The organism is Xylophilus sp. Leaf220, assembly GCF_001421705.1.
Taxonomy (GTDB): domain Bacteria; phylum Pseudomonadota; class Gammaproteobacteria; order Burkholderiales; family Burkholderiaceae_C; genus Xylophilus.
Genome location: NZ_LMKO01000024.1, coordinates 111248 through 168377, shown reverse-complemented (window position 1 = coordinate 168377; position 57130 = coordinate 111248). Strand labels below are relative to the sequence as shown.

Annotated in this window: 44 protein-coding genes (2 of these 44 cut by a window edge); 15 read left to right on the top strand and 29 right to left on the bottom strand. The window is 72.7% G+C overall.

Annotation, left to right across the window (positions count from 1 at the left end; translation table 11 throughout):
• From yjjJ to ASE76_RS16325, 3 genes are all read left to right on the top strand, one after another.
• Positions 1 to 1254, top strand: partial view of a type II toxin-antitoxin system HipA family toxin YjjJ gene (gene yjjJ / locus ASE76_RS16335; RefSeq protein ID WP_055841847.1) — the 3' portion only. It extends 51 nt beyond the left edge of the window; the window shows 1254 of its 1305 coding nt (coding positions 52–1305); its start codon lies beyond the left edge, outside the window; it ends in the stop codon at positions 1252 to 1254.
• 244 nt (positions 1255 to 1498) lie between these two features.
• Positions 1499 to 4171: a PQQ-binding-like beta-propeller repeat protein gene (locus tag ASE76_RS16330; protein ID WP_055841843.1), complete on the top strand. Its 2673-nt coding sequence runs from the start codon at positions 1499 to 1501 to the stop codon at positions 4169 to 4171.
• Between the two features lie 161 nt (positions 4172 to 4332).
• Complete coding sequence (locus tag ASE76_RS16325) at positions 4333 to 5451, top strand: ABC transporter substrate-binding protein (RefSeq protein ID WP_055841840.1); 1119 nt, start codon at positions 4333 to 4335, stop codon at positions 5449 to 5451.
• A gap of 16 nt (positions 5452 to 5467) precedes the next feature.
• Here ASE76_RS16325 and ASE76_RS16320 read toward each other — a convergent pair whose 3' ends face one another.
• Both ASE76_RS16320 and ASE76_RS16315 read right to left on the bottom strand, forming a co-directional pair.
• The gene (locus tag ASE76_RS16320; protein ID WP_055841838.1) at positions 5468 to 6565 is read right to left on the bottom strand and encodes a pirin family protein; all 1098 of its coding nucleotides are present in this window, start codon (positions 6563 to 6565) and stop codon (positions 5468 to 5470) included.
• A gap of 56 nt (positions 6566 to 6621) precedes the next feature.
• A complete protein-coding gene (locus ASE76_RS16315; RefSeq protein ID WP_055841835.1) occupies positions 6622 to 7500 on the bottom strand; it encodes a class III extradiol ring-cleavage dioxygenase in 879 nt (292 codons plus the stop codon).
• A gap of 386 nt (positions 7501 to 7886) precedes the next feature.
• Between ASE76_RS16315 and ASE76_RS16310 the strand changes: the two genes are divergently transcribed.
• Positions 7887 to 8843, top strand: coding sequence for an AEC family transporter (locus ASE76_RS16310; RefSeq protein WP_055841833.1), 957 nt, complete (start codon positions 7887 to 7889; stop codon positions 8841 to 8843).
• Between the two features lie 90 nt (positions 8844 to 8933).
• On the opposite strand, the gene priA is transcribed toward ASE76_RS16310, so the two are convergent.
• The 5 genes from priA to ASE76_RS16285 all read right to left on the bottom strand — a co-directional run bounded on the left by priA (position 8934) and on the right by ASE76_RS16285 (position 16722).
• A complete protein-coding gene (gene priA / locus ASE76_RS16305) occupies positions 8934 to 11072 on the bottom strand; it encodes a primosomal protein N' (RefSeq protein WP_236698501.1) in 2139 nt (712 codons plus the stop codon).
• 1057 nt (positions 11073 to 12129) lie between these two features.
• The gene (gene hemE, locus ASE76_RS16300; protein ID WP_055841830.1) at positions 12130 to 13239 is read right to left on the bottom strand and encodes a uroporphyrinogen decarboxylase; all 1110 of its coding nucleotides are present in this window, start codon (positions 13237 to 13239) and stop codon (positions 12130 to 12132) included.
• A 115-nt stretch (positions 13240 to 13354) separates the two neighbouring features.
• A complete protein-coding gene (locus tag ASE76_RS16295) occupies positions 13355 to 14329 on the bottom strand; it encodes a tripartite tricarboxylate transporter substrate binding protein (protein ID WP_055841826.1) in 975 nt (324 codons plus the stop codon).
• A gap of 133 nt (positions 14330 to 14462) precedes the next feature.
• The gene (locus ASE76_RS16290; protein ID WP_055841824.1) at positions 14463 to 15479 is read right to left on the bottom strand and encodes an asparaginase; all 1017 of its coding nucleotides are present in this window, start codon (positions 15477 to 15479) and stop codon (positions 14463 to 14465) included.
• Positions 15480 to 15555: 76 nt separating this feature from the next.
• Positions 15556 to 16722 (bottom strand): alanine racemase, encoded by a 1167-nt coding sequence (locus ASE76_RS16285; protein WP_055841975.1) that lies wholly within the window; start codon positions 16720 to 16722, stop codon positions 15556 to 15558.
• Between the two features lie 89 nt (positions 16723 to 16811).
• Between ASE76_RS16285 and ASE76_RS16280 the strand changes: the two genes are divergently transcribed.
• From ASE76_RS16280 to ASE76_RS16270, 3 genes are read left to right on the top strand one after another with little or no spacing between them, the layout of a single operon-like run.
• Positions 16812 to 17447, top strand: a complete 636-nt coding sequence (locus ASE76_RS16280; RefSeq protein WP_055841821.1) for a transcriptional regulator — start codon at positions 16812 to 16814, stop codon at positions 17445 to 17447.
• Positions 17448 to 17451: 4 nt separating this feature from the next.
• Positions 17452 to 18423: an ornithine cyclodeaminase family protein gene (locus tag ASE76_RS16275; RefSeq protein ID WP_055841818.1), complete on the top strand. Its 972-nt coding sequence runs from the start codon at positions 17452 to 17454 to the stop codon at positions 18421 to 18423.
• 49 nt (positions 18424 to 18472) lie between these two features.
• Positions 18473 to 19441 (top strand): threo-3-hydroxy-L-aspartate ammonia-lyase, encoded by a 969-nt coding sequence (locus ASE76_RS16270; RefSeq protein ID WP_055841815.1) that lies wholly within the window; start codon positions 18473 to 18475, stop codon positions 19439 to 19441.
• A 45-nt stretch (positions 19442 to 19486) separates the two neighbouring features.
• Here ASE76_RS16270 and ASE76_RS16265 read toward each other — a convergent pair whose 3' ends face one another.
• The 12 genes from ASE76_RS16265 to ASE76_RS16210 all read right to left on the bottom strand — a co-directional run bounded on the left by ASE76_RS16265 (position 19487) and on the right by ASE76_RS16210 (position 38029).
• Positions 19487 to 21967 (bottom strand): PAS domain-containing protein, encoded by a 2481-nt coding sequence (locus tag ASE76_RS16265; protein WP_055841812.1) that lies wholly within the window; start codon positions 21965 to 21967, stop codon positions 19487 to 19489.
• A 110-nt stretch (positions 21968 to 22077) separates the two neighbouring features.
• Complete coding sequence (locus ASE76_RS16260) at positions 22078 to 24315, bottom strand: protein-disulfide reductase DsbD (RefSeq protein WP_082448662.1); 2238 nt, start codon at positions 24313 to 24315, stop codon at positions 22078 to 22080.
• A 119-nt stretch (positions 24316 to 24434) separates the two neighbouring features.
• Positions 24435 to 25043 (bottom strand): PgaD family protein, encoded by a 609-nt coding sequence (locus ASE76_RS16255; protein ID WP_055841806.1) that lies wholly within the window; start codon positions 25041 to 25043, stop codon positions 24435 to 24437.
• Positions 25033 to 26325: a poly-beta-1,6-N-acetyl-D-glucosamine synthase gene (pgaC, locus tag ASE76_RS16250; protein ID WP_055841803.1), complete on the bottom strand. Its 1293-nt coding sequence runs from the start codon at positions 26323 to 26325 to the stop codon at positions 25033 to 25035. The genes ASE76_RS16255 and pgaC overlap by 11 nt, the downstream gene beginning before the upstream one ends.
• Positions 26322 to 28496, bottom strand: a complete 2175-nt coding sequence (pgaB, locus tag ASE76_RS16245; RefSeq protein ID WP_082448661.1) for a poly-beta-1,6-N-acetyl-D-glucosamine N-deacetylase PgaB — start codon at positions 28494 to 28496, stop codon at positions 26322 to 26324. Before pgaB ends, pgaC begins: the two co-directional genes overlap by 4 nt.
• Before the next feature lie 11 nt (positions 28497 to 28507).
• On the bottom strand, positions 28508 to 31078 hold the full coding sequence (gene pgaA, locus ASE76_RS16240; RefSeq protein WP_055841800.1) for a poly-beta-1,6 N-acetyl-D-glucosamine export porin PgaA: 2571 nt from the start codon (positions 31076 to 31078) through the stop codon (positions 28508 to 28510).
• Between the two features lie 630 nt (positions 31079 to 31708).
• Positions 31709 to 32737: a tripartite tricarboxylate transporter substrate binding protein gene (locus tag ASE76_RS16235; protein WP_055841971.1), complete on the bottom strand. Its 1029-nt coding sequence runs from the start codon at positions 32735 to 32737 to the stop codon at positions 31709 to 31711.
• 38 nt (positions 32738 to 32775) lie between these two features.
• The gene (locus ASE76_RS16230; RefSeq protein ID WP_055841797.1) at positions 32776 to 34185 is read right to left on the bottom strand and encodes a sensor histidine kinase; all 1410 of its coding nucleotides are present in this window, start codon (positions 34183 to 34185) and stop codon (positions 32776 to 32778) included.
• Positions 34182 to 34865, bottom strand: a complete 684-nt coding sequence (locus ASE76_RS16225; protein WP_055841795.1) for a response regulator — start codon at positions 34863 to 34865, stop codon at positions 34182 to 34184. The genes ASE76_RS16230 and ASE76_RS16225 overlap by 4 nt, the downstream gene beginning before the upstream one ends.
• A gap of 209 nt (positions 34866 to 35074) precedes the next feature.
• The gene (locus tag ASE76_RS16220; protein WP_055841792.1) at positions 35075 to 36058 is read right to left on the bottom strand and encodes a tripartite tricarboxylate transporter substrate binding protein; all 984 of its coding nucleotides are present in this window, start codon (positions 36056 to 36058) and stop codon (positions 35075 to 35077) included.
• A gap of 68 nt (positions 36059 to 36126) precedes the next feature.
• Positions 36127 to 37380, bottom strand: coding sequence for a nucleoside recognition domain-containing protein (locus ASE76_RS16215; RefSeq protein ID WP_055841789.1), 1254 nt, complete (start codon positions 37378 to 37380; stop codon positions 36127 to 36129).
• A 10-nt stretch (positions 37381 to 37390) separates the two neighbouring features.
• Positions 37391 to 38029: a LysE family transporter gene (locus tag ASE76_RS16210; RefSeq protein WP_055841786.1), complete on the bottom strand. Its 639-nt coding sequence runs from the start codon at positions 38027 to 38029 to the stop codon at positions 37391 to 37393.
• 92 nt (positions 38030 to 38121) lie between these two features.
• On the opposite strand from ASE76_RS16210, the gene ASE76_RS16205 reads away from it, so the two are divergent.
• A complete protein-coding gene (locus ASE76_RS16205) occupies positions 38122 to 39048 on the top strand; it encodes an alpha/beta fold hydrolase (RefSeq protein WP_055841783.1) in 927 nt (308 codons plus the stop codon).
• A 77-nt stretch (positions 39049 to 39125) separates the two neighbouring features.
• Here ASE76_RS16205 and ASE76_RS16200 read toward each other — a convergent pair whose 3' ends face one another.
• Positions 39126 to 39974 (bottom strand): YecA family protein, encoded by an 849-nt coding sequence (locus ASE76_RS16200; protein WP_055841780.1) that lies wholly within the window; start codon positions 39972 to 39974, stop codon positions 39126 to 39128.
• A 223-nt stretch (positions 39975 to 40197) separates the two neighbouring features.
• Between ASE76_RS16200 and ASE76_RS16195 the strand changes: the two genes are divergently transcribed.
• The 4 genes from ASE76_RS16195 to ASE76_RS16180 all read left to right on the top strand — a co-directional run bounded on the left by ASE76_RS16195 (position 40198) and on the right by ASE76_RS16180 (position 44708).
• On the top strand, positions 40198 to 41976 hold the full coding sequence (locus tag ASE76_RS16195) for an FMN-binding glutamate synthase family protein (RefSeq protein WP_082448659.1): 1779 nt from the start codon (positions 40198 to 40200) through the stop codon (positions 41974 to 41976).
• Entirely contained in the window at positions 41969 to 42790 is an 822-nt protein-coding gene (locus tag ASE76_RS16190) for a hypothetical protein (RefSeq protein ID WP_055841777.1), read from the top strand. The genes ASE76_RS16195 and ASE76_RS16190 overlap by 8 nt, the downstream gene beginning before the upstream one ends.
• A gap of 63 nt (positions 42791 to 42853) precedes the next feature.
• On the top strand, positions 42854 to 43825 hold the full coding sequence (gene corA / locus ASE76_RS16185) for a magnesium/cobalt transporter CorA (protein ID WP_055841775.1): 972 nt from the start codon (positions 42854 to 42856) through the stop codon (positions 43823 to 43825).
• Positions 43826 to 43847: 22 nt separating this feature from the next.
• Entirely contained in the window at positions 43848 to 44708 is an 861-nt protein-coding gene (locus ASE76_RS16180; protein WP_055841772.1) for a creatininase family protein, read from the top strand.
• 404 nt (positions 44709 to 45112) lie between these two features.
• Here the strand turns inward: ASE76_RS16180 and ASE76_RS16170 are convergent, their stop codons facing one another.
• From ASE76_RS16170 to ASE76_RS16150, 5 genes are all read right to left on the bottom strand, one after another.
• Entirely contained in the window at positions 45113 to 46459 is a 1347-nt protein-coding gene (locus ASE76_RS16170; protein WP_082448658.1) for an MFS transporter, read from the bottom strand.
• A gap of 97 nt (positions 46460 to 46556) precedes the next feature.
• On the bottom strand, positions 46557 to 48851 hold the full coding sequence (locus tag ASE76_RS16165; RefSeq protein WP_082448657.1) for a xanthine dehydrogenase family protein molybdopterin-binding subunit: 2295 nt from the start codon (positions 48849 to 48851) through the stop codon (positions 46557 to 46559).
• Positions 48852 to 48912: 61 nt separating this feature from the next.
• Positions 48913 to 49917: a xanthine dehydrogenase family protein subunit M gene (locus tag ASE76_RS16160; protein ID WP_055841759.1), complete on the bottom strand. Its 1005-nt coding sequence runs from the start codon at positions 49915 to 49917 to the stop codon at positions 48913 to 48915.
• The gene (locus ASE76_RS16155; protein WP_156362824.1) at positions 49914 to 50477 is read right to left on the bottom strand and encodes a (2Fe-2S)-binding protein; all 564 of its coding nucleotides are present in this window, start codon (positions 50475 to 50477) and stop codon (positions 49914 to 49916) included. Before ASE76_RS16155 ends, ASE76_RS16160 begins: the two co-directional genes overlap by 4 nt.
• A 173-nt stretch (positions 50478 to 50650) precedes the next feature.
• Positions 50651 to 51319: a histidine phosphatase family protein gene (locus ASE76_RS16150; protein WP_055841756.1), complete on the bottom strand. Its 669-nt coding sequence runs from the start codon at positions 51317 to 51319 to the stop codon at positions 50651 to 50653.
• Between the two features lie 154 nt (positions 51320 to 51473).
• On the opposite strand from ASE76_RS16150, the gene ASE76_RS16145 reads away from it, so the two are divergent.
• Positions 51474 to 52052 carry a YceI family protein gene (locus ASE76_RS16145; RefSeq protein WP_236698500.1) on the top strand — a complete coding sequence of 193 codons (579 nt, stop codon included), beginning with the start codon at positions 51474 to 51476 and terminating at the stop codon, positions 52050 to 52052.
• A 15-nt stretch (positions 52053 to 52067) separates the two neighbouring features.
• On the opposite strand, the gene ASE76_RS16140 is transcribed toward ASE76_RS16145, so the two are convergent.
• Positions 52068 to 52535, bottom strand: a complete 468-nt coding sequence (locus ASE76_RS16140) for a nuclear transport factor 2 family protein (RefSeq protein WP_055841753.1) — start codon at positions 52533 to 52535, stop codon at positions 52068 to 52070.
• A 118-nt stretch (positions 52536 to 52653) separates the two neighbouring features.
• On the opposite strand from ASE76_RS16140, the gene ASE76_RS16135 reads away from it, so the two are divergent.
• Together ASE76_RS16135 and ASE76_RS16130 are read left to right on the top strand one after the other, a co-directional pair.
• Positions 52654 to 53238 (top strand): TetR/AcrR family transcriptional regulator, encoded by a 585-nt coding sequence (locus ASE76_RS16135; protein ID WP_055841750.1) that lies wholly within the window; start codon positions 52654 to 52656, stop codon positions 53236 to 53238.
• 133 nt (positions 53239 to 53371) lie between these two features.
• Positions 53372 to 54412: a diguanylate cyclase gene (locus tag ASE76_RS16130; RefSeq protein WP_055841747.1), complete on the top strand. Its 1041-nt coding sequence runs from the start codon at positions 53372 to 53374 to the stop codon at positions 54410 to 54412.
• 33 nt (positions 54413 to 54445) lie between these two features.
• Here the strand turns inward: ASE76_RS16130 and ASE76_RS16125 are convergent, their stop codons facing one another.
• From ASE76_RS16125 to ASE76_RS16115, 3 genes are all read right to left on the bottom strand, one after another.
• Positions 54446 to 55738, bottom strand: a complete 1293-nt coding sequence (locus tag ASE76_RS16125) for a DUF2254 domain-containing protein (protein ID WP_055841744.1) — start codon at positions 55736 to 55738, stop codon at positions 54446 to 54448.
• Positions 55739 to 55945: 207 nt separating this feature from the next.
• On the bottom strand, positions 55946 to 56767 hold the full coding sequence (locus ASE76_RS16120; protein WP_236698504.1) for an aldo/keto reductase: 822 nt from the start codon (positions 56765 to 56767) through the stop codon (positions 55946 to 55948).
• Between the two features lie 175 nt (positions 56768 to 56942).
• A protein-coding gene (locus tag ASE76_RS16115) for a glutathione S-transferase N-terminal domain-containing protein (protein ID WP_055841955.1) crosses the window boundary here: on the bottom strand, positions 56943 to 57130 show its final stretch. It continues 517 nt past the right edge of the window; the window shows 188 of its 705 coding nt (coding positions 518–705); its start codon lies off the right edge, out of view; it ends in the stop codon at positions 56943 to 56945.

Sequence of the window (57130 nt, the reverse complement as noted above, 5' to 3'; positions counted from 1 at the left end):
GTGCTCTCCAGCCCCGAGCTGCAGGCGCTGCTGGGCGTGAGCCAGCCGACCGTCTCGCGTGCGTTGGCGCCGCTGCTGCAGTCCGGCGAGGTGCTGGCCGTCGGCGCAGCCCGTTCCCGGCGCTACGTGCTGCCGCGCACGCTGGCGGGCATCGGCCGCGAGATCCCGGCGATGCGAATCGACGCAGAGGGCCGGGCCTCGCCCTTCGCCCGGCTGGTGCCGCTGGAGGGAGGCGCGCTCTGGGCCGACGAGGCCGACGGCCTGAGCCAGCGGCACGACGGCCTGCCCTGGTTCCTCAACGACATGCGGCCGCAGGGCTTCATGGGCCGCACCTTCGCGCATGCCCACCCCGAGCTGCAATTGGGCACCGACCCGCGCCACTGGAGCGACGACGACGTGCTGCGCGCGCTGGCGCTCTTCGGCGACGACCTGCCGGGCAACCTGGTGGTGGGCGAGGCGGCGTTCCAGCGCTTCCACACGCTACCGGCGCGCGCCAGCCGGGTCGATGCGGCCGATGCGTACCCGGCGCTGGCCGAGCGCGCGATGCAGGGGACGCTTCCGGGCTCGTCGGCCGGCGGCGAGCAGCCCAAGTTCTGCACCGTCGTGGGCGGCCGGCACGTGATCGTGAAGTTCTCGCCGGCCGGCGACGGCCCGGTCGACCAGCGCACCCGCGACCTGCTGGTCTGCGAGCACCTGGCGCTGCAGGTGCTGGCGGATGCCGGCCTGCCCGCGGCCCGCACCCGCATCCACACCGGCGCGGGCCGGGTGTTCTTCGAGGCCGAGCGCTTCGACCGCACCGCGCAGGGCCGCATCGGCATGGTGTCGCTGCTGGTCTACGACTCGGAATACGTCGGCGAGATGGACAACTGGGCCGCCACCGCCAACCGGATGGTGGCGCGCGGCCTGCTCACCGCGGCGGACGCGGCCCACCTGCGGCTGCTGGAGGCCTACGGCATCCTGATCGCCAACACCGACCGGCACTACGGCAACATCTCGCTGCTGCTGGAAGACGACGACTGGGTGCTCTCGCCCACCTACGACATGCTGCCGATGCTCTACGCGCCGGTCGGCAACGAGCTGGTGCTGCGCGACTTCGCCGCCCGCGGCCTGCAGCCCACCGCCGCCACCCTGGCCGAATGGGACCGCGCGCGCGCACTGGCCCGGGTGTTCTGGGATGCGGTGGCAACCGACGCGCGGGTGTCGGCCGGCTTCCGCCGGATCGCGACGGACAACCTGCAGCATCTGGGGCGTTAGCGGCGAGACGCCGGCCGACCCTTGGCGCATAGCGCGTCTTTTCGAATGAAAAATGGCTGTAGCCGGCGATCTGCGCCGGCCAGCAGCTATCTAAACGATAGCAATGCATTTGCCAGAGGGCGATGTTTGGCGCCGCTCCTACAACCGATGACGTCGTCCGCCTAGTGCGCTGCGCTGCGACGTCCGTCATCCTCCTGCGCTTGCATTCGCCCAGCCGCTGCCTTCTGCAGCACGAAGGATTTCCATGGCCATCCACACGCCCACCCGCTCCCGTTTTCCTGTCGTCCTGGGGGTGCTGACGGCACTGGCCGGGGCGGTGCTGGCGGGCGCCGGGCTGTGGCTGGTGGTGCTGGGCGGCTCCTGGTACTACCTGCCGGCCGGGCTGGCGCTGCTGGCGGTGGGCGTGCTCCTGGTGCGGCGCCGTCCGGCCGCTCTGGGGCTGATGGCGGCGCTGGTGGCGGTGACGCTGGCGTGGTCGCTGTGGGAGGTGGGCCTCGACTGGTGGCCGCTGGCCGCGCGCGGCGACGTGCTGTTCGTGCTGGGCGTGCTGATGCTCACCCCCTGGGCGCGGCGCGGCTTGCTGGCGGGCCCCGGCGCGGTGCCGTCGGCCCGGCGGGGCGGCGGTGCGGCGCTGGGCGCGGTGCTGGCGCTGTTCGCGGCGATCGGCGTGGCGTCGTGGTTCGTCGACCGGCACGAGGTCGCCGGCAGCCTGCCGTCGGCCGATACCGCCGCCACCGCGCCGGCCACCGACGGCGTGCCGCCCGGCGAATGGCACGCCTACGGCCGCACCGGCTTCGGCCAGCGCTATTCGCCGCTGGCCCAGATCACGCCCGCCAACGTCGACGGCCTGGAGGTTGCCTGGCAGTACCGCACCGGCGACGTGCGCGGCCGTCCGGGCGACCCGGTAGAGACGACCTTCGAGGCCACCCCGCTCAAGGTGGGCAACCGGCTCTACTTCTGCACCCCGCACCAGTCGGTGATCGCGCTCGACGCCACCACCGGGGCCGAGGTATGGCGCTACGACCCGAAGATCCAGGGCGAACTGGCGCTGCAGCACCTGACCTGCCGCGGCCTGTCGTACCAGGCCGCGGCAGCCACGGCGGCCTCCGCCCCTGCCGCCGCCGGTTCGAGCGCGGTGGCACCTGTGGTGGCCGGTGACGCGGTCGCCCCTGCCGCCGCGCCCGCACCGGTGGCGGCTCCGACGGCTGCCGACACGGCCCCGGCCGCCGCACCGACGGCCGTCGTCTCGCCGTCGCCGGCCGGCCCGTCCGCACCGGCGCCTGCAGCGGCCACCGCCGCGGTCGCCCCCACCGAGCCCGCCGCCCGTGCCGGCCAGTCGGCCCAGCCGGTCGCCGCGGCCGACGGCGCCCGCACCGTCGCGCAATGCCCGGCCCGGCTCTTCATGCCCACGGCCGACGGCCGGCTGATCGCGCTCGATCCGGAAACCGGCGCGGTGTGCACCGATTTCGGCCAGGGCCGCGGCCAGATCGACCTGTGGGCGAACATGCCCAACCTGAACCCCGGCAGCTACTACTCGACCTCGCCGGTGGTGCTGACGCAGAAGCTGATCGTCGTGGGCGGCACGGTGCTCGACAACGTCTCCACCAAGGAGCAGTCGGGCGTGATCCGCGGCTTCGACATCGCCACCGGCGCGCTGGTCTGGAACTGGGATTCGGGCAACCCCGACGACACCGCGCCGATCGGCCCGGGCCAGCGCTACACCGTCAACTCGCCCAACAGCTGGTCGATCTCCAGCGTGGACGAGGCCCTGGGCATGGTCTACGTGCCGCTGGGCAACCAGCCGCCCGACCAGTGGGGCGGCAACCGCAGCCCGGCGGTCGAGAAATACTCGTCCTCTGTCGTCGCGCTCGACCTGGCCACCGGCAAGGTGCGCTGGAACTTCCAGACGGTGCACCACGACCTGTGGGACTACGACGTGCCGGCCCAGCCGAGCCTGGTCGACCTGAAGGTGAACGGTGCCACCGTGCCCGCGCTGGTGCAGCCCACCAAGCAGGGCGAACTGTTCGTGCTCGACCGCCGCACCGGCACCCCGGTGCTGCCGGTCACCGAGGACCCGGCGCCGCAGGGGGCCGCCGCCGGCGACCGCAGCGCGCCGACGCAGCCGCGCTCGGCCCTGTCGTTCGACCCGCCGCGGCTGGCCGGCCGCGACATGTGGGGCGCCACCGTGTTCGACCAGCTGTACTGCCGCATCGCCTTCCACAAGCTGCGCTACGAGGGCCGGTTCACGCCTCCCTCGACCGGCGGCTCGCTGATCTACCCCGGCAACTTCGGCGTCTTCAACTGGGGCGGCGTGGCGGTCGATCCGCAGCGCGGCACCGTGTTCGCCACGCCGACGTACCTGCCCTTCGTCTCGACGCTGGTGCCGCGCACCGACGCCACCACGCAACTGGTGCAGGGCGGCTCGCCGCCGCAGGGCGCGCTGCCGGCCTTGAACGAGAACTTCGGCGCGCCGTTCGCCATCAAGCTCGGCCCCTTCGTCTCGCCCTTCGGCGTCCCCTGCATCGCGCCGCCCTGGGGCTACGTGGCCGGCGCCGACCTGGCGACCGGCAAGGTGGCCTGGCAGCACCGCAACGGCACGGTGCGCGACCAGTCGCCGATTCCGGTGCCGTTCAAGATGGGCGTGCCCAACCTTGGCGGCCCGATCGTCACCGCGGGCGGCGTGGCCTTCCTGTCGGGCACGATCGACTACTTCGTGCGGGCCTACGACGTGGCCAACGGCCGCCAGCTCTGGCAGCACCGGCTGCCGGCCGGCGGCCAGGCCACGCCGATGACCTACACCGGCACCGACGGCCGGCAGTACCTGGTGGTGGTCGCCGGCGGCCACGGCTCGCTGGGCACCAAGGTGGGCGACTACGTGATCGCCTACGCCCTGCCGGCGGGCAAGGCCGCCCGGTAGCGGTTCCCGGCCCGGCATCCCGCGCCAACACGGCGCGGGATGCCGCGCGCTCCGACAGGCGGCATCTCCTGCACTGGGAAGGAACGCGATCGGTCGGCATACTCCGTGCTTGTTACCGTTGGTAGCATCCCTTCAACACAGCACGTGGAGTTCCCTGCACCATGTCGTTCAGTCGCCGTACCTTCGTTCGCGCCGCCGCGCTCGCACCGCTGCCACTCCTGTCCACCGGTATCCGGGCCGCGGAGGTGGTCCGCATCGGCCAGACGGTCGCGCTTTCCGGCAATTTCGGCGAGATGGGCGGCATGTACACCCAGGGCATCAAGGCTGCGCTGGACCATGCCAACCGCAAGAACCCGGCACGGCACCTGGAGCTGGTGACGCTCGACGACAAGCTCGACGGCCCCACCGCCCTGCAGAATGCCAGGCGGCTGGTCGAGCAGGAAAAGGTGGTCTCGGTCATCGGCGTGACCGGTACCGGCGTCGCCAAGGCAGTGATGCCCTACTGCGAGGAGCGCAAGGTTCCGCTCTTCGCCCTGACCGGCGACGACAGCGTCCGCAAGGTCCGGCAGGACTGGACCTTCTTCTCGTGCGCCAGCTACGGCGACGAGGTCAAGAACATGGTTCGGCATGGCTCCACCATCTCGCACCGGAGCGTGTTCGTGGTGCACACCGACGTGCCGGCGGGTGCCTCGTGGGTCGAGAGCGCCAAGCTGTCGGCGCAGGAGAACAAGCTCGATTTCAAGGGCTCGGCGGCGGCCGCGCCCGACGGCTCCAACGCCGACGCGGTGCTGAAGGCCTTCGTCGATTCGAAGGCCAGCTTCGTGGTGATGGTGTATGCCGGCGCCGGCGTCAAGCTGCTGCTGGAGAAGCTGCAGCAGGCGCACATCTATCCCGGCTCGATCTACCTGCTGTCGCAAGGCGCGACGCCCGGGCTGGTGGAGTCGGTGCGCTCGAGCGCCTCGGGCCTGATCGTCTCGCAGGTGGTGCCCAACCCGTTCGCCAGCACCAGCCCGCTGATGCGCGACTACGAAGCCGCCCTGGCCGCGGCCGGCGCGCCGAAGAACTACCTCACCTACCAGGGCTTCCTGCTGGGCCGGGCGTATACCGATGCGCTGGCCCGCACCAAGGGCACCGCCACCGCCGCGGCCATCGCCGATGCGCTGCGCGACGGGCCGCTGGCCTACGGCAACTACAAGCTCGACTACACCGGCGGCCGCCAGTTCGGCACCTCGTACACCGACATCTCGATGCTGGCGAAGGACGGGCGCTTCATCTCCTGAATACGGGCAAGCGCCCTCAGCGCGGCTGGGGCTCGGTGGCCACCGGCGCCGGCCGCTCCTCGTGCCCGTCGCCGTGCCGCGCGAACCGGGCCGGGTCGCGCCCGTGCACCGGTGCCGTGTCGGCGAACGGCCAGCCGCCGAACTGGGTGCGGCGGTAGTCGTCCACCGTCTGGCGGATCTCGGCCTGGCTGTTCATCACGAAGGGGCCGTGTTGCACCACCGGCTCGCCGATCGGCCGGCCCTGCAGCAGCAGGAATTCGGCCTCGGTGCCGCCGATGTTGTGCAGTTCCGCCGGCACCGAGGGGTGCAGCGCGATCGCGGCATGCGAACCGATGGTTTGGCCACCCACGGCCACGCCGTCGCCTTTGAAGAAATACAGCCTGCGGTTGGTATTGGCTCCTGCCGCAGCAGGCAGCGTCCAGCGGGCGCCGGGCGCCATGCGGACCGTCCAGATGGCGACGTCTGCATCGGCCTGGGCGGCCCAGGAATCGGGCGGCGGGGCCAGCGGCTCCAGCGCATCGGTGGCGGCGGCGACGGCATCCGCGGCCGGTGCCATACGGCCGGCGATCACGGCCACCTCGGTGCTCCGGCCCGCGTCGTCGGCGAACACCCGGCGCGGGATCGCATGCGACCACAGCATCGTGAAATGCGCCGGCGACATCTTGCTGCGCGCCGGCAGGTTCAGCCAGATCTGGAACAGCTCCAGCGGGTTGGGCCGCGCGGCGTCGAGCAGCGGGAACATCTCGGCATGCACCACGCCGGCGCCGGCGGTGAGCCACTGCACGTCGCCCTGGCCGAAGCGCGCCGTCGCGCCCAGCGAATCCGAATGGTCGACCAGGCCCTTGCGCACGATGGTCACCGTCTCGAAGCCGCGGTGCGGGTGCGCCGGAAAGCCTGGCACCGTCTCGCCGTGGTACATGCTCCAGCCGTCCTTGCGGCTGAAGTCCTGGCCGATGTCGCGGCCGGCCAGCGAGGCGGCGGGGCCCATCTGCGGCGTGGCCTGCGGATAGGCGTCGTCGTGGTAGACGCAGAACAGGAACGGGTCGGCCGTCTCCCACGGAAAGCCGAGCGGCTTCACGGCGAGGACGGGATGGGCGGGGGTGTCGTGGGGCATGGCGATGGATCCGAAGTCGGTGCGTACGGTTGCGGCGGAGGTGTCGGCCGCGCGGGTCAGGCGGCGGCCAGCGCCGGGGCGGCCGCCGTGGCCGCGCCCGCATCGCCCGGCGCGGCGCCGAAGCGAAAGCTCGACACCGAAAGCCCGCCCATGAACGCGTCCTCGTGGTAGACCCGCACCGCCGCCTCCTGCTCGGCCGCGCCGAGCGCCACCATCAGCGGCACCAGGTGGTCTTCCTGCGGATGGGCGATGCGGGCGGCGGGGGCGGCGTCCCAGTGCAGCAGGTGCGCGCTGCGGGCGGCCGGGTCGGTCTGCACCAGCGTCCGCTCCAGCCAGTCGTCGAAGGCACGCGACACGTCGCGCGCCTGCGGCCCGAAATGCCGCAGGTTGTGGTAGCTCAGGCCGCTGCCCACGATCAGCACGTTCTGGTCGCGCAGCGGCGCCAGCGCCCGGCCCAGCGCCAGGTGCTCGGCCGGGTCGTAGTGGCTGCGGATCGAGAGCTGCAGCACCGGCACGTCGGCCGCCGGAAACGCGACGGCCAGCGGCGAGAAGGTGCCGTGGTCGAAGCCGCGCCGGTGGTCCAGCCCTACCGGCAGGCCGGCGGCGGCGACCAGGTCCCGCACCTGCTCGGCCAGCGCCGGCGCACCCGGCGCCGGATACTGCACCTGGTAGGTGTGCGGCGGGAAGCCGCCGTAGTCGTAGAGCATCGGCGGCCGGGCCGATGCCATCACCGCATAGGCCGCATCGGTCTCCCAGTGGCCCGACACCACCAGCACCGCCGCGGGGGTGCGGCCCAGCTGCCGCGGCATGTCCTGCAGCGACGCGGCCAGCAGGTCGTAGGTGCCGCCCATGCGGTCGCGCATCCACGGCCACGGCCCACCGCCGTGGGAGATGAAGTAGGTGGGCAGGCGGCTGTCGGGTGCGGTGTGCGTCATGTCGGATCCTCGTCTGCGCTGGATGCGCAGGGAAGATGGCGACTCTAGGGGCTTATCGCAAGGGCTGCTGCAGTGGGTGCATGCGGGCGGCCTTATGTGCACACCGGATAAGCAGCCGCGTTTTCATCGCTTCCCGCGCCGGGACCGCCGGCCTAAAGTCCACCTGCACCCGCTGCACAGGCGGACTGTCCGGGCTCCCAGGAGCCGGGGTGGCGAGCCGGGCAGGGGGTGGCGGGCGCATCGCTGCCGTGGGGGCCGGCGGTGCATCCGTAGATTGTTTTGGGGTGTCTCTCTTCACGGCCTGCCTTGTGCAGGCCGTTTTTTTGCCTGTCGCCGGCGGCACGCCGGGCCGGCCGGCCGGGCGGGCCCGCTGCGAGAATCGCGCAGTGCTCGCCATCCTCGCCGTCAATTTCCCGTTCTTCGCGCTGATCTTCTGCGGCTGGCTGGCGACGCGGCGCGGCCTGCTGCCGCTGGCGGCGATCCCGGGGCTGAACGGCTTCGTGCTGTTCTTCGCGCTGCCCTGCATGCTCTACCGCTTCGGCGCGCGCACCCCGATCCACCAGCTGCTCGACCTGCGGGTGGCAGCCGTCTACCTGGCCTGCGCCGGCCTGATGGTGGGGCTGGTGGTGGCGATGTCGCGGCGCGCGGGCGTCGGCTGGAACGATGCGGCCTTCGGCGCGCTGGTGGCGGCGTTTCCCAACACCGGCTTCATGGGCGTGCCGCTGCTGGCGGCGCTGCTCGGGCCCGCGGCGGCCGGCCCGGTGATCCAGACGATGGCGATCGACATGGTGCTGACCACTTCGCTCTGCGTGGCGCTGTCGCGCCTGGACGGCGCGGGCGCTGCGGGCGCGCTGGCGGCGCTGCGGCGGGCGTTGCGCGGCATGGCGACCAACCCGATGCCGTGGTCGATCGCACTCGGCATCGGCGCCTCGGCCGCCGGCTTCGTGCTGCCGCGGCCGCTGGAGCAGACGGTGGCGCTGCTGTCGGACGCGGCATCGCCGGTGGCGCTGTTCACCATCGGAGCGGTGCTGGCCCGTGCGGGCATGGACGGTGCGGCGGGCCCTGCGCCGTGGCGCGGCCCGGTGCTGCTGGCGCTGGCCAAACTGCTGCTGCATCCGGCGCTGGTGCTGTGCGCCGGTGCGGCGGCGGCGGCACTCGGCGCGCCGCTCGAGCCGCTGGCGCTGACGGCGCTGGTGCTGGTGGCCGCACTGCCCAGCGCCAGCAACGTGTCGATGCTGGCCGAGCGCTTCGGTGCGCACAACGGGCGGATCGCCCGGGTGATCCTGGTGTCGACGGTGCTGGCGTTCCTGAGCTTTTCGGCGGCGGTGGCGTGGCGGGTTTGAAGAAAAAATGGCTGTAGCCGGCGTACTTCGCCGGCTAGCAGCTATTTATTTTGTAGCAAGGTGGTGGGTGCCTGTAGCTGGCGCCGCCCGCTAGATCGCCAGCGGATCCACGTCCACCGCCCAGCGGATCAAACCCTTGTGCGCCGGGTCGGCGCGGGTGGTGTGCAGCAGCGGCTGCCAGGCGGCCAGGAAGCGCTGCAGGGCGCCGCGCGACGAGCTCTCCAGCAGCATCTGGGCGCGCTCGACGTTGGCGACGCGCTGCATCGCCATCGGCACGGCGCCGAAGGCGACCACCTCGCCGGTGGCGTCCAGGCCGGCATCCGTCGCGGCCTGGCGGGCGGCGGTGAGGAAGGCCTGGGCCACCTCCTGGGTCCGCGCTTCGGCCCGCACCAGGGCCTGGGCGGCGAAGGGGGGCATGCCGGCCGAGCGGCGCTCGTCGATCTGCTGAGCGGCGAAGGCGGGGAAATCGTGGGCCTTCAGGGCCGCGAAGATCGGGTGCGCGGGGTGCACCGTCTGGATCCACATCTCGCTGCCTGCGCTGTGGGCGGCGTCGCGCCCGGCGCGGCCGCCGGCCTGCATCAGCAGCGCGAAGAGACGCTCCGGCGCGCGGAAATCGCTGGAGAAGAGGGCACCGTCCGGGTTCACCGCGGCCACCAGGGTGATGCGGCGGAAGTCGTGTCCCTTGGCGATCATCTGGGTGCCGACCAGCACGTCGACGTCGCCCGCGTGCACCTGGGCCAGCTGCGATTCCAGCGCGCCCTTGGCCCGGGTGGTGTCGGCGTCGATCCGCGCGATGCGCACCCGGCCGCCGTCGGGCCGGCGGATGCCTTCCAGCAGCTCCGACAGGTGCTCCTCCAGCTTTTCGGTGCCGCGGCCAAGCGGGGCGATGTCGACGTTGCCGCAGGCCGGGCAGCCGCGCGGCACCCGCGAGGTGGTGCCGCAGTGGTGGCAGCGCAGGGTGCGGTCGATCTTGTGGAACACCTGGTGGGCGCTGCAGTGCGGGCAGTCGCTCTTCCAGCCGCAGTCGGGGCAGTGCAGCACCGGGGCGTAGCCGCGCCGGTTGAGAAAGACCATCACCTGCTCGCCCCGGGCCACGCGCTCGCCGATGGCGGCCAGCAGCGGCGGCGAGACCACCGCGCGCCTGGGCTGGTGGTTCATGTCGACCAGCCGCACCCGGGGCAGCGCACCGGCGCCGATGCGGGCCGGCATCTCCAGCCGGGCGTAGCGGCCGCCCGGGTCGTCCGGGGTGGCCGGGCGGCTGGCGTGCCAGCTCTCGAGCGACGGCGTGGCCGAGCCCAGCATGACCTTGGCGCCTTCCTCCCGGCCGCGCCACAGCGCCAGGTCGCGGGCCGAATAGCGGGCGCCTTCCTGCTGCTTGTAGCTCGGGTCGTGCTCTTCGTCGACCACGATCAGCCGCAGGTGCGGCATCGAGGCGAACACCGCCATCCGGGTGCCCAGCACGATGCGGGCGCGGCCGGTGTGCGCCGCGATCCAGCTGCGCAGCCGCTGCGGCGGCGTCATGCCGCTGTGCATGGAGACCACCGCGGGTGCGCCGTCGGAGTCGGTGGAGGGGAAGCGGGCGTGGAAGCGCTCTTCCAGCTGCGGGGTGAGGTTGATCTCGGGCACCATCACCAGCGCCTGAGCCAGCGGGTCGGCCTGCAGCGCGTCCTGCACGCAGCGAAGGTAGACCTCGGTCTTGCCGCTGCCGGTGGCACCGAACAGCAGGAACGGGCCGGTTTCCGCACCGAATCGGGCGATGGCCGTGGCCTGCTCCCGGCTGGGTGCTATGGTTTCAGGAGCAAATGCGATCTCGGCTGCGGTACCCGGGCTGCGCTTGAGCCGGCGCGCCAGCTGTACCGGGTCGAGCGCCCGCAGGGCCGGCGGCAGGGCGGCCAGCGCCACCTCGCCGGCGCCGCGCTGGTAGTAGCGCCCGGCGAACTCCACCATCCGGCGCCAGCCGGGCCCGAGCGGCGGCAGGGCGTCCAGCACGGCCGACAGGGGCCGCAGAGCGGTCGCGGGCGGCAGGCCTGCGGCTTCTGCCGCGTCCCACACGATCCCCAGCGTTTCCCGGCTGCCCAACGGCACCCGCACCAGCGTGCCCGGGGCCAACGGGCCTGCGGCGCGGTAGCTCAGGGGGCCGGCGATGGCACTGTGGGCGGGGGTCTGCACCAGCACCGATACGACGGCGCCGGTACCGACTTCGAGCGGGTTTTGCAGAGCGTGTTCCAAGGGATTGATTTAGAAGCACTTTTCGGCACGGAAAAGCCGTTTCTGTGGATAACTTTGTTGACAGACTGTCCGAGGGTGGGGACGGGGCCGCATCGCCGCAAGGGCGTCGCCGCCGGCCCCGGGTCTGCCGGATATGAAAATAGTGTTCCATATCAACAGCTTGCCATGCCGAACTGCAGGTGCAATCTGATAGCAGGGGGCGCTCCATTGTGCCCCAGTCGCCGGGTCCAGCCTGTGCACAAGACCGGGGCCTTCGATGCGGCCTACTGCGCGCCGGATCGCATCCACCATCGCTTTTCCGCTATCCGGATGTTGTGCCGTCCTTATGTGGATAACTTTGTTGATAGGACGTGTCGAGCCGTGCTAAGCCCGCGCCCCGCATGGCTTTACACGTTTTGCCTGCGAAAGAGGCATCGCAACAAATCCATACGAATCAAGCACTTACGAGTGCATCCGGACGCCGCGGTGGAGATGGGCCCTGGAAATGCCCGAAAAAAGCACTTTCATGGTTCGTGTGCATAAGCAAGCCTTCGGACCGCAATTTTTTGCTTGACAGGCCCGTTTCGGCATCGTCAGCGTGACGGTCTGTCAGGGAAGGTAGCACCAGGCCCAGCAACGGCGCGGGTTGCGGGTGGGTGAAGGGGTTGCTGCCTCCATGCGAAGGGTCTGAAAAGCAGCCGACCGGCCGACGAACGGCAGCTTTTGGAGATCTACGCGCCGAACATCCCGTCTTTCCTCTGGAGAAGGAGCTAAGTCCTTGATTCGAAAGGGCTTTGCGCGACAGTCCCGATTTTCTGTGGATAACTTTGTTGATAGCTTCGTGGCGATCGCCGCCAGCCCGCATGAAACCTTGCTCTTCCTAGGATGCCTGCCAAAAAAGCAGCTTGCGAATTCCTTATGAATCAACCACTTGCGAAACGCACCGGGGATGTGCCCGGCAGATAACGAAAAGTGCCGTGCTGCGCTGCGGTATGGCTTTTTTTGTGCATAACAGCGCATGCCGGATGCGTGGGGTGCACCGGTCGGGGGCCCTGTGTACCGTGCGGCCCCCGCGGCATCAGGCGCGCAGCCGGCGCGAATGCCGGTGCACCGCCTCCACCAGGGCCGTCACATGGTCCGGCGGCGTGTGCTGGCTGATGCCGTGGCCCAGGTTGAAGATGTGGGTGGGGCCGGTGGTGGTGGTGTCGGTGTGCGGGCGGCCGAAGCTCTCCAGCACCCGTGCCACCTGCGTGTCGATCTGCGCGGGCGGGGCGAACAGCACGTTGGGATCGATGTTGCCCTGCAGGGCCTTGCCCGGGCCGCCCACGGCCCCGCCGACCGCCACCCGGGCGGCCCCCAGGTTCACCGTCCAGTCCAGGCCCAGCACCTCGCAATCGAGCTGCGTGGCCATGTCCTGCAGCCACAGGCCGCCGCCCTTGGTGAACACGATGCGGGGTACGTCCTGCCCGTCGGGGCCGGTGCGCTTCAGCTGGGCGAGCACCCGGGCGGTGTAGGCGAGGCTGAACTCCTGGAAGGCCGCATGGGCCAGCACCCCGCCCCAGCTGTCGAAGACCATCACCGCCTGCGCGCCGGCGTCGATCTGGGCGTTGAGGTACTGCGCCACCGCGTCGGCGTTGACGGCCAGCATCCGGTGCATCAGGTCGGGACGGGCATAGAGCATGGTCTTGACCAGCCGGTAGTCGTCGGACCCTGCGCCCTCGACCATGTAGCAGGCCAGCGTCCAGGGGCTGCCCGAGAAGCCGATCAGCGGCACCCGGCCGTTCAATGCCCGGCGGATCGACGACACCGCGTCGAACACGTACTGCAGCTTGTGCATGTCGGGCACTTCCAGCGCGGCCACCGCGGCCTCGTCGCGCACCGGATGGGCGAACCTCGGTCCCTCGCCCAGCTGGAACGACAGGCCCAGGCCCATCGCGTCGGGCACGGTGAGGATGTCGGAGAAGAGGATGGCCGCGTCGAGCGGATAGCGCTCCAACGGCTGCAGCGTGACCTCGGTCGCGTAGTCGCGGTTGGTGGCCAAGCCCATGAAGCTGCCGGCCTGGGCCCGCGTGGCGCGGTACTCGGGCAAGTAGCGCCCGGCCTGGCGCATCAGCCAGACGGGGGTGTGGTCGGTGGCCTGGCGCCGGCAGGCGCGCAGGAAGGTGTCGTTCTGAAGGGGGGCAAACATGCGCCGGATTGTGGCAGGGGGTGGTGTCCGCGGCGATAGGACAGCGGCGCGACCGCACCCCGGTCGCGGAGGGTCCCGGCACGCCCGCCCCGCGGGGTGCGGCGGGCCCGGCGTTTCAGTTCGCCACGATGCCCGCGCTGCGCACCACCTCCCCCAGGCGGCGGGTCTCGTCGCCGATGAACGCCTTGAAATCCTGGCTGCCCAGCGGGCGGGGAATGCAGCCGCTGTCGGCGATGCGGACCGACAGGGCCGGGTCGCGCACCGCGGCCAGCGTCAGCCGCTCCAGCAGCGCCTTGCGGGCCGGCGGCACGTTCGCCGGCACCAGCAGGCCGAACCAGCCCACGGTGACCAGGTCGACGCCCGCTTCCTTCAGCGTGGGCACCTGGGCGAAGGCCGGCACCCGCGTGTCGCTGGTCACCGCCAGCGCGTTCGCCTTGTGGCCGCGCACCAGGCCCGCCGCGGCCGAGATGGTCTGGAACATCACGTCCACCCGCCCGGCCACCAGGTCGGCGTTGGCGGTGCCGGTCTCCTTGTACGGGACATGGGACATGTCGAGCCTGGCCGCGTTGTTGAACTGCGCGCCCGCCAGGTGCAGCGAGGTGCCGTTGCCGATCGAGGCGTAGTTCACCTGCCCCGGCCGCTTGCGGGCATAGGCGATGAACTCCTCGACCGTATTGGCCGGCGAATCGGCCGGCACGATCATCAGATTGGGCACCGTGGCGATCAGCGCGACCGGGTCGAAGTCGCGGTCCGGGTCGAACGGCAGCGTGCGGAACAGGAAACGGTTGACCGCGAACGGCAACCCGGTCAGCAGCAGCGTATAGCCCTCCTGGTCGCCCTGGGCCGCCGCCTGCGTGCCGATGTTGCCACCGGCCCCGCTGCGGTTGTCGACCAGCACCTGCTGGCCGAGCGCCTGCGACAGGCGCTCCCCGACCGCCCGCCCCAGAAAATCCGCCGCGCCTGCCGGCGGAAACGGCACCACCATCCGCAGCGCGCGGGAGGGATAGGCATCTTGCGCATGCAGCAGTGCGGGCGTGGCCAGGGTGGCGGCAGCCGCGGCGAGGAGGGATCGTCGGGTGGTGGAGGTCATGGTCGGTCCTGGTGCGGCAAAGCGTGCTTCATGCAAGCACCGGGCCATCGATGAGAACGCCCGCCATAACGGGCCTCGCGGCTTCGAAAAGCGCCGCTATCGCCTCGACTGGGGCGGCCGGCTCCCGACGGGCTCAATAGCGCCAGAACACCTGCTGCATCGCCCCCGCGTCGCATCCCTGCGCCAGCGCCAGCGCCGCCAGCAGCCGCGCCTTCACCCCGTTCTGGTCGTCGGCCGCGACCGAGCCGAGGGCGTCGTCGTCGACCGGGCCGTTGCGCGTTACCCCGCCGCCGGCCATGCGGGTGGCGCGCACCACCGTCACGCCGCGGGCCTGCACCGCCTGGAGGGTCGCTTCCAGGTAGTCCGGCACGGTCCCGCCGCCGAAGCCCAGGTGGACGATGGCGCGGGCGCCGGCATCGACCAACGCCTCGTACGGCGCGGGGCTGGTGTTGCCGTGGGCGTAGACGATGCCGACCTCGGGCAGCGTGTCGATGCGGGCGATGTCGAATTCGCTCGCCACGGTGTGGGGCCGCGCGGGCAGGCGGTAGAAGCGCACCTGGCCGTCGGCCACCGTGCCTAGCGGGCCGTATTCGGAGCGGAACGCGTCGGTGCGGCTGGCGTGGGTCTTGGCCACGTCGCGGCCGCTGTGGACCTGCTGGTCCATCACCAGCAAAACGCCCTTGCCGGCCGACCCGGCATGCGCGGCGACGGTCACCGCGTCGAGCAAATTGAGCGGGCCGTCGGCGCTCAGGGCAGTGCCGGGGCGCATCGCGCCGGTCAGCACGATGGGCTTGGCGGTGGGGATGGTCAGGTGCAGGAAGTAGGCGGTCTCTTCCATCGTGTCGGTGCCGTGGGTGATGACGATGCCGTCCACCGCTTCGGACGCGGCCAGCGCCGCCACCCGGCGCGCCAGCGTCAGCAGCCGGGCGTTGTCGAAACTCTCGGAACCGATCTGCAGCACCTGTTCGCCGCGCACCGCGGCCACGTCGGCGATCTGCGGCACCGCGGCCAGCAGCGCCTCGACGCCGGTGACGGCCGAGGTGTAGGCGCTGGTGCTGGTGGCCGAGGCGGCCGCGCCGGCGATGGTGCCGCCGGTGGCGAGCAGTGCGATGCGGGGCTTGCGGGCTGGCGTCGGGGGCAGGGAGGTCATGGGTGTCGGCAGTGAGGGTGCGGAGGTCGTCGGCGCAGAACGCGCGAAAGGGCCGAAAGGACGCAACGGTACAGGATCACCAGCCGCTGAAACGCTCCCAGCGCGGCAGTACGTCGCCCACGCCGCCTGCCGCCGGCAGCAGGTGGTAGGCCGGATGCTGCGCCCCGGTGGCGCAGGCATGGTTGGGCACGATGCGCAGTTGCGCGCCCAGCGGGAAACGCTCGGCCAGCGCGATGGCGTCGTCCCCGTCGCCGCCGGTCCACTGCAGCACGCCGTGCTCCTGGTTGGCCGCGTCGAAGGTCAGGCCCGGCAGCGGACGCCCGTCCGCATCGCACACCAGGCCGTAGCCGAAGTCGTGTGCCTGCTTCTGCGTGCCGCGGTCGCGGCTCATCGCCATCCAGCCGGCGTCGGTGATCACCCAGCCGTTCTCCGCGCGGTGGCCGATCACGGTGCACAGCACCGACAGCGCGATCTCGTCGGGCCGGCAGATGCCGGTGCCGGCCATCACCAGGTCGAAGAACACGTAGACGCCGGCCCGCACCTCGGTCACGCCTTCCAGGTGCCGGGCGCTGAGCGCGGTGGGGGTGGAGCCGACGCTGACGACCGCGCAGGCATGGCCGGCCGCGCGCAGGACCTCGGCCGCGGCGACGCAGCCGGCGCGCTCCTGCTCGGCCATCGCCTCCAGCGCTGCGGGCGTGCGCAGGTCGTAGGAGCTGCCGGCATGGGTCAGCACGCCGGCCAGCCGCGCGCCGTGGCCGGCCGCGTCGGTGCGCAGTGCGGCGGCCACGTCCAGCAGCCACGGGTCGGCCGGCGCGATGCCGGAGCGGTGGCCGTCGGTGTCCACCTCGACCAGCACGTCGAAGCCGTGGCCCTCGGCCCTGCCGAAAGCCGACAGCTGCTCGGCCGCCGCGACCGATTCGACCAGCAGCGTCAGCCGCAGCCCGGCGCGCGCCAGCCGCAGCGCATGGGCGAACTTGGCCGGCGCGATCGCAACCGCGTACAGGACGTCGTCGATGCCGGCGGCGAAGAAGCGCTCGGCCTCCTTCAGCGTCGAGACGGTGATGCCCCGTGCGCCCGCCGCGATCTGGCGCCGCACCACCTCGGCGCACTTGCTGGTCTTGGCGTGCGGACGGAACCGCACGCCCAGCGCGTCCATGCGCGACTGCATCCGGTCGATGTTGTGCTGCATCCGCGCTTCGTCGAGCAGGAGCAGGGGCGTTTCGAGGTCGGCGGGTGGGTGCATGGGCATCCTGGAGTCCGTGGGTACGGGTGGCGGTGTGGACGAATCGTCGAATGTTTGACAGTCTATCCAAAATTGGACAGACTATCCAGATGCCGAAACCCCGCCGTAGCCCCGAGCAGACACTGCTTCTCGACCAGGTCCGCCAGATCGCGCAGGGCCTGGGCGAGACCTTCGCGCCCTTCTGCGAAGTGGTGGTGCACGACCTGCTCGACCCGAAGCGCTCGATCCTCGCGATCCACAACAACCTGTCGGGCCGCGCCGTCGGCGAGCCGACGACCGAGCTGGGCCTGGCCCGCATCCACGACCCGGACATGCCGCCGGTCATCGCCAACTATGCCAACACCTTCGCCGACGGCCGCCAGGCCAAGAGCACCTCGATCGGCATCAAGGACGCGGACGGCCGCTACATCGCCGCGCTGTGCATGAATGTGGACCTGACGCTGTTCCACGGCTTCCAGACCGCCATGGCGCGCTTCGTCCACATCGACCCGCGGGCGGCGGTGGAAGAGTCGCTCGACCCGACCGGTGCCGACCGGATCCGCGAGCGCATCGACCAGTTCGCGGCCCGCCTGGCCACCACGCCACGCTCCCTGCGGGCCGACGACCGCCGCACCCTCCTGCGCGAGCTGCGCACCGCCGGCCTGCTGGACGTGCGCCGCGCCATGGACACCATCGCCGCACACCTGGGCGTGTCGCGCGCCTCCGTCTACGCCTACGCCAAGTGAACCCATGCCGCACGATGCCCGCCTTCTCCTGATCGACGGTGCCGCGGTGGCGCCGCTGCTGCAGCCGGCCGACGTGCTGGAGGCGGTACGGGAGGCCTTCGTGCTGCACAGCCGGCGCGAGGGCCGGGTGTTTCCGGTGGTGCGCGAGGCGCTGCCCACCGGCGGCATCTTCGGCATCAAGTCGGGCGACGTGCCGGGCCAGGGCCTGCTGGGCTTCAAGGCCGCCGGCTTCTGGCCCGCCAACCGCGCGGCCGGCGGCGAGCCACACCAGGCGACGATCCTGCTGGCCGACCCGCTGACCGGCCGGCCGCTGTGCGTGATCGACGGCAACACGATCACCACCGCCCGCACCGGCGCGGCCGGCGGCATCGGCCTGCAGATGCTGGCGCGGCCGGGCAGTGCGCGGGCCTGCGTGTTCGGCACCGGCGTGCAGGCGCGGGTGCAGCTCGACTACGCCCTGCGGCAGCTGCCGGCGCTGCGCGAGGTGGCGTACGTCGCGGCGCGGGGTCGCACCGATGCGGCATTCGAGGCGGCGTTCGCCGGCCGCTGCCGCATCGCACCGGCGACCGATGCCGATGCGGCCGTCGCGGCCGCCGACATCGTCATCACCGCCACGCCCGGCGGTGGCCCGCTGTTCGATGCGGCGGCGGTGCGGCCCGGCACCCATTTCAACTGCGTCGGCGCCGACACCCGCGGCAAGCGCGAACTGCCGGCCGGCCTGCTGGAGCGTGCGCGTGTCGTCGTGGACGACCGCGCGCAGGCCACGCAGATCGGCGAGACGCAGTGGGCGCCCGATACGCCCTGCGACGAGATCGGCGACCTGCTCGACGGCCGCGTCGCTTTCGAGCGTGGCCTTGGCGACATCACCGTGTTCGACATGACCGGCCTGGCTCTGCAGGACCTGACCGTCGCGCGGCTCGTCCACCAGCGGGCGCTCGCAGCCGGGGCCGGCACCGCCGTCGCCTGGCCCTGGTAGCCGCCGCTTCGCCCATCCGCCCTTGTTTTCGCTTCACCCTTTCCGCACCATGAACGCACCTGCACTGCCCACCTACGAAGACGTCGTCGCCGCTTCGGCACGCATCGCCGGCCATGCCCACCGCACCCCGGTCGTCACCTCGCGCACACTGAACGAGATGATGGGTGCGGAGGTGTTCCTCAAGTGCGAGCACCTGCAGCGCATGGGCGCCTTCAAGTTCCGCGGCGGCTTCAACGCGCTGTCGAAGTTCACGCCGGCGCAGCGCAAGGCGGGCGTGGTGGCGTTCTCGTCGGGCAACCATGCGCAGGCGATCGCGCTGTCGGCCCGGCTGCTGGGCATTCCGGCCACCATCGTCATGCCGCAGGACGCGCCGGCGGTGAAGATCGAGGCCACCCGCGGCTACGGCGCCGAGGTGGTGCTCTACGACCGCTACGCCGACGACCGCGAGCAGATCGGCCGCGACCTGGCCGCCCGGCACGGCTTCACCCTGATCCCGCCCTACGACCATCCCGACGTGATCGCCGGCCAGGGCACGGCTGCCCAGGAACTGTTCGAGGAAGTGGGCGAGCTCGACGCGCTGTTCGTGCCGCTCGGTGGCGGCGGGCTGCTCTCGGGATCGTCCCTGTCGGCCAGGGCGCTGTCGCCGCAGTGCAGGCTCTACGGCGTCGAGCCCGAAGCGGGCAACGACGGCCAGCGCTCGTTCCGCTCGGGCGAGATCGTGCACATCGATACGCCCCACACCATCGCCGACGGCGCGCAGACCCAGCACCTGGGCAACATCACCTTCCCGATCATCCGGCGCGAGGTGACCGATGTGCTCACCGCGAGCGATGCCGAGCTGGTGGAATGCATGTCCTTCCTGGCCGCGCGGCTCAAGATGGTGGTCGAGCCCACCGGCTGCCTGGGCCTGGCCGCGGCCCGCAACATGCAGGAGCGGTTGCGCGGCCAGCGGGTAGGCGTGGTGCTGAGCGGCGGCAACATCGACATCGCGCGCTTCTGCAGCCTGCTGGCGCAGTAGTCGCCCCGGCACGGCGCCGGCGCGGCGGCACCGCCCGCGTCGGCGTCAGCCCTCGACCATCGCCCGCACCTTCGCAGTGAGCGCCGCCATGTCGAACGGCTTGGTGATCACCGCCATGCCGCGCTCCAGCTGGCCGTTGCCGACCACCGCATTCTCGGCATAGCCGGTGATGAACAGCACCTGCAGGCCGGGCCGGCGGGTGCGCGCGGCGTCGGCCACCTGCCGGCCGTTGAGGCCGCCCGGCAGGCCGACGTCGGTCACCAGCAGGTCGATCCGGCCGGCGGCGTCGAGCCGCCGCAGGGCGGCCGGGCCGTCCTCGGCGACCAGCACGCGGTAGTCCAGTTCCTGGAGCATCTCGGTCAGCAGCATGCGCAGGGTCGGCTCGTCCTCGACCACCAGCACCGTCTCGCCTTCGCCGGGCTGCAGGGCCGGCGGCGCGACCGGGCCCTGCGCTTCCTCGAGCGGGCCGGCATGGCGCGGCAGCAGCATGCAGAGCGTGGTGCCCGCGCCGACCTCGCTGCGGATGCGCAGGTCGCCGCCCGACTGCCGCGCGAAGCCGTAGACCATCGACAGGCCCAGGCCGGTGCCCTGGCCGAGCGGCTTGGTGGTGAAGAACGGGTCGAAGGCGCGGGCCGCCACCTCGGGCGCCATGCCGCAGCCGGTGTCGGTCACGCAGAGCGAGAGATAGTCGCCCGGCGGCACGTTGCAGTCGTGCGCCGCCTGGGCGTCGAGCCGGACGTTGGTGCTCTCGATCGTCAGGCGCCCGCCCGCCGGCTGCATCGCGTCGCGGGCGTTGATGCACAGGTTGAGCAGCGAGTTCTCCAGCTGCGACGCGTCGATCCGGCTCGGCCAGAGCGCCGCGTCGCCTACCACCGCCAGCGCCACCGTCGGGCCCACGGTGCGGCGGATCAGCTCCTCCATGCCATCGACCAGCCGGCGCACGTCGACCGGCTTCGGGTCGAGCGTCTGCCGGCGGGAGAAGGCCAGCAGCCGGTGGGTCAGCGCCGCGGCCCGGCGGACCGACTCCTGGCCCAGCGTGATGTAGCGCGCCGCGCCTTCGGTGCGGCCGGCGTCGAGGCGCGTCTGCAGCACCTGCAGGCTGGCGCCGATCGCGGCCAGCAGGTTGTTGAAGTCGTGGGCGATGCCGCCGGTGAGCTGGCCGACCGCCTCCATCTTCTGGCTCTGGCGCAGCTGCTCCTCGGCCCGGCGCAGCGACTCGGCCTGCGCCCTGACCTGCGACACGTCCCGGCCGGCGGCGACGATCAGGCCGTCGCCGGGGCTCGCGCTCCAGGAGATCCACCGGTAGCTGCCGTCCTGGTGCAGGCAGCGGTTCTCGATCACCGGAGCGCCGCTGTCGGCGGCCAGAAGTTGCGTGCCGGCGCGGGTGTGCGCGAGGTCGTCCGGGTGGACCAGGTCGAACAGCCGGCGGCCGACCAGCGCGGGTTCGGTCCAGCCCAGCACCCGCTCCCAGGCGGGGTTGGCGGCCAGGATCTCGCCATCGAAGCGGGCGACCAGCATCAGGTCGTTCGACAGGTTCCAGAGGCGGTTGCGGTCGGCGGTGCGGGCCTGCACCTCCCGCTCCAGCGCGCCGTTGACCGCCCGCAGCTCGGCCACCGCCTGCGCCGTCGCGACCGCCGACCAGGTGCGGTCGGCCACGCCGCGCACGAAGGCGATGTCGTCGGACGTCCATGCGTGCGGCGCGTCGTCGTGCAGCAGGAACAGGCCGGCGAGTGCGCCGTCGCGCATCAGCGGCACGTTGAGCAGGGCCCGGATCCGCAGGTGCCAGAGCTGCTCGACCTGGCCGGCGGTGCGCGGGTCCTGCGCCACGTCGGGGATCGCGACCACCTCGCCGCGGCGCAGGTCCTCGATGAAGGAGCCGAAGTGCGCGAACCGGTAGCGGCCCGCCACGCTGTGGGCGCCGGCGTCGCGGTTCCAGTCGCGGGTGACGTCGGCGTGCTCCTGCGCCGTGTCGATCGTGGCGTAGCCGGCGCGCATCACGCCCACGGTTCGTCCGCAGATCCCGGAGGCGGCGGTCACGATGTCCTGGGCGTCGTCCAGCCCGCGCAGCCGGTCTCCCAGCGCCAACAGCGCGCCCTGGCGAATTTCGGCCTGCTTGCGGGTCTCGATGTCGACCAGCACGCCGGGAAAACTCGCCGCACGCCCGTCTTCGCCCAAGGTGACAGCGCCGTTGGCCTCGATCCAGCGGTAGCCGCCGCCCGGCTGCCGCACCCGGTACTCGGCGCGGTACGGCCCGCCCCGCGCCAGCGCCTCCCGCACCTTGCGCTGCACCTCGGGCTCGTCCTCGGGATGGATCGACTGCACCACGTCGGCCAGCGGCACGCCCTTGTCGAGCATGTCCGGATCGAGCGAGAAGCACTGGGCGAAGCGGCGGTCGCCGGTGAAGCGGTCCTGCGCCACGTCCCAGAACCAAGTGCCGGCCACGGCGCCCGCATCCAGCGCCAGCTGCAGCCGCTCCTCGGCGCGGGCGATGGGAAGCAGCGAAGTACGGACGTGGAGGGAGGACATGCGGGGCGGGCGGTAGACGGCGTCGGGAGGTGCCCGGCGAGTCGCCGTCGGCACCGGACATTCTCCCGTTTTCGACGCCGTCGCGCAGATGGCTGGGCGACAGTTTCCCGCTACAGCGCGGCCACCGCCGCCTTCACCTCGTCGGCGCCCAGCAGTTCGGTCAGCACCACCGGCGGGCGGCCCGGGGCCTGCAGGAGGTAGACCGGCACGCCGCTGCGGCCCAGCGCCCGCAGCGCGGTGCTGACGGCCGGGTCCTGGCGGGTCCAGTCGGCGCGCAGCAGGGCGACGCGCTTGCCGTCGAAGGCGGCCAGCACGTCGTCGCGGGCCAGGGTGCCGCGCTTGTTGACCTGGCAGGTCACGCACCAGGCGGCGGTGAAGTCGACGAACACCGGCCGGCCCTCGGCCTGCAGCGCGGCCACCCGCGCCGGGCTCCAGGACTCCCAGCGCTCGCCGGCCTGGGCCACGGCGGCGGCGGCGGGCGCATAGCGCACCAGGTTGTGTCCCCAGGCGCCGACCACTCCGACCAGCGCGGCGACCGACAGCAGCGCCGCGCCGACCCGGGTGCGGCCCCGCAGCGTCAGCGACCAGACCACCGCGGCCAGGGCCACCAGCAAGGCGAGCAGGGTGCCGGCGCCGTCGATGCCGCTCTGCTGGCCCAGCACCCAGGTGAGCCAGGCGACGGTGGCGAACATCGGGAAGGCCATCGCGCGGCGGAACACGTCCATCCAGGCGCCGGGACGCGGCAGCAGGCGGGCCACCGCGGGCAGCCAGCTGGCGGCCAGGTAGGGCAGGGCCATGCCCAGGCCCAGCACCGCGAACAGCGGCAGCGCCTGCGCCACCGGCAGCCCCAGCGCCAGCCCGAGCGAGGCGCCCATGAAGGGCGCGGTGCAGGGCGAGGCGATCGCCACCGCCAGCACGCCCGACAGGAACGCATCGGCTACCGGATGGCGCAGTGCGGTGCCGGCCAGCCCGCGCGGCGCCCACATGCCGAACTCGAAGACGCCCGCCAGGTTCAGGCCCAGCAGGGTGAAGAGCGCCGCCATCGCCGCCACCACCGCGGGCGACTGCAGCTGGAAGCCCCAGCCCAGCTGCGCGCCGGCCGCCCGCAGCCCCAGCACCACCGCGCCCAGCAGGACGAAGGACAGCACCACGCCGGCGGTGTAGGCCAGCCCGGCGGCCCGGTGCGCCCGCCGGTCGGCGCCGTGCCGGGCGAAGCCGATCACCTTGACCGCCAGCACCGGGAACACGCATGGCATCAGGTTGAGCAGCAGGCCGCCGAGGAGCGCCGCGGCCAGGGCCGCCAGCCAAGTGCCGAGCGGCGCGAGCTGCGGCGGCAGCGCGGTCGGGGCGGCGGCTGTCGCGCCGGCTGCATTGGCCTGCAGCGCCGCCTCCAGCGCGGGCGACACCGCGGCGGGCGCGGCGGTGGCGGGCCAGGCACCCTGCAGGTCGGCCTCGATGCGCCAGCCGGTGCGGGCGCCGTCGGCGCCGGTGGCGACCAGCACCATCGGCAGGGTGGCCGGGGCGTCGCTGCGGTGCGGGTCCAGCGGCACCCGGGCGGTCCAGGCGTCGCCCTGCCAGCCCTGTTCTGGCGTGGCGGCGGTGACGACGATGTTGGGCGTCTCGGGCAGCAGCTCCAGCGGCCGGCCGCGCAGGGCGGCGGGCAGCGCGGCGGCGGAGACCGCCAGCCGGTCGCCGTCGACCGTGGCCTGCGCCCGGCCCGGCACGTCCGCGGGCCGCGCGGCGCGCGCCGCCTCAAACTCGGCGCCGAAGCCGGCGGTGCTGCCGCGCACCGGCAGCACCAGCGCCAGGTCGGCCTGCTCGGGGATGCACTCCTTGCGGCAGACCAGCCATTCGGCGTGCAGCTGCAGGGTGACGGTGGCGGCGCCGGCTGGCGGCTGGAAATCGGCCGCCACGGTGAAGGGCACCGGCAGCAGCACCGTGCCTTCGTAGCCGTAGTTGGCCAGGGTGCCGATCGGGATCTTCCGGGGCACCGGCCAGTCGATGGCGCCGGCGGACAGGCCCGCGGGCAGCGTCCAGGACAGGGTGGTCGGCAGGCCGGAGTCGCCCGCGTTCTTCCAGTAGGTGTGCCACTCGGGCTGGTGGGCGATGCGCAGGCCGGCCCAGAGGGTGGCGCCCGGTTCCACCCCCTGGGGCGCATGGGCCACCAGCTCGGCCTCCACATGCGGCGTGGCGATGCGGGCGGGTGCGGTCTTCCCGGCAGCGGATGCGAAGGAAAACTGGGCGCTGGCGGGCGCCACGCACTGGCTACTAGCTATTAAAAACGTAGCAATGGCCGCCCAGCGGCTGCGCCATGCGGACAGGGAAGGGCGAAGGGGGGCGGCGTGCATGGCGAGGGTGGGAGCGGGCGCGGCGCGGGGAAGTTCCGGCATGCCGCCCGCGTTGCGGGCTAGCCTGCGATGGTAGGGCACCCCGCGGCGCCCGGTGCGGCAGGTTCCCTCGCGCCTGCTCAGCGCAGGGCCGGCACGCCGCGGGCGCGGGCGGCCGCCAGGGCGGCCTCGGCCTCGACCGGCTCCATGTCGAGCCGGCTCACATGGCCTTCCTCGTCGTGGTGGACGACGACCCGCTGCGCCAGGTGCACCGACGCCAGGTCCCGCTGCGGCATGCCGGCGTAGTCGGCCATCTCGGGAAAGGTAGAGGCATGGACCGAGTCGCCGAACTGGGTCTCCTCGCTCTGCTCCTCCCGCCGGCGCAATGGTGCCAGCAGCAGCATCACCAGCAGGATCGAGAGGATGCCCGCCACGTAGAGGGCCACCAGCTCCCACACCTCCAGGCTGCGCGGCAGCGCGAAGAAGTGGTTCCAGACGTACCAGGCCACGACCAGCCAGACGCCGGCGACCAGCACCGGCCGCAGGTAGTGCAGCCAGGTGAACATCCAGAAGGCCGAGCGCCGCGGCTTGTGGGCGTTGAAGGCGCGCAGCGGCACCCGGGCCGCGTCGATGATCGGCTGGCCGGCGACCGGCTCCACCCACGACTGGGCGGCCTCCTCGGGCATGACGCTGTCGGGCGCGAAGAAGGAGTCGTCGAAATCGGGGCGCGCGTTGTCCTTAGCTCGCATGGGTGTTTCCTCGGTCGGGGCTGGTCCAGGTGGCGCGCTTGCCGCGGCGGCGCATCAGCACCAGCGGCAGGGCGAGGACGGTGGTGACCATCGTGATCGTCCAGAAGGCGATCGGGTACCACACGGTCCAGAGGAAGTAGCGCAGCAGCGAGCGGTCGTAGTGGCGGTCGATCCACAGGCTCACCAGCATCTGCAGCATGCAGGTCAGGCCGAGCAGCGTGCCGCGCCAGGCCGGGAAGATGCCGACCTGCCAGGCCTCGGGGATCCAGCTGTCGGGCAGCCAGTAGTGCACCAGGGCGGTCAGCAGCAGCGCGAACATCGCATAGGCCCAGACCACGCTGGCCACGTATTCGAGGAACACCGGCCACATGCGCCAGTGGCGCGGCCGCAGCAGCGGCAGGCCGTAGCGCATCAGCGTCTGGATGCCGCCGGTGGCCCAGCGCTGGCGCTGGCGGTAGAGGCCGCGGATGCTCTCGGGCATCAGGATCCAGCACATCGCACGCGGCTCGAAGCGCACCCGCCACTGCGCCATCTGCAGCTTCCAGGTGACGTCGATGTCCTCGGTCATCATGTCGGTGCTCCAGAAGCCGACGTCGAGCAGCGCCTTGCGTCGGAACATCGTGATCACGCCCGAGACGGTGAAGAGCCGGCCCAGGATCTGCTGGGTGCGCTTGATAAGGCCGATGGTCGAGGAGAACTCGCCCACCTGCATCCGGCCGATCAAGGTGGTGCGGGTTCGGATTCGCGGATTGCCAGTGACCGCGCCCACGCCGTCGGAGGTGAGCAGGTGGCGCAGCAGCCAGGCGATGGCGTCGCGGTCGAGCAGCGCGTCGCCGTCGATGCCCAGGATGAACTCGCCGCGCGCCAGGGCGGTGGCGGTGTTCAGGCCCACCGCCTTGCCCTGGTTCTGCGCATGGTGCACCACCCGCAGCTGCGGATAGGTGCGGGCCAGTTCGTCGAGCACCGCGCCGGTGTCGTCGGTCGAGCCGTCGTTGATCGCGATCACCTCGTAGTACGGGTAGCGGGTGCGCATCACCTGCTCCAACACCTCGCGGGCATGCGTGCCCTCGTTGAAGCAGGGCACCAGGATCGACACTACCGGCAGCGAGGGCAGCAGCGTGAGCGGGTCCTGCTCCAGCGGATCGCCCCGCTCGAACGCCAGCGCATGCGAGATGCCGCCGGCCATCCACAGGTAGGCCATGAAGAACGGGTAGTAGAAAACGTAGCCGAAGACCAGGGTCGGCAGGCCGACGCCCAGGAAGGTCTCGAGGGAATCGATCATTTCGTGGCCCGCTCCAGGGGCGCCGGGTCGGTCGCGGGCGGCGAGGCCGCCGACGCGGTGCCGGCACCGGGTCCGGCTGCGGTGGGACTGGCGGGCGCGCGCGCATCGGCGGCGCCCGCGCCGGCCGCGGCCGGCCGGCCCGGAGGCAGCGGCAGGATGCGCAGCGACATCGCCTCGCGCACCGTCGCCAGGCCGGGCTGGTCGTGGAGGAAGTCGTCCGGGTAGTACGCCAGGTTGCGAGCGCCCTTGCGGCGCAGCACCTCCCACTGCCGGGCGAGCGTCGCGTCGGGCACGGCCCGGCCGGTGGTCCAGTCGCGGGCCTGCAGCTCGAACACGGTGCGCTCCAGCCCCTGCGGCGTGGCGGCGGCGACGGCCACCAGCGACTGCAGCCAGGCGTCGGCCTCGGCCGCGGGCACCTTCTCCATCGCGGGCATCGCCATCACGGCGGTGTAGTCATAGGCGGCCAGGGACAGCGTGTAGTTCTGGGCGAACCAGGCCTCCGACGCCGGCTCCAGCAGCGGCCGGGCGTACACGTTGCGCACGGTGCGCAGCTGCGGCTGCCAGGCGCGCAGCCGCTGGGCCAGCTCCTGGGTGAAGGCGGTCACCGCGCGGGACTTGCCGGCGGTCCAGCGGGCGCGCAGGTCGGGGTCGGCCTGGATCTTCGCGATGTCGGCGGGCAGGCCCCAGCCGGCATAGGCGGCCAGCGCGGCGGGCGATGCGTCCTCGTCCTCGGCCAGGGTGGCGTCGTCGTGGAACACCACGCCGGCGAACATCGCATGCCGGCCCAAGTCGTCGTAGAGGTCGCCGATCCAGGTGCGCGCGGCCGGATCGAAGGGCGAGAGCCGGTGGTAGCGCGGCGTGGCGGGCGCAGGCGTGCCGGCCGGGGCGGCCACCGGCTGCAGGCGGGGGCCGTTGGCGGGCACCCGCCAGGCCATCACCGGCATCCAGGCATACACCTGCACGCCGGTGCGGGTGCGCAACTGCCAGGCCACCCGGCTGAACAGGTCGGCCCGCACCGGCAGGTGCCGGTTGGGGAAGTACACCGCGTCGGCCACGCCGTCGCCGTCGGGGTCGGCATAGGCCTGCAGGTAGACCGACGACGGGCCGATCGCCCGCACCCGGTCGAGCAGGCGCGACAGGTTGCGCTCCTGTTGCGCCGGGTCCGGGTCGTAGACGTAGTCCAGGTCGACCTGCATCGCGCGGTGCGGCGTGGCGTAGTCGGGGCCGTAGGCCTGGCGCAGCAGCCAGGCGTAGTCGGGCGCCTCGTGCTCGTAGCTGGCCAGGGTGCGCGAGATGCGCTGCAGCGCGTCGGGCTGGCGCAGGTCGTTGGCGCCGTCGTCGAGCGTCAGGGCGATCTCCAGGCCCGCGCGGCGCGCGGCGGCCAGGGCCTGCGCGTTGTAGCTGCCGTAGGGCCAGGCCAGGGCGCGCACCGGCTTGCCGGTTTCCTGCTCGATGCGGGCGCGGCTGCGGCGCAGGTCGGCCTCGACCCGGGCACCGAAGGCGGCGTCGGTTTCGTAGGTGCCGGTCTGCGGGTCGTAGCGGTGGGCGGCCGCCGCAGGCAGCACGTTGCCCTGCGGGTTGGCCGGCACGCCCAGGTGCAGCGCGTCGGTGTGGCTCGCGAACTCCACCAGGCCCGAGCGGGCCATCTCGGCGGCCTGCGGCCAGGTCAGGAACTGCTCGCGCGGCAGCGTGGTGCTGCCCCAGGGCACGCGCTGGCCCTCGGGCACGTCGAGCCAGGAGGTTACCAGCGCCATCACCGCCGGGTAGCCGAAGGCCTGCAGCAGCGGGTAGGCCTTGGTGTAGGCACTGCGGTAGCCGTCGTCGAAGCTCAGCAGCATCGCCTTGGGCGGCAGGCGCGGGCCGCCGTTGCGGGCGGCCACGATCTGCGACAGGCTCACCACCGTCCAGCCGTCGTCGCGCAGCCACGAGAAGAGGCCCGCCAGCGTGCGCTGGTCGAGGGCCGACTCTTCCGGGTCGGACTCGAAGCTGGCGCGCACGTTCTCGCGGATGTCGTGCAGTGCGATCACCCGGAAATGCAGGCCGTCCTGCGGGTCGGGCGGCAGCATCCGCTGCGCATGCGCGGATGCCGCCAGGAAGAAGAGGGCGCAGAACGCCAGCAGGACGCGCCGCAGCGGTCTGCAGCGAAAGGAGACGGGGAGGGAGAAGGTCATGGCGGATGCGGTCACTGCAGCGGGAACGTGGCGTTCAGGAAGAGCTGGCGGCGGCGTTCGGCGACGCCGTCGTAGGGATGGCTGACCACGCCCAGGCCGTAGCTGACGCGCATCGCCGGCCCCAGCGTCCACTGGTGGCCGTAGCGCGCCATCCACACCGGGCCGCTGCCGAAGCCCACCTGCTCGTAGCGGCCGGCACCGGCCTCGAACACCTGCGAGAAGACGCGGTCGTCGTTCTTCCAGGTGAGCCACTGCAGCCGGCCCTCGGCCATCAAAGACGCGTCGCGCCGCGGGCTGAAGTACGGCACCGCATCGGTCTGCTGGCGCGACGTGTCGGCCGAGACCGTGCTGTCGAACTGCAGCCGCGGGCTGCTCCACCAGCGCTCGCGCCAGCTGCCCGAGAGCGCGGTGCGGCCGTTGCCGTCGCGGTAGTCGAGCCGCTGCAGCTCGCTGCGGAACTCGCGCGATTCGTCGACGATGTAGCGGGCGCCGACGGCCGTTTCGCGCGCCGAGATGCCGGCCCGCCAGGCGCGCCAGGGCACGTCGGGCGAGTTGGTGTCGAAGCGGGCGAGCAGCCGCCAGGCGTCGCTGGCGCGGTAGCGCAGGCCCACGGCGGCGCCGGTGCGCGGCGTGCCGCCGTTGCTCTGGTGCAGCTGGCCTTCCAGGTCCCAACGGCCCTGCTGGTACTGCAGGCCGATGCCGCCGCGCGCGCGCCGGGTGCGGCCCTCGTCGTCGCTCACGGTGGCCTGGCCCAGCACCTGCTCGTAGAAGACGCGCCAGCGCGCGTCGATCAGGCCCGAGCTGAGCCGCAGCCGCACCTGCGCCTCGCGGCTGGCGAGCGCCCGGCCGCCTTCGCCGGCACCGGCCTCGATCTCCAGCCGCGCACCGGTGGCCGCCCGCACCTGGCGGGCCAGGCTGCGGGCGGCGGGAGAGTCGGGGTAGTCGGCCTGCAACTGCTGCGACAGCTTCAGCGCGGGGCCGAATTCCTGCAGGTCGAGCAGCGTCTCGGCATAGCCGGCACGGCCTTCGACCGAATCGGGCCGGTCGGCGAGGATTTGCTCGAACTGCGCCGCCGCGGCCTGCGGATGCTCGCGCAGCCGCTGGGTGCGGGCACGGCCCACCAGGAAACCTTCGTTGTAGGCGGCGGCCCCCACCAAGGCCTGGAACTGCTGCTGCGCCCGGGCGGGCTGGTCGGTGTAGAGCGACATCAGCGCGCGCAGGCCCTGCACGTCGCCGTATTCGGGGTTGGACGCCCCGCCCACCGGCGACAGGCGCAGGGCGACCGGCGTGGCGCCTTCCAGCTGGCGCATCAGGGTCTCGGCGGGGCCGAACGCACCGGTGTCGAGGTAGGCGTAGAGCAGCCCCACGTGCAGGTTGGTCGGGCCCTGCAGCGCAGGGCCGGCCTCGCGGATGGCCTGCTCGAAGAGCGGCACCGCGCGGTCGGAGCGGCGCTGCTGCTGCCAGGCGAGCGCGGCCGCGCCGGTGGCGTACCAGGGCATCGCGATGCCGCGGCGGCCGGCCTCCTCGTACAGCGCCACCGTGTCGGCCGCGCGCGCCCGCTCCGACAGCGCGAAGACCGCGTCGCCCCACAGGCCGCTGCGCACCACCTGCCAGGCGGGCGTGGCCCCGTCGGGGCCGGCCTCGAACCGCGTGCGCGCCGCGGCCAGATCGGCGATCACCGCGTCGAGCTTGTCGAAGCGGCGCGCCGTGGGCCGGCCCTGCTCGACATGGTCGCGCTCGGCCGCGGCCCAGCCCAGGCGCTGTCCCAGGGCGTTCTGCTGCAGCCGCGCCATTTCCAGGCGCGAGAAGCGGCCCGCCTCGGTGCGCTCCAGCGCCTCGGCATCGCGCCAGGCGGCAGCGGCGGCGTTGGCGTCGGCCAGCAGGAACACCCGGGCGCGCAGGGCATAGCGCTGGCCCGGCTGCAGGTCGAGCACTTGCTGGTAGTAGCCCAGCGCGCCCAGCCGGTCGCCGCGCGCCTCGGCCAGCACGCCGCGCAGCTCCAGCAGGTCGATGCGCCGCGGCGTCTGGCCAGCGGCCGGGTCGGCGGCGAGCCGCTCGATCGCGGCGGCGGCCGCGTCGAGCGTGCCGCTGTCGATCCGGAACATCGCCTCGGCCACCCGCGGCTCCCAGTCCTGCGGCGCCACCCGGCGCCACTGCGCGACGGCCTCGCCCTGCAGGGCCCGGTCGCCCATCGCGCGGGCCGCCCCCACGGCGGCGCCGAGTGCATAGGGTCGCAGTTCCGCCAGCGGCACGCCGCGGGCGGCGGCCACCGCCTGCGCCGCGTCGCCTGACTGCGAGGCGACCGTCACCAGGTCGGACGCCACGCGCGCCCGCGCATCGGCAGGCAGGTCGGGCGCCTGCCGCCAGGCAGCCAGTTGCGCGAGGGCTGCGGACGCCGCAGCGGGCGTGCGCTCGGCACGCCAGCGCTCGATCAGCGCGTCGTGCGGCGCACGGCCGTAGGGTTGCAGCGGGGTAGGAGGGGCGGCGAGCGCTGCGCCGGCTTGCGTGCCGGCCGGGGGGGAAACCGCGGCGGACGCCTGCAGCTGCGCGCCGGCGGGCATGGCGGTGCCCATGGCCAGCATGACGGCCAGGTGGCACAGTGTTGCAGGCGATGGGCAGCGCCTGCGCAACGATGCGGCGAAGGTCTGGTGGTGGGTGGTTCTGGGTGGGAGGAGTCGGGGTGCGCGATGGGCGATCGGTGTAGCGGCAGGCATGCGTTCTTGTTGTGGGGGTGCCGGCGTCGGGTCCGCGACGATGCGATGGACCGACCCTGCACCCGAAAGCGACGAGGGCACGTTCCGGGTAGAAACGTGCGCTTTGGAGGGTGCTCGATTTACGCAGCGAATGCGCCCGAAAGATTCGAGACTTACCTCGGGTTGCAGACCGATGGGTCAGCAGACCCCAGCGGATGTGCCTGGCCGGTCGGTGCCGACACGGCCCTGCGGCGGCAGGCCGCACCATCGCTGGAATCGACACGGCTCGGCGTGTCCGCCAAGAATCCCCCGATTAAATTCCGGCCAAAATTGCGTATGGTTGCATGCTTACTAAAATGGGGATCGCTCCTACGGTGCACGTAGGACGCGACCGATAGGCGGCGCGCTTGGCGTTGAGTAAGCGCGGTCGTCGCCCTGGCTTTCCGGCTTGCCTCGGCAAGGGAGCCTATGTCGGCCTGCGCAGGATTTCCGGATCGGACCCCGACAGCCGGCCCGGCTTCAACGGCCCCAGCGCCGCAGTCCCAGGCTCTCGGCCTGTTGACTGTAGGCCGCCAGTTGCTGCTGCACATAGGTGTCCAGCGCGTCGCCGGTCAGGCTGAACGGGTACAGGCCCTGTGCGGCCCGCAGGGCGGGATAGCCGGGCGCCTCCATCGCCTGCCGGAACGCATCGCGCCAGGCCTGGACGGCCGCGGCGGGCACGTCGGCTCCCAGGTACAGGCCGCGAACAGTGGACCAGAGCAACTCCACGCCCTGCTCGCGCGCGGTGGGCACCCCGGCCAGGGCGCCCGGCAGGCGCTCGGCCGACAGCACCGCCAGGATGCGCACCGGCGCGCCCGCCGCGACGGCCTGCAGCGCCTCGGCCGCATCGCCGGGGAACACGTCGACATGCCCGCCCTGCAGCGCGGCCAGCGCCTCGCCGCCGCCCTCGAACGAGACGAAGCGCATCGCCCGGTGGTCGCGGCCGGCGGCGCGCACCAGGAGCGCGGCTTTCACCCAGTCCTGGCTGCCCACAGTGCCGCCCGCGCCGAAGGCCAGCCGCGCCGGGTCCTGGCGCAGGGCCTCCACCAGCTGCTGCAGGGTGCGGAACGGCGAATCGCGCCGCACCGCGACGACGCCGTAGTCGGTCCCCAGCGCCGCGATCCAGCGCACCGCGCTGGCCGGGTGCGGCCCGAAGCGCCCCTGCGCCAGGTTGAGCAGCGAGCCGCTGGAGAACGCCACCAGCAGCGCCGGACCGCCCAGTTTGCCGGTGGCGATCCGGTCGAACGCCACCGCGCCGATGCCGCCGGGCAGGTAGCGCGGCTGCAGCGGCGGGCGCTGGGGCCGCACCGCCTGCAGCGCGTCGCGGGCCAGGCTGCAGGTCAGGTCGAAGCCGCCCCTGGCCTTGGCCGGCACCACGCATTCGGCGGCCGTAGTCGACGGGTCGGCCGCCGGCGGCGCACTGTCCCCGGCGCGGGCTCCGGTGACCAGCAGCAGCGCCGCGGCGATGGCACACAGGGCCTGGCGGCGGCGGGAAAAGGGCAGCGGCATGGGGTCGATCTCGGGTCGGGCATCGGGATGGGAGGGCATCAGACGGCCGGCGGCCGCGGCCACCACAGCGTCGCCTGCAGCCCGGGCCTCTGCGGCCGGGCGTCCAGCCGCAGTGCGCCGCGGTGGCGTTCGGCGATCGCGCGGGCGATCGCCAGGCCCAGGCCCGAGCCGCCGCCGCCGCCGCCGCCGCTGCGGGTGCCGCGCCGGAACCGCGGCCCTTCCGCGACCCGCTCGTCCGCGGGCATGCCGGGGCCGTTGTCCTCGACCTGCAGGCTCCAGCCTTCCGTGTCCTCGGCGGCGAGCAGGGTGACGGTGCCGGCCTCGTGGGTATAGGCGATCGCGTTGGCGGCCAGGTTGACCAGCGCCTCGCCGAGCAGGCCGCGGTCGCCCACCGCGGCGGTGGGGGCGGCCGGCGCCTGGATGCCCAGGTCGATCCGCCGCGCGCGGGCTTGCGGCAGCAGGCCGACGGCCACTTCGCGCAGCAGCTCCGCCATGTCGAACGGCGCCGGCTCGATCGCCACCGTGTCGCTGCGGCCCAGCGCCAGCAGCTGCTGGGTGCTGCGGGTGGCGCGGCCGATCTCGGTGGCGAGCGCGGCGAGGGCGGTGCGCACGTCGGCCTCGGCCGGCGCGCGCCGGGCGTAGTCGGCCTGCATCTGCAGGGTGGTCAGGTGGGTGCGCAGCTGGTGCGACGCGTCGTCCAGAAAGCGCCGCTGCTGCGCCACCAGCGCCTGGGTGCGGGCGACCTGCTGGTTGACCGCGGCCACCAGCGGCCGCACGTCGGCCGGCAGGCCCGCCTCGGCCAGCGGTGCCAGGTCGTCGGGGCTGCGCCCGGCCACCTCGCGGGCGATGCGCTGCAGCGGCCGCAGCGCCGCGGCCAGCGCGGCGGCGGTGCCGCAGACCAGCAGCACCAGCACCAGCGCGTCGCGCAGCGCGGCCCGCCGCACGAAACGCCGGGTGAACTCCTGCCGTGACCGGGTGCTCTCGCCCACCTGCACCAGCACGCTCCGCGCGGTGCTGCCGGCGGGCGCCCGGTCCAGGTCGCGGCGGAAGGCGACGAAGCGCACCGGCTCGCCGAAGTAGGGCGCGTCGTAGAACACCGGCGTGCCTGCGGCCGGCGGGCCCTGGGGCGGCGCCGGCAGGTCGGCACTGCCGAGCTCCACCAGGCCGTCGGAGGTGGCGACGCGGAAGAAGACCTGGCCGCTGGCGGTCAGCTCGAAGAACTCGAACAGCCGGTACGGCAGCTCGACCGACAGGCCGCCCGAGGCGGTCGAGATGTTGGCGTCGATCGAGCGCACCGCGCCCAACAGGGACCGGTCGTAGGCCGCGTTGGCCGAGCCGATCGCGTCGTGCCGCGTCATCCACAGCTCGACGCAGGTGACCAGCGCGAGCAGCGGCAGCAGCAGCAGGGCGAGGCGCTGCCACAGGCTGGCGCGGCGCAGCCAGCTCATGCGGCGGTCCGCGGCGCGTCGGCTTCCAGGGCGTAGCCCAGTCCGCGCAGGGTGACGATGCGCACGCCGCTGCCGTCAAGGCGCTTGCGCAGCCGGTGCACGAAGACCTCGACTGCCTCGGGGTGCACGTCCTCGTCGTCGGAGAACACCCGGTCGAGGATCTGCTGCTTGGAGAACGGCTCGCCGCTGCGCTGCACCAGCACCCGCAGCACCGCCAGCTCGCGCGGCGACAGACCCAGCGGCTCGCCGTGCAGCAGGAACTGCCGGCGCGCGCCGTCGTAGACCAGCGGCCCGCAGGCCAGCCGCGGATGCTCGCTGCCGCGGGCGCGCCGCACCAGCGCCTGCAGCCGCGCCTCCAGTTCGGCCAGCGCGAACGGCTTGGCCAGGAAATCGTCGGCGCCGGCGTTGAGCGAGCGCACCCGCTCGTCGAGCGAATCGCGCGCGGTCAGGATCAGCGCCGGCAGCCGCTGGTCGCGCGCCCGCAACCGCTCCAGCACCGCATGGCCGTCCAGCCCCGGCAGCCCCAGGTCGAGCACCAGCGCATCGTGGTCGCGCCGCTGGAGCGCCCGGTCGGCCAGCCGCCCGTCGTCCACCCACTCCACCTGGATGCCCGCATGCTCCAGCGCCTTGCAGAGCCAGGTGCCCAGGGTGTGTTCGTCTTCGGCCAACAGGATGCGCATGGAGAGATGCTAAGTCGCCACCAGCCAGGCCCGCCCCACGCATACCCGCAGCCGATCCGGGACGCGGACGGCTCCGCATCGAGCGGCGAGCGCAGCGAAGCCCCCCTCAGGGCACCCGTGGATCCGGCTCCACCGGTCCACCGGGTGCGCCCCCCTTCCCGCGCAGCGAGAGAAGGGGGGAGGCGGCGCAGCCGCCCGGGGGGATGTCTCTAGTCCGGTTTGATCTGCGCCCGCGCGATCACGGCCTTCCAGCGCGTCTGCTCGGCCGCGATGAACTGCGCGAACTGCGCCGGCGTGTTGCCGATCGCCTCGGCCGCGTCCCCGCCCAGGCGCTTGAGCGATTCGGGCGCCTTCACCGCCTTGGCGGTCTCGGCGGCGAGCTTGTCGAGGTTGGCCTGGGCCAGGTTGGCCGGCGCCAGCATGCCGTACCACTGGGTCATCTCGAAGCCGGGGAAGCCCTGCTCGGCCACGGTGGGCACGTCGGGCAGCTGCGGCAGCCGCTGGGCCGAGCCGGTGGCGATGCAGCGCACCTTGCCCGACTTGATGAACGGGATGATCGCCGCCGCGCCGATGGCCGAGGCCTCGAGCCGGCCCGACATCAGGTCGGTCAGCATCGGGCCGGTGCCGCGGTACGGCACGTGCAGCATGAACACGTTGGCCGTCATCTTCAGGTATTCGAACGCCAGGTGCCCGGCGCTGCCGTTGCCGGCCGAGCCGTAGCTGAGCTTGCCCGGGTTGGCCTTGGCGTAGGCGATGAACTCCTTGAGGTTCTTGGCCGGCACGTCCGGGTGCACCACGTACAGGCTCGGCACCTTGGCCAGCAGGCTGACCGGCTTGAAGTCCTTGTTCGGGTCCCAGGGCAGCTTGTCGAAGATGTAGGGGTTGACCGCCAGCGTGCCGATGTGGCCCAGGATCAGCGTGTGCTGGTCGTCGGCGCGGGCCACTTCGGCCATCGCGATGTTGCCGGCCGCGCCGGGCTTGTTGTCGACGAAGACGCTCTGGCCGAGCGTCTTGGACAGCTCCGCCGCGGTGGAGCGCGCGACGATCTCCGAGCTGCCGCCGGGGGCGAACGGCACGACGAAGCGGATCGGCTTGCTGGGCCAGGCGGCGGCCTGGGCGGCGGCGAGGGTGGGCAGCAGGCTGCCGGCGGCGAGCGAGCCGGTGGCGGCGAGGAGGTGGCGGCGGGTGGGCATGGAAATGTCTCCGGATTTTTCGAGGTGGAAGGATGGTGGGGGCGGGAGGCTTTCAGAATGCTGTCAGTTCAGCCGCCCCCAAAAAACCAGTACGCCACCGCCACGGCCGCCACCACCCCCACCCCGTCGGCCACCAGCGCGCAGCCCAGCGCGTAGCGCATGTTGCGCAGCCCCACGCTGCCGCCGTACACCGCCAGCACGTAGAACGTCGTCTCGGTCGAGCCCTGGATCACCGCCGCCAGCCGGCCGGGGAAGGAGGCCACGCCGTAGGTCTGCATCACGTCCACCATCAGGCCGCGCGCCCCGGCGCCCGAGAGGACCTTCATTAGCCCGACCGGCAGGGCCGGCAGGAAATCGGTGTTCCAGCCCAGCGCCGCCACGCCGCGGCCCACGCCAGCCAGCAGCCAGTCCATGCAGCCCGCCGCCCGGAACAGCGCGATGGCGCAGAGCATGCCGACCAGGTAGGGCACGATCTGCACCGCCACGCCGAAGCCCTCCTTGGCGCCGTCGACGAAGGTCTCGTACACCGGCAGCCGGCGCCAGGCCCCGGCCACCAGGAACGCGACCACCAGCGCCAGGATGCAGAACGCGCCGGCCATGCCGGTGATGCGCGCCGCCTGCTCGGCCGGCAGCCGCGCCAGCCCGGCCAGCAGGGCCGCCAGCAGCGCCAGCACGCCCGCCAGCGGCAGCAGGAAGCGCGGCCGCCACAGCGGCAGCCGCTGGCACACCGCCACCGCCAGCAGGCCGGCCAGGCACGAGGCGAAAGTGGCCAGCAGGGTCGGTAGAAGGATGTCGGCCGCGTTGAAGCCGGGCACGCCCTGGCGCAGGGCCAGGCTCTGGCGGATCGCGATGACCGAGGTGGGGATCAGCGTCAGGCCCGCGGTGTTGAGCACCACGAACATGATCTGCGCATCGCTGGCGGTGCCGGGCCGCGGATTGAGCGTCTCCAGCTCCCGCATCGCCTTCAGGCCCAGCGGCGTGGCGGCGTTGTCCAGGCCGAGCAGGTTGGCCGAGAGGTTCATCGTCATCGCGCCCTGGGCCGGGTGGCCGGCCGGCACGCCGGGGAACAGCTGGCGCAGCAGCGGCGCGGCGGCGCGGGCCAGCAGGTCGACCATGCCGGCCTTCTCGCCGATCCGCAGCAGGCCCAGCCACAGGGCCATCATCCCGGTCAGGCCCAGCGCGATGTCGAAGCCGCTGCGTGCCGCCTCGAAGAGCGCCGCCAGCAGCCGCGCGAAGATCTCCACGTCGCCCTGCAGCAGCCGCACGCAGGCCGTGGCGAAGGCCACGACGAAGAAGCCGAGCCAGACGAGGTTCAGCGCCATGCGGGCCGGCTTATCGGCGCACGGCCGCCAGGGCAGCGCCGGCCGCGATGAACAGGGTGCCGAAGGTCCGCTGCACCCAGCGCACCTGCCGCTCGGTGCGCAGGCGGCGCAGCACCCGCAGTGCCAGCGCGGCGTAGCCGGCCATCACGCAGCCCTCGGTCAGGCCCAGGGTGGCGCCGGCGACCAGGTACTGCATCGGCAGCGGCGCGGCCAGGTCCAGGAACTGCGGCAGCACCGCCAGCAGGAACACCGTGCCCTTCGGGTTGAGCGCGTTGACCGCGTAGCCGCGCCAGAACAGCCGCCGGGCCAGCGCCGCGGGCGGCAGCCCGGCCGCGTCGCCGGCCGGGGCGACCAGCGCATGGGCCGGGGCGCGCCACTGCTGCACGCCCAGCCAGCAGAGGTAGGCCACACCCGCCCACTGCACCGCATGGAAGGCGGTGGCCGACGCGGCGATCACCGCGCCCAGGCCGATGCCCACCACCGCCACCTGGGTCCACAGGCCCAGCACCAGGCCGGCGATCAGCGGCAGGCTGCCGCGCGCGCCGCCGTGCTGCAGGCCGCTGCCCATCGCCGCCACCGCGGCGGCCCCGGGCGACAGGCTGATCGCCCAGGCGGCGGCGAAGAAGGTGATCCAGACGGCGAGGGACATCGAAGCGGCTCCACAGGAGCGCGCCATCGGCAAAGGGCGGCGCGCGGTCAAAGCCGGCATTGTCGGACAGCGGCGGTCGGCAGAATCGGGGCATGCCTGCTGCGCCCACCCCCGACCTGCCCGCCTTGCCCCACCCGCTGCCCGCGACCGATGCCGGAGCCCGCGCCCTGATCGCCGCGCTCGATGCGTCGCTCGACCACTACCGCGCGACGGTCGAGGGCGCCGACGTCGTCTTCCGCCGCACCGGCACTGGACCGCCGCTGCTGCTGGTGCATGGCGGCCACGGCTGCTGGCTGCACTGGGCGAAGAACATCGCGGCGCTGGCCCGGCACCGCAGCGTGTGGCTGGTGGACATGCCGGGCTACGGCGACTCCGGCACGCTGGCCGATCCGCCGACGCTGGAGCATCTGGCCGGCGCACTCGCCGACGCGGTGGCGCAGGTGCTGGGCGCCGATACGCCGCTCGACGTCGCGGGCTTCTCGTTCGGCGGGCTGGTGGCCGCGCACATGGCGGCGCTGCGGCTGCAGCGCACGGCGGGCAGCGTGCGCCGGGTGGCGCTGCTCGGCACCAGCGGCCACGGCAGCATGCGGCGCGAGCGGCTGCGGATGCTCGACTGGAAGGGCGTGGCCGACGATCCGGCCGAGCGCGACCGGCGCCTGGCCCACAACCTGATGGCGCTGATGCTGCACGACCCGGCGGCCCTCGACCCGCTGGCGCTGGCCCTGCACCGCCAGGCCTGCCTGCAGACCCGCTTCGTCAGCAAGGCCTACGCGAGCCGCGCGGTGATCGGCCCCGCGCTGGACGCCCTGGCCGCGCACCGCGTGCCGGTGCTGCTGGCCTGGGGCGTGCACGACGTCACCGCCACCCCGGCCGAGACCGCCCCCGCGGTGGCCGCCGGCCGCAACGCCTGCACCTGGCGCCTGCTGCCCGATGCCGGCCACTGGATGCAGTACGAGCGGCCGGGGGCGACCGAGGCCCTGCTACTGGAGTGGCTGCGGGCCGGTACGGCGGAATCTTGAAGAAAAAGTGCCTGTGGCCGGCGCGGGAGGCCGGCCATCAGCTATCGATTAAATAGCAGCCAGAGGGCCGGCATCCTTCAGGCGCCGTGGCACTTCTTGTACTTCTTGCCGCTGCCGCAAGGGCAGGGATCGTTGCGGCCCGGCACCTCGGCGCGGCGCACCGTCTCGACCCGGGGGCCGATGCTCTTCCACAGGCGGCGCAGGTCGTAGACCGCCCAGATCGCGGCGCCGTAGGCGTCCAGCCGGGATTCGCTCACGCTGGGCGGGCCGTCCTCGCTGAACATGCTGATGGTCGGCTTGCCGGTGTCGGGCTCGGTCAGGGCGACGATGGTCTGCAGCGACTCGTCGAGCCACTGGGCGGCTTCCTTGTCGCGCGGGGCGGTCCAGTCCTCGGGCCAGTTCTCGACCGCGTACATGAAGCCCAGGGCCCAGACCTGGGCGATCGAGGGGATGTCCTCCTCGGCGATCTCGGGGCGCTCCTCGGGCGGCAGGGCGGCGATCGAGCCGCGCACGTCCAGCACTTCGGGCTGGAAGCTGTCGGGCGCGTCGAGCGACTGCACCTCGGTGTCCAGCGTGGCGACCATGTCGTCCCAGCGGCGCTGCCACAGCTCCAGGAAGCGGCGCTGCTGGATCACGCCCGAGAACGCGCCCAGGCCGTCGCCGTCCATCGGCGCGTCGTCGGCACCGGGCGCGGCGCCGTCGCCGAGCAGCACCGCCAGGTATTCCGCCTGCGGGATCGCCCGGCGGCAGCAGACCAGGGCGGCCATGTAGCCCTCGCAGAACTCCCATTGCGGCACCTCGTCGTCGCGGGTGCGCAGCTCGTCGAGGATGTCGTCGAGCGCGTCGAAGTCTTCCGGCGCCAGCGCGGTGGCGGAGGCGGCGTGCGATGCGGGATCGGTGTCGGGGGTGTCGGGTGTGTCGGACATGGCGGGCGGCGGAGGTGGTGGCGGTCGGGAGGGCCCGGCCCGGCAGGCGCAGGGGCCGGCGGCGGGATGCCGCGCAGGGCGGCCGAGCTTCTATGATCGATGTGCGCGCGGCGCGCCTGCGGACAGGAGGCGGCGGCAGCGCGCTGCAGAGGGCCCCGAAGTTTAGCCGCGCGGGCCGCGCGCACACCGAATAACACCGTTCCCACCCTGGAGTAGCCCCCCGATGCCGACCCCCGACGCGCCCGCGCATCCGCGCACCTCGACCCACGGCGCCCGCCGCGGGGCCGGCCGCTATCCGCTGCGCTACGCCACCCTCGGCCTGTGCCTGCTGGTGTGCGTGCTCTGCGTGGCCTGGCTGCCCTGGGCCGGGCATCCGGTGGCGGTGGGCCTGGCCGCGGTGGTGGCGGGCGCCCTGTCGCTGGTGGGCGTACACGACCTGCGCCAGACCCGCCACGCGATCCTGCGCAGCTACCCGGTGATCGGCCATGTGCGCTTCCTGCTGGAGTACATCCGCCCGGAGATGCGCCAGTACTTCATCGAGGGCGACACCGAGACGCTGCCCTTCTCACGCGCCCAGCGCTCCCTGGTCTACCAGCGCGCCAAGGGCGATCCCGACAACCGGCCCTTCGGCACCCAGATGGACGTGGGCGTGCAAGGCTACGAATGGATCAACCATTCGATGGCGCCGACCCGGCTGGCCTCGCACGATTTCCGGGTGTGGATCGGCGGCCGGCCGGGCGCGCCCTCGGCCTCGGTCGAGCCCTGCACCCAGCCCTACCAGGCGAGCGTGTTCAACATCTCGGCGATGAGCTTCGGCTCGCTCTCGGCCAACGCCATCCTGGCGCTGAACCAGGGCGCGAAGCTGGGCGGCTTCTGCCACGACACCGGCGAGGGCTCCATCTCCAAACACCACCGGGTGCACGGCGGCGACCTGGTCTGGCAGGTGGCCTCGGGCTACTTCGGCTGCCGCAACGAGGACGGCAGCTTCAGCGAAGAGAAGTTCGTCGCCGCCGCAGCCGACCCGCAGATCAAGATGATCGAGGTGAAGCTGAGCCAGGGCGCCAAGCCCGGCCACGGCGGCATCCTGCCCGGCACCAAGGTGACGGTCGAGATCGCCGATGCGCGGGGCGTGCCGGTGGGGGTGGACTGCATCTCGCCGCCCTCGCACAGCGCCTTTTCCACCCCCATCGAGATGATGCAGTTCATCGCCAGGCTGCGGCGCCTGTCGGGCGGCAAGCCGGTGGGCTTCAAGTTCTGCGTGGGCCACGTGTGGGAGTGGTTCGCGCTGGTCAAGGCGATGCTGGCCACCGGCATCACCCCCGATTTCATCGTGGTCGACGGGGCCGAAGGCGGCACCGGCGCCGCGCCGGTCGAGTTCACCGACCATGTCGGCGCCCCGGTGCAGGAGGGCCTGCTGCTGGTGCACAACACCCTGATCGGGGTGAACCTGCGCGACCGGATCAGCGTGGGCTGCGCCGGCAAGGTGATCACCGCCTTCGACCTGGCCCGCTTCATGGCGCTGGGCGCCGACTGGTGCAACGCCGGCCGCGGCTTCATGATGGCGCTGGGCTGCATCCAGGCCCAGACCTGCCACACCGGCAACTGCCCCACCGGCGTCGCCACCCAGGACGCCCTGCGCCAGACCGCGCTGGTGGTGCCCGACAAGGCCACCCGCGTCGCCAGCTTCCACCGCAACACCCTGCATGCGCTGCAGGAGCTGGTGCAGGCCGCCGGCCTGCAGCATCCGCAGGAGATCACCGCCCACCACATCGTGCGGCGCCTGACCGACACCGAGGTGCGGCTGCTGGCCAACCTGATCATGCGGGTGGAGCCCGGCGCGCTGCTGGGCGACCTGCAAGACCAGCACCAGGTCTTCAAGACCTACTGGCCGCTGGCCAGCGCCCACGGCTTCCGCGCGGCCGAGCCTCCGCCCCTGGTGCCCTCGGCCCCGGGCGCCGCCGCCCAGACGGTGTACCAGGCGCCGGTGGACGAGCATGCCTGAGGCGGTGGCGAGCCCCGGCCGCGCCGCGCACTACCGGCAGTTCCTGCAGGCCACCGCACCCGGCCAGCCGCGCCCCCTGGCGCACTACGACCTGCAGGGCGAACAGGTCTGGCTGAAGAAGGCCGGCGCCCGCAACGCCCGCTGGCCCTACTGGGTGCTGGGCGCCCTGGCCGGCGCCGCGCGGCTGCCGCTGCTGCGGCCGGTACCCAACCTGGGCGGCGCGCCGGCCATCCGCACCGAGGCCCGACGCCTGCGCGCGCTGGCCGCGCTCGGGCTGCGGGTGCCGCCGGTGCTGGCCGAGGGCCCCGAAGGCCTGCTGATGGGCCACCTGGCCGCGCCCGGGCAGGATACGCCGTCGCTGGCGGTGGAGATGCACGCGGCCACGGCCCGGCCGCCGGAGACGATGCTGGGCCTTTTCGCGCTCGGCTTGGACGCCCTGGCCATCGCCCACGACGCCGGCGCCTGCCTGAGCCAGGCCTTCGCCCGCAATCTGGTGCGCTGCCCCGACGGCACGGTGGCGTACGTCGATTTCGAGGACGACCCGGCCGCCGTGCTGCCCCTGGCCCACTGCCAGGCGCGCGACGTGCTGTGCTACCTGCACTCGGCCGCACTGCATCTGCACGAGGCCGCCGCCTTCGACGCGGCCCGGCCGCTCTTCGCCCGCTGGCTGGCGCTGCGCCCGCCGGCCGTGCAGGCGCTGGTGGCGACCGCGGTCCGGCGGCTGCGCCTGCTGCGCCGCCTGCCGGCCGACCGCAGCTGGGGCCGCGACCTGCTGCGGGCGCGGATGGCCTGGGCGCTGGCGGCCGGCGCTTAGCCGCGCGACCGCAGCCGTGGCAAGATCGCCGCCCCTTCTGCACCACGAGCCGGAACCTGCCCGATGCTGATCAACTGCGTTGCCTACCAGGACGGGGCCAAGCTGGCCGACATCTCCGTGGACCACATCAGCGAGTACGTCTCGCTGCCCGGCTGCTTTGTCTGGGTGGCGCTGGCCGACGCCACGCCCGAGGAGTTGGACGAGATGCAGCAGGAGTTCGGCCTGCACGAGCTGGCGGTCGAGGATGCCCGCCACGGCCACCAGCGGCCGAAGATCGAGGAGTACGGCGACTCGCTCTTCGCCGTCTTCCACCTGGTCGAGCCCGACGCGGAGCACGGCGAGGTCAACGTCGGCGAGGTCGACGTCTTCGTCGGCAGGAACTACGTGCTCTCGGTGCGCAACCGCAGCAAGCTGGGGTTCCTGGGCGTGCGCGAGCGCTGCGAGCGCCAGCCCGAGCTGCTGAAGACCGGGTCGGGTTTCGTGCTGTACGCGCTGATGGATGCGGTGGTCGACCGCTACTTCCCGGTGATCGACGCGCTGGAGGTGGAGCTGGAGACGATCGAGCAGCAGATCTTCACCAAGGGCGCGCCCTACAACAACATCCGCCGGCTGTACGAACTGAAGCGCCGCGCCCTGGTGTTGAAGCGCGCGGTGGCGCCCCTGCTGGAGGCCGTCGGCAAGCTGCACGGCGGCCGGGTGCCGCAGATCTGCATGGGCTCGCAGGACTATTTCCGCGACGTGATCGACCACCTGAGCCGCATCAACGGATCGATCGACGCGATGCGCGACACCATCGGCACCGCGATCCAGGTGAATCTGTCGATGGTCACCATCGAGGAGAGCGAGGTGACCAAGCGCCTGGCGGCCTGGGCCAGCATCTTCGCGGTGTGCACCGCCTTCGCCGGCATCTGGGGCATGAACTTCGAGCACATGCCGGAGCTGAAATTCCAGTACGGCTACCCGGTGGCGCTGGGGCTGATCTTCGTGGTGTGCGGCTACCTGTACTTCCGGTTCCGGCGCGCCGGGTGGCTGTGAGGGGCCTCACTAAGATGGCTGCATGACCGACGCCGCCGCTCCGCTTCCCGCCTCCCGCCACTGGTCCCACTGGCGCACCACCGACTTCGCACGCCTGCAGGCCACCGGCGCCGCGGCGCGGGCGGTCGCCGTGCTGCCGGTGGCGGCCACCGAACAGCACGGCCCGCACCTGCCGCTCTGCGTCGACAGCGCGCTGGTCGAAGGCGTGGTCGCCGCCTCGCTGCCGCACCTGCCGCCCACGCTGCACGCCCTGTTCCTGCCGACCCAGGCGGTCGGTTTCAGTCCCGAGCACCTGGCCTTCCCCGGCACGCTCAGCTTCAGCGCCGGGACGCTGATCCGCATCTGGACCGAGATCGGCGAGGCGGTGGCCCGCACCGGCATCCGCCGGCTGCTGCTGCTCAACGGCCACGGCGGGCAGGTGGGGGCGATGGACCTGGTGGCGCGCGACCTGCGGGCGCGGTGCGGGCTGATCGTCTATTCCAGCAGCTGGTTCTCGCTGCCCTTGCCCGACGCGGTGCAGGGGCTGTTCCCGCCGCACGAGCACCGCTTCGGCATCCATGCGGGCGACATCGAGACGTCGATGATGCTGCACCTGCACCCGGAGCGGGTCGCCATGGCCGAGGCCCGGGATTTCCGCTCCACCTCGGAAGACCGTGCCGCGCAGTACCCGATCCTGGGCAACGGCCGCAGCGCGAAGCTGGGCTGGCAGATGCAGGACTACAACCGCCAGGGCGCGGCGGGCAACGCGGCGGCGGCGACGGCCGACAAGGGCGCCGCGACCGTCGAGGCGGCAGGCCGGCAGCTGGCGTTGCTGCTGCAGGAGATCGCAGCGCTACCGCTGTCCACCCTGGTCGCGTCGCCGGACCTCGGCGACGCGGGTTGACGCGCTATCGCAGGGCTGTTTCTTTGCAGGCGCGGTCGATGCGCGGCCAGTGCTGCGCGTCTACCGCCAACCCTCTCACGCCACGGCAGAAAGGCCGTAGGCACCCGCCACGGCGAGGGCGCGCCGGTACAGGCGCAGGTAGAAAAGGCGGGACAGGGACGGGCGGGCAGGGCGGTTCATGCGCAGAGCATGCGAGGACGATGCGCTGCGCGCCGTCGGCCCGGCGGTGGCCTGCACGTCGGCCTGCGCCGCCAAAGCGGCAGGCCCGCGGCCGGCACTGCGGCACGCCGGAACGCGACATCCGAATGCCACGGCGCACGGCTTCCACTACGGATCACGAGTCGAATCGCCCTCCAGCCGGCGTCCTGCGCCGACCTTGTGCTATCGATTAAATAGCAATGCGCTCAGCCGGCCTTCCGGTGCCGCAGCCGCAGCATGCTGAACACCCCGGCGCCCGCCGCCAGCAGCGCGGCCAGGCCAAGGGCCACGACGGGGCCGCGCCCGTCGCCGGGCGGCGCGATGCTGAACACCACCGCCAGCAGCACCGCCCCCAGCGTCTGCCCCGTGAGCCGCGCGGTGCCCAGCATGCCGCTGGCGCCGCCCGATCGGTGGGCGGGCGGGGTGGTCACGATGGTGTGGTTGTTGGGCGACTGGAACAAACCGAAGCCGATGCCGCACATCGCCATCCGCCACACCACGTCGATATCCGACGGCTGGGCCGGCAGCGCCGCCAGCAGCGCCAGGCCGGTCGCCAGGGTACCGAGGCCGATGCCGCCCAGCAGCCCGTCGGGCACCCGGCCGATCAGCCGGCCGGCCACCGGCGCGATCGCCACGATGGCCAGCGGCCAGGCGGTGATCAGCAGGCCGGCGGCCAGGTGGCTGCGGCCGTAGCTGCCCAGCAGCAGGAACGGCAGCGCGATGTACGACAGCATCTGCGCCGCGAAGGCCGCGACCGAGGTGCACATCGACAGCGCGAACACCGGGATCCGCAGCAGGTCGACCGGGAACAGCGGCAGCGGCAGCCGGCTCTGGCGGCGCAGGTAGAAGAAGCCGACCGCGAGGCCCGCCGCCAGCAGCGCCACGCCGCTGGCCGCGCTGCCGGAGCCGGTGGCGCCGGCGGTGCGGGTGCCGAGCGCGTCGGCGCCCAGGAACACCAGGCCGAACATCAGCATGTTGAGCAGCACGTCCACCACCGACAGGCGCACGCCCGACACCTTGGCCGTGTTGCGCGGCAGGGCACGGCCGCCCAGCAGCACCATCAGCCCCAGCGGGAGATTGATCGCGAAGAGCCACGGCCAGCTGGCGACCGACAGCACCGCCGCCGCCACCGTCGGCCCCGCGACCGAGGCGGTGGCCACCACCACCGAATTGATCGCCACGCCCCGGCCGAGCAGCTTGCGCGGATACACCAGCCGGACCATCGCCGCGTTGACGCCCATCATGCCGGCGGCACCCACGCCCTGCACCGCCCGCGCCGCGACCAGCTGGCCGAGCGTCTGCGCCAGGATGCAGCCGACCGAGGCGGCGGTGAACAGCGCCAGGCCGCCCAGGTACACCCGCCGGTAGCCCACCGTGTCGCCCAGCGTGGCCAGCGGCAGCAGCAGGCCGAGCGTGGCCACCTGGTAGGCGTTGACGATCCAGATCGACGAGACCGCATCGGCCCCCAGGTCGTGCGCGATGCCGGGCAGCGCCAGGTTCAGGATGCTGCCGTCGAGCACGCTGAGCGTCATGCCCAGGATGATGACCGCCATCGCCCGCCGCCGGGCCGCGGGCGGCAGGCCGTCCGGGGCGCAGGCTTCGGCCGCGTCCGCACCACCGGGTGCCGTGCCGACGGAAAGCAGTGGCGCCTCAGCCACCCGGCGCCATGACCTTGTCGGGCGTCATCGGCAGGCTGTAGAGCCGCCGGCCGGTCGCGTGGAAGATCGCGTTGGCGATCGCGGCCGACACGCCCACCATGCCGATCTCGCCCACGCCCTTGACGCCCAGCGGGTTCACCACGTCGTCCTCCTCGGGCACGAAGAGCACGTCGATCTCGCCGATGTCGCGGTTCACCGGCACGTGGTACTCGGCGAAGCTGTGGTTCACCACCTTGCCCAGGCGGTGGTCGTGCAGGGCTTCCTCGTGCAGCGCATGGCTGATGCCCCAGACCACGCCGCCCTGGATCTGGCTGGTGGCGGTGCGCGGGTTGACGATGCGGCCGGCGGCGATCGCGCTCACGATGCGGGTCACCTCGACGGTGCCGAAGTCCTCGTCCACCCGCACCTCGGCGAACACCGCCGAATGGGTGGAGCGGGTGAACTTGCGTTGCTTCAGGAAATGCGGGAGCGACAGGGTCTTTTCCTCGACCCGGTCCTTGCCGCTGCGCCGCATCAGGTCGTCGAAGGCCACCGACCGTGCCGGGTCGGCCACCAGGCGGATGCGGCCGTCCACGAACTCGACCTCCTTGAACAGCGGCTTGCCGAGCGGCGCGTCGGGCAGCACCCGCACCATGCGGAACAGAGTACGCGCCAGCTTGTGGCAGGCGGCCTGCACCGCCGTGCCGATGGTGGCGACCGTCATCGAGCCGCCCTCGATCGGCGCCATCGGCAGGGTGGAGTCGCCCAGGGTGAACACCACCTTGTCGAGCGGCAGGCCGATGCTCGCCGCGGCGATCTGGGCCATGACGGTATAGGTGCCGGTCCCGATGTCGGTGGTGGCGCTGCTCACCGCCAGCGTGCCGTCGGCCTGCAGCACCGCACGGGCGGCGCCGGGCATCTGCATCGCGTCCCAGACGCCGGTGGCCATGCCCCAGCCGATGAGGGTGCGGCCGTCGCGCATCGAGCGCGGCGCGGCCGAGCGGCGCGCCCAGCCGAAACGCTCGGCGCCCTGGGCATAGCAGTCGCGCAGCGCCTTGCTGGAGAAGGGCTTGTCCTCGCCGTGGTCGCGCTCGGCGTAGTTGCACAGGCGCAGCGCCAGCGGGTCGAGGTCGGCGGCGTAGGCCAGCTCGTCCATCGCGCATTCGAGTGCATGCACACCGGTGACGGCGCCGGGCGCCCGCATGTCGATGGGCGTGAAGCGGTCGAGCGGCACCACCTTGAAATCGAGCGCCACGTTGTCGCACGGGTAGAGCAGGGCCGACCAGTTGACGATCACCTCCACGTAGTCCTCGTTGCGCGAGGTTTCGGTCACCGCGCTGTGCTGCACCGAGGTCAGCCGGCCGTCGGGCGTGCAGGAGAGCCTGATCGTCTGCACCGCTTCGGGCCGGTGGCCGAAGGTGAACATCTGCTGGCGGGTCAGCACCACCCGCACCGGGCGCTGCAGCTTGAGCGCGGCCATCGACGCCAGCAGCGACTGGTACTGCGGCCGCAGCCCCGAACCGAAAGCGCCGCCCACGTAAGGGCACAGCACCCGCACGTTCTCCTTCTTCAGCTTCAGCGCATGGGCCAGGTACATCCGCGAGTTCTGCGCGCCCTGGGTCTTGTCGTACACGGTGAGCCGGCCCGGGCCGTCCCAGACGGCGGTGGTGGCGTGCATCTCCATCGGGTTGTGGTATTCGGAGGAGGCAAGGTACTCGGCCGCGACCCGGATGCCGGCCGACCGGAAGGTGCCCGCCGCATCGCCCCGCGGCTTCGGCGGCGGGGTGAAGCCGAACTTCAGCCGGCCGGGCTTGCGCGCCTCGTCCAGGCGCTTGTGCAGGCTGCTGCGGTGGGGTTCGGCCGCATAGTCGATCCGCACCAGCCGGGCGGCGTGGCGCGCGGCCTCGAAGGTTTCGGCGATGACGAGCGCGACCGGCTGGCCCTCGGAATGCACCCGGTCGTCTTCCAGCGGCCGAAACGGCGAGCCCGAGGGCGAGACGATGTCCTTGTGCATCAGGTCCAGGCGCGACATCGGCAGGCGGTTGCCGTGGTGCATCACCTCCACCACGCCGGGCACGGCCCGGGCGGCGGCGGTGTCGATCCGCGCGATCCGGCCGCGGGCGATGGTGGCCGAGATCACCACGCCGTAGACCATGCCGTCGGCGAAATGCTCGGCCGCGTAGCGGGCGGCGCCGGTCACCTTGGCGCGGCCGTCGACCCGCGGCACCGGGGTGCCGAAGGGGCCGGGCAGGTTCACCTCGGGCCGGGGTGCGCGGGGGGTGGCGGGGGCTGGGGACGTGCTGTTCATGGGAGTACCTCGGTGCGGGCGTGCGGCAGGGGGCGGGCTGTCGGGGCCAAGGTGCGGGCGCTCATGCGGCCGCCTCCGGGCCGGCTGCCTGCAGCAGGGCGCGCACGACGGTGCGGCGGGCCAGCAGGATCTTGAAATCGTTGTCGCCCTGGCCGCGGGCGCCCGCCAGCAGGGCGTCGGCGGCGCGGCCGAAGGCCTCTTCGCCCACGGTGGCGCCAGCCAGCAGCGCCTCGGCTTCCGGCAGGCGCCACGGCTTGTGCGCGACGCCGCCGAGCGCGATGCGGGCCGACTTCACCGTGCGGCCGTCGGCTTCCAGGTCGAGCGCGGCGGCCACCGACACCAGCGCGAAGGCATAGGAGCGGCGGTCGCGGATCTTCAGGTACGCGGTGCGCGCGAACAGCGGCGCGGCGGGCAGGTCTACCGAGGTGATCAGTTCGCCGGGCGCGAGCGTGGTGTCCAGATCCGGCCGGTCGCCGGGCAGGCGGTGGAAGTCGGCGAAGGCGATGCTGCGGCTGCCCTGCGCACCCTGGACCTGCACCGTGGCGTCGAGCGCGGCCATCGCCACGCACATGTCGGACGGGTGCACCGCGATGCAGGAGTCGCTCGCGCCCTGGATCGCGTGGATCCGGTTCACCCCGCCGATGGCGGGGCAGCCGCTGCCGGGCTGGCGCTTGTTGCACGGCACCGACACGTCGTAGAAGTAATAGCAGCGGGTGCGCTGCAGCAGGTTGCCGCCGGTGGTCGCCATGTTGCGCAGCTGCGGCGAGGCGCCGGCCAGCAGCGCCTGGGCCAGCAGCGGGTAGCGCTGCTGCACCGCCGGGTGCCAGGCGGTGTCGGCGTTGCGCGCCAACGCCCCGATGCGCAGGCCGCCGCCCGCGATGTCCTCGATGCCGCCGAGCGGCAGGGCGTTGATGTCGACCAGCGCATCGGGCGCGGTCAGCCCCTCCTTCATCAGGTCGAGCAGGTTGGTGCCGCCGGCGATGAAGCGCACTTCGCCATGGTGGGCGCCGGCGCGGGCCACCGCATCGGCGGCGGAGGCGGCGCGTTCGAAGGCGAACGGGTTCATCGTGCGGCCTCCTGCCCGTGGGCCGCGCCGGGTGCGGCAGCCGGCTGCTGCCGGATCACCTGCACCACCGCCGAGACGATGCCGGCATAGGCGCCGCAGCGGCAGACGTTGCCGCTCATCTGTTCGCGCACGTCCTCGGCGTCGTGCGCATGGCCCTCGTTCATCAGGCCGACGGCCGAGCAGATCTGGCCCGGCGTGCAGTAGCCGCACTGGAAGGCGTCGTGGTCGATGAAGGCCTGCTGCAGCGGATGCAGCGCATCCTCCTTGGCCAGGCCCTCGACCGTGGTCACCTCGGCACCTTCGTGCATCAGGGCCAGCGTCAGGCAGGAGTTGATCCGGCGGCCGTCCACCAGCACGGTGCAGGCGCCGCACTGGCCGTGGTCGCAGCCCTTCTTGGTGCCGCTCTGCTGCAGGTCCTCGCGCAGCAGGTCGAGCAGGGTGGTCCACGGCGCCACCTCCACCTGGGTCGGGTGGCCGTTGAGCACGAAGCGCAGGGTCTGGGTGGGGGGAGGAAGCGCGGCCGCGGGTGCGGGGCGCGGGGAAACAACGGCCTGGTCCATGGGGATCCTTCTGCTCGGCGGCATGTCATCGTGGTGCCCGGTGGGCCGGGTCGGACTGCCATTCTTCGCAGCCGCTCCGGTGCCGCGCCAGAGCGGCCCGCGCCGCCTGCCTGTGGGCATCGGCCTACACGCCGTATCGCTTCGGGACTAGCGCTGCAGGGTCGTCCGCACCCTCAGGCGAAGGTGTGCCAGTCGCGGTGCTCGTCCGCATCCAGGTGCGGCAGCGTGTTGAATGTCAGCAGCGTGTGCCGCCGGGGGGTGAACACCAGCTCGGTCACCGCGCAGTTGCGAATCCGCAGGTTCAGCTCGATGGTGGTGGCCGCGGGCGTGCCCAGCACCTGGCCGACGGCGGTGGCGATCGGCCCGCCGCTGCTGGCCACCAGCACGTTGCCGGTGTGCCGCGTGCGCACCTCCTCCAATACCGCCGCGATGCCGGCGGAGAAGTCGGCGAAGGCGGGCATGCCCGCCGGCTGCGCGCTGCCGTCCATCCAGCGCGCCAGGCCATCGCGCAGCAGCCGGAAGTGGTGGCGGTACTGCTCGGGCGTACGCGCCGGTGGCAGCGGATCGGGGTGCACCGTGGCGACGACGGCGGCGGCGTCGTACTCGTTCAGCGCGGGCCGCTCCTCTGCCGCCGGCACCGCCTCCAGCCCGGCGGCGATGCCGGCGAAGGTCTCGAGGTGCCGCCGCAGCGTGCCGGTGTAGACCGCCTCGAAGACGAGGCCCTTGTCGCGCCAGTAGTCGCCCAGCCGCCGCGCCTGCCGGTGGCCCAGCGGACTCAGCACGTCGTAGTCGCCCGCGCCGAAGGAGGCCTGGCCGTGGCGCACGAGGTAGAGGGTTCCCATGCCGCCGATTCTGTGAGCCCGCGGTGCGCGGCGCCGTCGCGCGGGCGACCGCGCCGCGATGGCGGGTGGCAGGGTCGCTTTCATCGTGTTGCGTGCATCCTCTGCACGACCTCTAGACTGGCCGGCCCTTCATCCGATCCGCGAGGCTCGACCCGTGAAAGCACTCCTTCTGGCCCTGGCCGCCACCGCTGCCGCGGCCACGACCCAGGCCGCGCCGGTCACCTATGCGATCGACGCCAGCCATACCTACCCCAGTTTCGAGGCCGACCACATGGGCCTGTCGACCTGGCGCGGCAAGTTCAACAGCACCAGCGGCACGGTGGTGCTGGACGCCGCCGCCCAGCGCGGCACGGTGGACCTGAAGATCGACATCGCCTCGGTCGACTTCGGCCACGAGGAGATGAACCGCCACGCGCTGGCCGCCGACATCCTCGACGCCGCGCAATTCCCCACCGCCACCTACCGGGGCGCCTTCGCCAACTTCGCCGGCGGCGCACCGCGAGAACTGCGCGGGGCGCTGACGCTGCACGGCGTGACCCGGCCGGTGCGGCTGCAGATCGTGCACTTCAAGTGCGTGCAGGAGCATCCGATCAACAAGCGCGAGACCTGCGGTGCCGATGCGCGCGGCAGCTTCAACCGCAGCGATTTCGGCATCGGCTTCGGGCTCGACATGGGCTTCAAGCCTCTGGTGCACCTGCGGGTGCAGGTCGAGGCGATCCGCGAGCCGTCGTGACCGGCGGCCGGGCCGTCAGAGCCCCAGCGCCTCCAGCCCCGGATGGTCGTCGGGCCGGCGCCCCAGCGGCCAGTGGAACCGGCGGTCGGCCTCGGCGATCGGCAGGTCGTTGATGCTGGCGAAGCGGCGCTGCATCAGGCCGTCGGCATCGAACTCCCAGTTCTCGTTGCCGTAGCTGCGGTACCAGTGGCCCGAGTCGTCGTGCCATTCATAGGCGAAGCGCACCGCGATGCGGTTCTCGCCGAAGGCCCACAGGTCCTTGACGAGGCGGTAGTCCAGCTCGCGGGCCCACTTGCGCTGCAGCAGCGCCCGCACCGCCTCGCGGCCCACCGGGAACTCGGCCCGGTTGCGCCAGCGGGTGTCCTCGGTGTAGACCTGGACGACCCGGTCGGGGTCGCGGCTGTTCCAGGCGTCCTCGGCCATGCGCACCTTCTGCGCGGCGGTCTGGGCGGTGAAGGGGGGCAAGGGCGGCTTGGCGGTCATGCGGGTTCCTGTGGTGCGGCGCGCGGGGCGGGTGTGGCGGGTAGACAGGTCTGTCTACCGGAAGCGCACGATACCGCAGGGTAGACAGGTCTGTCTACCACAGGCCTAGAATGCGCCGATGGACTCCACCGCATCGCCCGCGCGCGGCCGCATCCTGGCCACGGCGCACGATCTCTTCTACCGCGACGGCATCCGCGCGACCGGCGTCGACCGGGTGATCGCCGCGGCGGGCGTGACCAAGGCCACCTTCTACCGGCACTTTCCCGGCAAGGACGACCTGGTGCGGGCCTTCCTGGAGCACCGGCACGACCTGTGGATGGGCTGGTTCGTCGATGCGCTGGGCCGCCACGGCGCGGCCGGCACGCGGCCCGGGGCCGGCATGGCGGCGCTGGCGGCGGCGCTGGGGGAGTGGTTCGCCGCGCCGGCCTTCCGCGGCTGCGCCTTCATCAACACCGTGGCGGAGCTGGGTGGCACGCTGCCGGATGCGGTGGCGATCGCACGGCGCCACAAGGCCGAGATGGCCGAGGTGATCGACGCCCTGTTGCCGCCGCCCGCCCCCGGCGCCCGCCCGGCGGCGGCCCGCGCCATCCGGGTGCAGGCGCTCGCGCTGGCGGTGGACGGCGCGATCGTCCAGGCGCAGGTGCACGGCGCCCAGAAGGTCGGGCCGGGCCTGCGGGCGCTGCTGGCGTGCGCCGGGCCGTGAGCGTGCGCAGGGGCGCCGCCGTATCATCCGCCGGTGCCCGCACGGCACGTTCCGCGCACCGTGACCGAAGGCGCCCGCTGCAGGGGCACCGCCGGCCGGCGCTTCCCGTCCGCCGACCGTGAGACCGCGTCACATGCCCTCTGCGCCATCACCTCCCCCGGAACCCGGTCCCCAGACGGCCGCGCTGCCGTTCAACGAGGCCGAAAGGCTGAACGTGCTGCGCAACTACGGGGTGCTCGACACCGGGCCCGAGCAGGCCTTCGACGACCTCACCACCCTGGCCTCGGCGGTCTGCCAGGCGCCGATGGCCCTGATCACCCTGGTGGACGAGGACCGGCAGTGGTTCAAGGCGCGCGAGGGCGTCGACCTGGCCGAGACGCCGCGCGAGATCTCCTTCTGCGCCCACACCATCCTGCAGCCCGACCGGCTGATGGAGGTGGCCGACACCCGCCAGGACCCGCGCTTCGCGCACAACCCGCTCGTCACCGGCGACACCGCGATCCGCTTCTACGCCGGCGCGCCGCTGGTCACCCCGCAGGGCGTGGCGATCGGCACCGTCTGCGTGCTCGACCACCGGCCCCGCAGCCTGACCGGCACCGAGCGCCGCGCCCTGCATTCGCTGGCCCGGCAGGTGGTGGCGCAGCTGGAACTGCGGCAGGCGGTGGCCGGGCTGGAGCTGCAGGGCATGACCGACAGCCTGACCTCCGTGTGGAACCGCCGCGCCTTCGACCGGCGGCTGCGCGAGGAGTGGCAGCGCCACCGCCAGGACGGCCGCCCGCTGGGCCTGCTGATGGTCGACCTCGATTTCTTCAAGCGCATCAACGACGACTTCGGCCACCCGGCCGGCGACGCGGTGCTGGTGCAGGTCGCGGGCCTGCTGCAGGCGAGCGTGCGGCGCAGCGACCTGGTGGCGCGCTTCGGTGGCGAGGAGTTCGCCGTCGTGCTGCCCGATGCCGACATCGCCGCGGCCCGGGCGGTGGCCGAGAAGGTGCGCTGCGCGATCGAGCAGGCCGCCTGGCCGAACCGGCCCCTGACCGCCAGCATCGGCGTGGCCTCGGTGGTGCCCGCCGCCGGCAGCGACGGGCCGGCGCTGGTGGCCGCGGCCGACAAGGCGCTCTACCGCGCCAAGCAGGCCGGCCGCAACCGGGTGCAGGTGTTCGAGGGCTGGGACTGACGGCCCGCAGGCCCGCAGCACCGCGGTCGGCCGTCAGCGCGCGGGCGTGCGGCCCGCTGCGGCGTCGCGCAGCAGCTGGACGTCGTAGGGCATCGCCCCGGCATGTTCGGCCCGGGCGATGGCATAGCGCGACAGGTCTTCCAGCGGCCCGTTGAAGGGCGGGTGGTCCATCCGCCGCAGCGAGGCCAGCGCCCGCTGCAGCACCACGCCCACTTCCACCGCCTCGGCCCCGTAGCGCGCCAGGGGCGCGAAGACGTCCTCGACCATGCCGGCCTCGCGCAGCGCCGGGGCGCTGACCCGGTCGAACTCGGGGCCCGCCGTCGCGTCCTCGGCGCTGCCCGTCCCGGCTGCGCCTTCCCCGCCGGTGCGCTGCGTCTCGATCCAGTACACCAGCGTCTTCACCGCGGTGGCCATCACGTCGAGCGCGGTGCCCGGGTCGTTGACCGAGGCCGACATCGCCCGCGCGGCGATCTCGCCCATCACCACCAGGCCGAAGCGCGGATCGTGGTCGAAGCTGCGGCCGGTGCCGATCACCAGCGCGTCGGCGATGGCCTTCCGGTCGTCCTCGTCCAGCGGCGTGTCGCAGCTGGCCAGCACCACCGAGGGCTCGACGAACGCGCCGGGCAGCACATGCAGGTGCAGGGTGGTGCCCAGCGCCTCGGCGCGGCGCTGCAGCAGGTCCATCGACACATGCTGCACGAAGCCGGTGGTGGGCGCCTGCACCGCATGCCGGCCGCGGGCACCGTCGGGTTGCGGCCGGCCGCCGAGCCACGGCTTGGCCAGGCGCTGGACCATCGCCCGCTGCGTGGCCAGCTCCACCCGCCGGATCGTCTCGCCCAGGCGGCCGAGCACCGAGAGGTAGTCGATCCAGCGCAGCAGCACCACCACCACGAAGACGAGCATCGCCAGGGTGAAGCCGAACAGCACCAGCCGCCCGCCCTCGCCGTAGACATGCGCATGCAGCCCGACCAGGGCGATCACGCTGTAGAGAAAGGCGCCGATGAAGGCGGCCAGCGTGTTCTGCACCGTGCTGTCCTCGATCAGCAGCTGCGAGGCGCGGGGCGTCGCGCTGTTGGAGACGGCCGAGAACGAGGCCACCATCGTCGTGGCCGAGAAGATCGCCACGGTGAGCATGCTGGAGGCGAGGATGCCGAGCAGGCTGTCGATCGACTCCGAGCCGAGCTGCATCGCCACGCTCTGCGGGATCGACGGGCCGATCACCGCCGACAGCGCCACCGCCAGAAAGGCGAAGAGGGAGAACAGGGCACAGCGCCACCAGGTCTTGCGGAAAAGCCTGCTCAGCAGGAAGCGAAGTTTTTCGGACATGGGCGGCAGTATCCGGGTGGGGCGGGCAGGGCCGCGCAGGACAAGGCCGCATGCGGCACGGAGGAGCGAAGCCGATGGCAGCCGGCACGCCCTCACCCACGAAATGGAGAGTAGAAAGTGCCTGTGGCCGGCGCCGTACGCCGGCTTCCAGCTATAAATTAAGTAGCAAAAGGCGCTGCCCGCAGAAAAGGCGGCCGCCCGTGGCGCTCAAGGGCGCAGCGCATCGGCATGCTGCCGCCAGAACGCCGCATCGGGGAAGGGGCCAATGCCGGCCGCCACGTTGTCCCGCATGTGTTCGGGCCGGGCGGTGCCGGGAATCGCGCAGGTGACGGCCGGGTGGCTCAGCACGAATTTCAGCAGCACCTGCGCCCAGCTGGAGCAGCCGATCTCCGCCGCCCAGCCGGGCAGTGGCTCGGCCCGCAGCCGGCGCAGCAGCCCGCCGCCGCCGAACGGCCGGTTGACGATCACCGCCACGCCGCGCTCCCGGGCCAGCGGCAGCAGGCGCTCGGCGGCGGCCCGGTCGTCCAGCGCGTAGTTGATCTGCAGGAAATCGAGCGGCTCGGCCCGCAGCACCGCCTCGACCTCCGGGTAGGCCGACGGCGTGTAGTGGGTGATGCCCAGGTAGCGCACCCGGCCCGCTTCCTTCCAGCCCCGCAGCGTGGCCAGCTGGGTGCGCCAGTCGACCAGGTTGTGCACCTGCATCAGGTCGATGCGCGAGGTGCGCAGCCGGGCGAAGGACTGCTCCATCTGCGCGATGCCGGCCGCGCGGCCGCTGGTCCAGACCTTTGTGGCGACGAAGGCGCGTTGCCGGCTGCCGGCGGCGGCCAGCAATTCGCCGGTGGCGGCTTCGGCCCGGCCGTACATCGGCGAACTGTCGAGCACCGCGCCACCCGCGTCAAACAACGCCTGCAGCACGCCGGGGAGCTCGGCGTAGGCAGCACTGTCGGCCGCCACGTCGAAGCCGATGTAGGTGCCGCAGCCGACTACCGGCAGCGCCTCGCCTGTCGAAGGAATGGGGCGTGTGGTCATGCGTTGCGGCGGGTTGGCCGGCACAGGAGGGGCGGGCGTCTGCGCCTGGGCGTCCGATGCGCGCCAGGTCAGCGGGACGCTGACGAGCGCCGCCGCGGTGCCCAGCAGGTGCCGGCGGGAGGGAGGGCGGGACGGTGCGGGCATGGCGTGGTGTGGCGGCAGACAGTTGCGGCCGCTACGCCCGCTTCGGAATCTCCAGCCCGCGTGCCACCGCCGGCCGGGCCACGAAGGCCGCCAGCACCCGCTGCACTTCGGGGAAATCGTCGAAGCCGACCAGCTCGCGCGCCTCGTAGAAGCCGACCAGGTTGCGCACCCAGGGCAGCACCGCGATGTCGGCGATGGTGAATGCGGTGCCCATGATCC

Excerpts from the sequence above, each read along its gene's own strand:
- ASE76_RS16190 (WP_055841777.1), top strand. The coding sequence starts at position 41,969 with ATGCCTGAGGCGGTGGCGAGCCCCGGCCGCGCCGCGCACTACCGGCAG.
- ASE76_RS16260 (WP_082448662.1), bottom strand. The coding sequence starts at position 24,315 with ATGCACGCCGCCCCCCTTCGCCCTTCCCTGTCCGCATGGCGCAGCCGC.
- ASE76_RS16315 (WP_055841835.1), bottom strand. The coding sequence starts at position 7,500 with ATGACGCACACCGCACCCGACAGCCGCCTGCCCACCTACTTCATCTCC.
- ASE76_RS16195 (WP_082448659.1), top strand. The coding sequence starts at position 40,198 with ATGCCGACCCCCGACGCGCCCGCGCATCCGCGCACCTCGACCCACGGC.
- pgaB (WP_082448661.1), bottom strand. The coding sequence starts at position 28,496 with ATGACCTTCTCCCTCCCCGTCTCCTTTCGCTGCAGACCGCTGCGGCGC.
- ASE76_RS16270 (WP_055841815.1), top strand. The coding sequence starts at position 18,473 with ATGAACGCACCTGCACTGCCCACCTACGAAGACGTCGTCGCCGCTTCG.
- ASE76_RS16170 (WP_082448658.1), bottom strand. The coding sequence starts at position 46,459 with ATGGCGGTCATCATCCTGGGCATGACGCTCAGCGTGCTCGACGGCAGC.
- ASE76_RS16290 (WP_055841824.1), bottom strand. The coding sequence starts at position 15,479 with ATGACCTCCCTGCCCCCGACGCCAGCCCGCAAGCCCCGCATCGCACTG.
- ASE76_RS16180 (WP_055841772.1), top strand. The coding sequence starts at position 43,848 with ATGACCGACGCCGCCGCTCCGCTTCCCGCCTCCCGCCACTGGTCCCAC.
- ASE76_RS16320 (WP_055841838.1), bottom strand. The coding sequence starts at position 6,565 with ATGCCCCACGACACCCCCGCCCATCCCGTCCTCGCCGTGAAGCCGCTC.
- ASE76_RS16205 (WP_055841783.1), top strand. The coding sequence starts at position 38,122 with ATGCCTGCTGCGCCCACCCCCGACCTGCCCGCCTTGCCCCACCCGCTG.
- ASE76_RS16200 (WP_055841780.1), bottom strand. The coding sequence starts at position 39,974 with ATGTCCGACACACCCGACACCCCCGACACCGATCCCGCATCGCACGCC.
- ASE76_RS16265 (WP_055841812.1), bottom strand. The coding sequence starts at position 21,967 with ATGTCCTCCCTCCACGTCCGTACTTCGCTGCTTCCCATCGCCCGCGCC.
- ASE76_RS16325 (WP_055841840.1), top strand. The coding sequence starts at position 4,333 with ATGTCGTTCAGTCGCCGTACCTTCGTTCGCGCCGCCGCGCTCGCACCG.
- ASE76_RS16235 (WP_055841971.1), bottom strand. The coding sequence starts at position 32,737 with ATGCCGCTGCCCTTTTCCCGCCGCCGCCAGGCCCTGTGTGCCATCGCC.
- ASE76_RS16155 (WP_156362824.1), bottom strand. The coding sequence starts at position 50,477 with ATGGACCAGGCCGTTGTTTCCCCGCGCCCCGCACCCGCGGCCGCGCTT.
- pgaC (WP_055841803.1), bottom strand. The coding sequence starts at position 26,325 with ATGATCGATTCCCTCGAGACCTTCCTGGGCGTCGGCCTGCCGACCCTG.
- corA (WP_055841775.1), top strand. The coding sequence starts at position 42,854 with ATGCTGATCAACTGCGTTGCCTACCAGGACGGGGCCAAGCTGGCCGAC.
- ASE76_RS16225 (WP_055841795.1), bottom strand. The coding sequence starts at position 34,865 with ATGCGCATCCTGTTGGCCGAAGACGAACACACCCTGGGCACCTGGCTC.
- ASE76_RS16150 (WP_055841756.1), bottom strand. The coding sequence starts at position 51,319 with ATGGGAACCCTCTACCTCGTGCGCCACGGCCAGGCCTCCTTCGGCGCG.
- ASE76_RS16230 (WP_055841797.1), bottom strand. The coding sequence starts at position 34,185 with ATGAGCTGGCTGCGCCGCGCCAGCCTGTGGCAGCGCCTCGCCCTGCTG.
- ASE76_RS16295 (WP_055841826.1), bottom strand. The coding sequence starts at position 14,329 with ATGACCTCCACCACCCGACGATCCCTCCTCGCCGCGGCTGCCGCCACC.
- ASE76_RS16220 (WP_055841792.1), bottom strand. The coding sequence starts at position 36,058 with ATGCCCACCCGCCGCCACCTCCTCGCCGCCACCGGCTCGCTCGCCGCC.
- ASE76_RS16285 (WP_055841975.1), bottom strand. The coding sequence starts at position 16,722 with ATGCACCCACCCGCCGACCTCGAAACGCCCCTGCTCCTGCTCGACGAA.
- ASE76_RS16160 (WP_055841759.1), bottom strand. The coding sequence starts at position 49,917 with ATGAACCCGTTCGCCTTCGAACGCGCCGCCTCCGCCGCCGATGCGGTG.
- ASE76_RS16165 (WP_082448657.1), bottom strand. The coding sequence starts at position 48,851 with ATGAACAGCACGTCCCCAGCCCCCGCCACCCCCCGCGCACCCCGGCCC.
- ASE76_RS16135 (WP_055841750.1), top strand. The coding sequence starts at position 52,654 with ATGGACTCCACCGCATCGCCCGCGCGCGGCCGCATCCTGGCCACGGCG.
- ASE76_RS16255 (WP_055841806.1), bottom strand. The coding sequence starts at position 25,043 with ATGCGAGCTAAGGACAACGCGCGCCCCGATTTCGACGACTCCTTCTTC.
- ASE76_RS16140 (WP_055841753.1), bottom strand. The coding sequence starts at position 52,535 with ATGACCGCCAAGCCGCCCTTGCCCCCCTTCACCGCCCAGACCGCCGCG.
- ASE76_RS16215 (WP_055841789.1), bottom strand. The coding sequence starts at position 37,380 with ATGGCGCTGAACCTCGTCTGGCTCGGCTTCTTCGTCGTGGCCTTCGCC.
- pgaA (WP_055841800.1), bottom strand. The coding sequence starts at position 31,078 with ATGCTGGCCATGGGCACCGCCATGCCCGCCGGCGCGCAGCTGCAGGCG.
- ASE76_RS16280 (WP_055841821.1), top strand. The coding sequence starts at position 16,812 with ATGCCGAAACCCCGCCGTAGCCCCGAGCAGACACTGCTTCTCGACCAG.
- ASE76_RS16210 (WP_055841786.1), bottom strand. The coding sequence starts at position 38,029 with ATGTCCCTCGCCGTCTGGATCACCTTCTTCGCCGCCGCCTGGGCGATC.
- ASE76_RS16330 (WP_055841843.1), top strand. The coding sequence starts at position 1,499 with ATGGCCATCCACACGCCCACCCGCTCCCGTTTTCCTGTCGTCCTGGGG.
- ASE76_RS16130 (WP_055841747.1), top strand. The coding sequence starts at position 53,372 with ATGCCCTCTGCGCCATCACCTCCCCCGGAACCCGGTCCCCAGACGGCC.
- ASE76_RS16275 (WP_055841818.1), top strand. The coding sequence starts at position 17,452 with ATGCCGCACGATGCCCGCCTTCTCCTGATCGACGGTGCCGCGGTGGCG.
- ASE76_RS16125 (WP_055841744.1), bottom strand. The coding sequence starts at position 55,738 with ATGTCCGAAAAACTTCGCTTCCTGCTGAGCAGGCTTTTCCGCAAGACC.
- ASE76_RS16120 (WP_236698504.1), bottom strand. The coding sequence starts at position 56,767 with ATGACCACACGCCCCATTCCTTCGACAGGCGAGGCGCTGCCGGTAGTC.
- hemE (WP_055841830.1), bottom strand. The coding sequence starts at position 13,239 with ATGTTTGCCCCCCTTCAGAACGACACCTTCCTGCGCGCCTGCCGGCGC.